This window comes from Streptomyces sp. NPDC025618, assembly GCF_055558795.1.
Map to the genome: position 1 here is coordinate 57,216 of NZ_JBVHLW010000018.1, position 55,291 is coordinate 112,506.

General features: G+C 71.4%; 54 protein-coding genes (2 of these 54 only partly in view). 27 read left to right on the forward strand and 27 right to left on the reverse strand.

Annotation, left to right across the window (positions count from 1 at the left end):
- Positions 1-486: the 5' portion of a cob(I)yrinic acid a,c-diamide adenosyltransferase gene (locus ACZ4A5_RS17380; RefSeq protein WP_398873345.1), read on the reverse strand. It extends 87 nt beyond the left edge of the window; the window shows 486 of its 573 coding nt (coding positions 1-486); its start codon is at positions 484-486; its stop codon lies beyond the left edge, outside the window.
- A gap of 283 nt (positions 487-769) precedes the next feature.
- Between ACZ4A5_RS17380 and ACZ4A5_RS17385 the strand changes: the two genes are divergently transcribed.
- From ACZ4A5_RS17385 to ACZ4A5_RS17395, 3 genes are all read left to right on the forward strand, one after another.
- Positions 770-1,618, forward strand: a complete 849-nt coding sequence (locus tag ACZ4A5_RS17385) for a 3-hydroxyacyl-CoA dehydrogenase family protein (RefSeq protein ID WP_467583966.1) — start codon at positions 770-772, stop codon at positions 1,616-1,618.
- A gap of 136 nt (positions 1,619-1,754) precedes the next feature.
- Complete coding sequence (locus tag ACZ4A5_RS17390; RefSeq protein ID WP_361527260.1) at positions 1,755-2,078, forward strand: STAS domain-containing protein; 324 nt, start codon at positions 1,755-1,757, stop codon at positions 2,076-2,078.
- Positions 2,079-2,440: 362 nt separating this feature from the next.
- Positions 2,441-5,107 carry an ATP-binding protein gene (locus ACZ4A5_RS17395; RefSeq protein WP_467583969.1) on the forward strand — a complete coding sequence of 889 codons (2,667 nt, stop codon included), beginning with the start codon at positions 2,441-2,443 and terminating at the stop codon, positions 5,105-5,107.
- 239 nt (positions 5,108-5,346) lie between these two features.
- Here the strand turns inward: ACZ4A5_RS17395 and nucS are convergent, their stop codons facing one another.
- Complete coding sequence (gene nucS / locus ACZ4A5_RS17400; RefSeq protein ID WP_116213924.1) at positions 5,347-6,009, reverse strand: endonuclease NucS; 663 nt, start codon at positions 6,007-6,009, stop codon at positions 5,347-5,349.
- Between the two features lie 230 nt (positions 6,010-6,239).
- On the opposite strand from nucS, the gene ACZ4A5_RS17405 reads away from it, so the two are divergent.
- Complete coding sequence (locus ACZ4A5_RS17405; RefSeq protein ID WP_467583973.1) at positions 6,240-6,632, forward strand: SCO5389 family protein; 393 nt, start codon at positions 6,240-6,242, stop codon at positions 6,630-6,632.
- Between the two features lie 851 nt (positions 6,633-7,483).
- Here ACZ4A5_RS17405 and ACZ4A5_RS17410 read toward each other — a convergent pair.
- A complete protein-coding gene (locus tag ACZ4A5_RS17410) occupies positions 7,484-8,509 on the reverse strand; it encodes an LLM class flavin-dependent oxidoreductase (protein WP_467583976.1) in 1,026 nt (341 codons plus the stop codon).
- Positions 8,510-8,715: 206 nt separating this feature from the next.
- On the opposite strand from ACZ4A5_RS17410, the gene ACZ4A5_RS17415 reads away from it, so the two are divergent.
- Complete coding sequence (locus ACZ4A5_RS17415) at positions 8,716-9,048, forward strand: ATP/GTP-binding protein (RefSeq protein WP_467583980.1); 333 nt, start codon at positions 8,716-8,718, stop codon at positions 9,046-9,048.
- A gap of 15 nt (positions 9,049-9,063) precedes the next feature.
- Here the strand turns inward: ACZ4A5_RS17415 and ACZ4A5_RS17420 are convergent, their stop codons facing one another.
- Both ACZ4A5_RS17420 and ACZ4A5_RS17425 read right to left on the reverse strand, forming a co-directional pair.
- Positions 9,064-9,948, reverse strand: a complete 885-nt coding sequence (locus ACZ4A5_RS17420) for an ABC transporter permease (protein WP_467583983.1) — start codon at positions 9,946-9,948, stop codon at positions 9,064-9,066.
- The gene (locus tag ACZ4A5_RS17425) at positions 9,945-11,165 is read right to left on the reverse strand and encodes an ABC transporter ATP-binding protein (RefSeq protein WP_467583986.1); all 1,221 of its coding nucleotides are present in this window, start codon (positions 11,163-11,165) and stop codon (positions 9,945-9,947) included. The genes ACZ4A5_RS17420 and ACZ4A5_RS17425 overlap by 4 nt, the downstream gene beginning before the upstream one ends.
- 665 nt (positions 11,166-11,830) lie before the next feature.
- On the opposite strand from ACZ4A5_RS17425, the gene ACZ4A5_RS17430 reads away from it, so the two are divergent.
- A complete protein-coding gene (locus ACZ4A5_RS17430) occupies positions 11,831-12,118 on the forward strand; it encodes a hypothetical protein (protein ID WP_467583988.1) in 288 nt (95 codons plus the stop codon).
- A gap of 125 nt (positions 12,119-12,243) precedes the next feature.
- Here the strand turns inward: ACZ4A5_RS17430 and ACZ4A5_RS17435 are convergent, their stop codons facing one another.
- From ACZ4A5_RS17435 to mce, 5 genes are all read right to left on the reverse strand, one after another.
- The gene (locus tag ACZ4A5_RS17435) at positions 12,244-13,017 is read right to left on the reverse strand and encodes an ABC transporter permease (RefSeq protein ID WP_467583991.1); all 774 of its coding nucleotides are present in this window, start codon (positions 13,015-13,017) and stop codon (positions 12,244-12,246) included.
- Positions 13,018-13,021: 4 nt separating this feature from the next.
- Complete coding sequence (locus tag ACZ4A5_RS17440) at positions 13,022-14,011, reverse strand: ABC transporter ATP-binding protein (RefSeq protein WP_467583994.1); 990 nt, start codon at positions 14,009-14,011, stop codon at positions 13,022-13,024.
- A gap of 169 nt (positions 14,012-14,180) precedes the next feature.
- Positions 14,181-15,119 (reverse strand): coiled-coil domain-containing protein, encoded by a 939-nt coding sequence (locus ACZ4A5_RS17445; protein ID WP_087926230.1) that lies wholly within the window; start codon positions 15,117-15,119, stop codon positions 14,181-14,183.
- A 114-nt stretch (positions 15,120-15,233) separates the two neighbouring features.
- Positions 15,234-19,955, reverse strand: coding sequence for a polarized growth protein Scy (scy, locus tag ACZ4A5_RS17450; RefSeq protein ID WP_467583998.1), 4,722 nt, complete (start codon positions 19,953-19,955; stop codon positions 15,234-15,236).
- 179 nt (positions 19,956-20,134) lie between these two features.
- Positions 20,135-20,575 (reverse strand): methylmalonyl-CoA epimerase, encoded by a 441-nt coding sequence (gene mce / locus ACZ4A5_RS17455; protein WP_398873322.1) that lies wholly within the window; start codon positions 20,573-20,575, stop codon positions 20,135-20,137.
- Between the two features lie 174 nt (positions 20,576-20,749).
- Between mce and ACZ4A5_RS17460 the strand changes: the two genes are divergently transcribed.
- The 3 genes from ACZ4A5_RS17460 (at position 20,750) to ACZ4A5_RS17470 (ending at position 23,568) form a co-directional block, all read left to right on the forward strand.
- Positions 20,750-21,925 carry an acetyl-CoA C-acetyltransferase gene (locus ACZ4A5_RS17460; protein ID WP_467584124.1) on the forward strand — a complete coding sequence of 392 codons (1,176 nt, stop codon included), beginning with the start codon at positions 20,750-20,752 and terminating at the stop codon, positions 21,923-21,925.
- A gap of 112 nt (positions 21,926-22,037) precedes the next feature.
- Positions 22,038-22,994 (forward strand): methylmalonyl Co-A mutase-associated GTPase MeaB, encoded by a 957-nt coding sequence (gene meaB / locus ACZ4A5_RS17465; RefSeq protein WP_467584001.1) that lies wholly within the window; start codon positions 22,038-22,040, stop codon positions 22,992-22,994.
- Positions 22,995-23,073: 79 nt separating this feature from the next.
- On the forward strand, positions 23,074-23,568 hold the full coding sequence (locus tag ACZ4A5_RS17470) for a peptidylprolyl isomerase (RefSeq protein ID WP_467584004.1): 495 nt from the start codon (positions 23,074-23,076) through the stop codon (positions 23,566-23,568).
- Positions 23,569-23,651: 83 nt separating this feature from the next.
- Here ACZ4A5_RS17470 and ACZ4A5_RS17475 read toward each other — a convergent pair whose 3' ends face one another.
- Positions 23,652-25,130, reverse strand: a complete 1,479-nt coding sequence (locus ACZ4A5_RS17475; protein ID WP_467584007.1) for an amino acid permease — start codon at positions 25,128-25,130, stop codon at positions 23,652-23,654.
- Between the two features lie 529 nt (positions 25,131-25,659).
- On the opposite strand from ACZ4A5_RS17475, the gene ACZ4A5_RS17480 reads away from it, so the two are divergent.
- Together ACZ4A5_RS17480 and ACZ4A5_RS17485 are read left to right on the forward strand one after the other, a co-directional pair.
- Positions 25,660-26,193 (forward strand): GNAT family N-acetyltransferase, encoded by a 534-nt coding sequence (locus ACZ4A5_RS17480; RefSeq protein WP_467584010.1) that lies wholly within the window; start codon positions 25,660-25,662, stop codon positions 26,191-26,193.
- Between the two features lie 133 nt (positions 26,194-26,326).
- Positions 26,327-28,210, forward strand: a complete 1,884-nt coding sequence (locus ACZ4A5_RS17485) for a transglycosylase domain-containing protein (protein ID WP_467584013.1) — start codon at positions 26,327-26,329, stop codon at positions 28,208-28,210.
- On the opposite strand, the gene ACZ4A5_RS17490 is transcribed toward ACZ4A5_RS17485, so the two are convergent.
- Positions 28,180-29,004, reverse strand: coding sequence for an alpha/beta fold hydrolase (locus ACZ4A5_RS17490; protein WP_467584016.1), 825 nt, complete (start codon positions 29,002-29,004; stop codon positions 28,180-28,182). The genes ACZ4A5_RS17485 and ACZ4A5_RS17490 overlap by 31 nt on opposite strands.
- 90 nt (positions 29,005-29,094) lie before the next feature.
- Here ACZ4A5_RS17490 and ACZ4A5_RS17495 point away from each other — a divergent pair, with 90 nt between their 5' ends.
- The 3 genes from ACZ4A5_RS17495 (at position 29,095) to ACZ4A5_RS17505 (ending at position 30,817) form a co-directional block, all read left to right on the forward strand.
- A complete protein-coding gene (locus ACZ4A5_RS17495) occupies positions 29,095-30,006 on the forward strand; it encodes a helix-turn-helix domain-containing protein (RefSeq protein ID WP_467584018.1) in 912 nt (303 codons plus the stop codon).
- 60 nt (positions 30,007-30,066) lie between these two features.
- A complete protein-coding gene (locus tag ACZ4A5_RS17500) occupies positions 30,067-30,363 on the forward strand; it encodes a hypothetical protein (protein ID WP_467584020.1) in 297 nt (98 codons plus the stop codon).
- A gap of 67 nt (positions 30,364-30,430) precedes the next feature.
- Entirely contained in the window at positions 30,431-30,817 is a 387-nt protein-coding gene (locus ACZ4A5_RS17505) for a hypothetical protein (RefSeq protein WP_467584023.1), read from the forward strand.
- Here the strand turns inward: ACZ4A5_RS17505 and ACZ4A5_RS17510 are convergent.
- The 6 genes from ACZ4A5_RS17510 to ACZ4A5_RS17535 form a co-directional block, all read right to left on the reverse strand.
- Positions 30,812-30,991, reverse strand: a complete 180-nt coding sequence (locus ACZ4A5_RS17510) for a DUF397 domain-containing protein (protein WP_467584026.1) — start codon at positions 30,989-30,991, stop codon at positions 30,812-30,814. The genes ACZ4A5_RS17505 and ACZ4A5_RS17510 overlap by 6 nt on opposite strands.
- Entirely contained in the window at positions 30,988-31,800 is an 813-nt protein-coding gene (locus ACZ4A5_RS17515) for a helix-turn-helix domain-containing protein (RefSeq protein ID WP_467584029.1), read from the reverse strand. Before ACZ4A5_RS17515 ends, ACZ4A5_RS17510 begins: the two co-directional genes overlap by 4 nt.
- A 148-nt stretch (positions 31,801-31,948) precedes the next feature.
- On the reverse strand, positions 31,949-32,425 hold the full coding sequence (locus tag ACZ4A5_RS17520; protein ID WP_467584127.1) for a MarR family winged helix-turn-helix transcriptional regulator: 477 nt from the start codon (positions 32,423-32,425) through the stop codon (positions 31,949-31,951).
- Between the two features lie 99 nt (positions 32,426-32,524).
- A complete protein-coding gene (locus ACZ4A5_RS17525; RefSeq protein WP_467584033.1) occupies positions 32,525-33,289 on the reverse strand; it encodes an AIM24 family protein in 765 nt (254 codons plus the stop codon).
- Positions 33,286-33,936 (reverse strand): AIM24 family protein, encoded by a 651-nt coding sequence (locus tag ACZ4A5_RS17530; protein WP_467584036.1) that lies wholly within the window; start codon positions 33,934-33,936, stop codon positions 33,286-33,288. Before ACZ4A5_RS17530 ends, ACZ4A5_RS17525 begins: the two co-directional genes overlap by 4 nt.
- Positions 33,936-34,574 (reverse strand): AIM24 family protein, encoded by a 639-nt coding sequence (locus ACZ4A5_RS17535; protein WP_398873289.1) that lies wholly within the window; start codon positions 34,572-34,574, stop codon positions 33,936-33,938. Before ACZ4A5_RS17535 ends, ACZ4A5_RS17530 begins: the two co-directional genes overlap by 1 nt.
- A gap of 165 nt (positions 34,575-34,739) precedes the next feature.
- Between ACZ4A5_RS17535 and ACZ4A5_RS17540 the strand changes: the two genes are divergently transcribed.
- Positions 34,740-35,084: a DUF3817 domain-containing protein gene (locus ACZ4A5_RS17540; protein WP_467584039.1), complete on the forward strand. Its 345-nt coding sequence runs from the start codon at positions 34,740-34,742 to the stop codon at positions 35,082-35,084.
- Positions 35,081-35,377: an MTH1187 family thiamine-binding protein gene (locus tag ACZ4A5_RS17545; protein ID WP_467584042.1), complete on the forward strand. Its 297-nt coding sequence runs from the start codon at positions 35,081-35,083 to the stop codon at positions 35,375-35,377. Before ACZ4A5_RS17540 ends, ACZ4A5_RS17545 begins: the two co-directional genes overlap by 4 nt.
- 75 nt (positions 35,378-35,452) lie before the next feature.
- Here the strand turns inward: ACZ4A5_RS17545 and ACZ4A5_RS17550 are convergent, their stop codons facing one another.
- From ACZ4A5_RS17550 to ACZ4A5_RS17560, 3 genes are read right to left on the reverse strand one after another with little or no spacing between them, the layout of a single operon-like run.
- Complete coding sequence (locus tag ACZ4A5_RS17550) at positions 35,453-36,037, reverse strand: HD domain-containing protein (protein WP_467584044.1); 585 nt, start codon at positions 36,035-36,037, stop codon at positions 35,453-35,455.
- 16 nt (positions 36,038-36,053) lie between these two features.
- A complete protein-coding gene (locus ACZ4A5_RS17555; RefSeq protein WP_467584047.1) occupies positions 36,054-36,788 on the reverse strand; it encodes a hypothetical protein in 735 nt (244 codons plus the stop codon).
- Between the two features lie 33 nt (positions 36,789-36,821).
- A complete protein-coding gene (locus ACZ4A5_RS17560) occupies positions 36,822-38,426 on the reverse strand; it encodes an ABC-F family ATP-binding cassette domain-containing protein (protein ID WP_467584050.1) in 1,605 nt (534 codons plus the stop codon).
- 315 nt (positions 38,427-38,741) lie between these two features.
- Between ACZ4A5_RS17560 and ACZ4A5_RS17565 the strand changes: the two genes are divergently transcribed.
- A complete protein-coding gene (locus ACZ4A5_RS17565; protein WP_467584053.1) occupies positions 38,742-39,344 on the forward strand; it encodes an RNA polymerase sigma factor in 603 nt (200 codons plus the stop codon).
- A 104-nt stretch (positions 39,345-39,448) separates the two neighbouring features.
- On the forward strand, positions 39,449-40,030 hold the full coding sequence (locus ACZ4A5_RS17570; protein WP_467584056.1) for a hypothetical protein: 582 nt from the start codon (positions 39,449-39,451) through the stop codon (positions 40,028-40,030).
- A 225-nt stretch (positions 40,031-40,255) separates the two neighbouring features.
- Here ACZ4A5_RS17570 and ACZ4A5_RS17575 read toward each other — a convergent pair whose 3' ends face one another.
- From ACZ4A5_RS17575 to ACZ4A5_RS17585, 3 genes are all read right to left on the reverse strand, one after another.
- Positions 40,256-40,528 (reverse strand): hypothetical protein, encoded by a 273-nt coding sequence (locus ACZ4A5_RS17575; RefSeq protein ID WP_467584059.1) that lies wholly within the window; start codon positions 40,526-40,528, stop codon positions 40,256-40,258.
- Between the two features lie 573 nt (positions 40,529-41,101).
- Positions 41,102-42,025: an ALF repeat-containing protein gene (locus ACZ4A5_RS17580; RefSeq protein ID WP_467584062.1), complete on the reverse strand. Its 924-nt coding sequence runs from the start codon at positions 42,023-42,025 to the stop codon at positions 41,102-41,104.
- Positions 42,026-42,164: 139 nt separating this feature from the next.
- Positions 42,165-43,598, reverse strand: a complete 1,434-nt coding sequence (locus ACZ4A5_RS17585; RefSeq protein WP_467584064.1) for an amino acid permease — start codon at positions 43,596-43,598, stop codon at positions 42,165-42,167.
- 113 nt (positions 43,599-43,711) lie between these two features.
- Here ACZ4A5_RS17585 and ACZ4A5_RS17590 point away from each other — a divergent pair, with 113 nt between their 5' ends.
- The 5 genes from ACZ4A5_RS17590 to ACZ4A5_RS17610 all read left to right on the forward strand — a co-directional run bounded on the left by ACZ4A5_RS17590 (position 43,712) and on the right by ACZ4A5_RS17610 (position 48,167).
- Positions 43,712-44,974 (forward strand): MFS transporter, encoded by a 1,263-nt coding sequence (locus tag ACZ4A5_RS17590; protein ID WP_467584130.1) that lies wholly within the window; start codon positions 43,712-43,714, stop codon positions 44,972-44,974.
- 23 nt (positions 44,975-44,997) lie between these two features.
- Positions 44,998-45,345: a hypothetical protein gene (locus ACZ4A5_RS17595; RefSeq protein WP_467584067.1), complete on the forward strand. Its 348-nt coding sequence runs from the start codon at positions 44,998-45,000 to the stop codon at positions 45,343-45,345.
- A 42-nt stretch (positions 45,346-45,387) separates the two neighbouring features.
- The gene (locus ACZ4A5_RS17600) at positions 45,388-45,945 is read left to right on the forward strand and encodes a MarR family winged helix-turn-helix transcriptional regulator (RefSeq protein WP_467584069.1); all 558 of its coding nucleotides are present in this window, start codon (positions 45,388-45,390) and stop codon (positions 45,943-45,945) included.
- Positions 45,946-46,009: 64 nt separating this feature from the next.
- The gene (locus ACZ4A5_RS17605; RefSeq protein ID WP_398873257.1) at positions 46,010-46,336 is read left to right on the forward strand and encodes a DUF3817 domain-containing protein; all 327 of its coding nucleotides are present in this window, start codon (positions 46,010-46,012) and stop codon (positions 46,334-46,336) included.
- A gap of 130 nt (positions 46,337-46,466) precedes the next feature.
- The gene (locus tag ACZ4A5_RS17610) at positions 46,467-48,167 is read left to right on the forward strand and encodes an acyl-CoA mutase large subunit family protein (protein ID WP_467584072.1); all 1,701 of its coding nucleotides are present in this window, start codon (positions 46,467-46,469) and stop codon (positions 48,165-48,167) included.
- Positions 48,168-48,379: 212 nt separating this feature from the next.
- Here ACZ4A5_RS17610 and ACZ4A5_RS17615 read toward each other — a convergent pair whose 3' ends face one another.
- The gene (locus ACZ4A5_RS17615) at positions 48,380-49,012 is read right to left on the reverse strand and encodes a TetR/AcrR family transcriptional regulator (RefSeq protein WP_467584074.1); all 633 of its coding nucleotides are present in this window, start codon (positions 49,010-49,012) and stop codon (positions 48,380-48,382) included.
- A 224-nt stretch (positions 49,013-49,236) separates the two neighbouring features.
- On the opposite strand from ACZ4A5_RS17615, the gene ACZ4A5_RS17620 reads away from it, so the two are divergent.
- The 4 genes from ACZ4A5_RS17620 (at position 49,237) to ACZ4A5_RS17635 (ending at position 53,331) form a co-directional block, all read left to right on the forward strand.
- Positions 49,237-50,208, forward strand: a complete 972-nt coding sequence (locus ACZ4A5_RS17620) for a tetratricopeptide repeat protein (protein ID WP_467584077.1) — start codon at positions 49,237-49,239, stop codon at positions 50,206-50,208.
- Between the two features lie 573 nt (positions 50,209-50,781).
- Entirely contained in the window at positions 50,782-51,420 is a 639-nt protein-coding gene (locus ACZ4A5_RS17625) for a DUF6230 family protein (protein ID WP_467584080.1), read from the forward strand.
- Between the two features lie 116 nt (positions 51,421-51,536).
- Positions 51,537-52,043, forward strand: a complete 507-nt coding sequence (locus ACZ4A5_RS17630; RefSeq protein WP_467584083.1) for a DUF6114 domain-containing protein — start codon at positions 51,537-51,539, stop codon at positions 52,041-52,043.
- A gap of 22 nt (positions 52,044-52,065) precedes the next feature.
- Entirely contained in the window at positions 52,066-53,331 is a 1,266-nt protein-coding gene (locus ACZ4A5_RS17635; RefSeq protein ID WP_467584086.1) for a hypothetical protein, read from the forward strand.
- A gap of 95 nt (positions 53,332-53,426) precedes the next feature.
- Here ACZ4A5_RS17635 and pyk read toward each other — a convergent pair whose 3' ends face one another.
- Positions 53,427-54,854, reverse strand: coding sequence for a pyruvate kinase (pyk, locus tag ACZ4A5_RS17640; protein WP_398873243.1), 1,428 nt, complete (start codon positions 54,852-54,854; stop codon positions 53,427-53,429).
- 72 nt (positions 54,855-54,926) lie between these two features.
- Positions 54,927-55,291: the 3' end of an acetate kinase gene (locus ACZ4A5_RS17645; RefSeq protein WP_467584089.1), read on the reverse strand. It continues 847 nt past the right edge of the window; the window shows 365 of its 1,212 coding nt (coding positions 848-1,212); its start codon lies off the right edge, out of view — the gene reads right to left on this strand; the stop codon is at positions 54,927-54,929.

The following is a 55,291-nucleotide window of genomic DNA, read 5'->3' on the forward strand; positions in this document are numbered from 1 at the left end:
GTTGAGGTAGGTCGCCGCCAGCGGGTTCATGATGTCGGCGTGCAGCTCCATCGCCGCCCAGGTGGAGCGTTCGGCGCGGCGCGCCACCGTGCACGCCTGGTGCAGCAGGGCCGCGCCCGGGGTGCCGCCGGGGAGGATGAAGCTGCGGAGCTTCTCCAGGCCCTCCAGGAAGTGGTCGCAGTCCGCCTCCAGCTTGTCGATGTACGACTGCTCGACGCGCAGCGGCGGGTACTTGGGGTTCTCCGCGACCGGGGTCGCGAGGTCCGCGCCCACGTCGAAGAGGTCGTTCTGGATGCGAACGAGCACCTTGACGACCTCCTCCGGCAGCTGCCCGAGCGCGATCGCGACGCCGATGGCGGCGTTGGCCTCGTTGGCATCGGCGTAGGCGGCGATGCGGGTGTCGGTCTTCACGGTGCGGCTCATGTCACCGAGGGCGGTGGTGCCGCTGTCGCCGGTGCGGGTGTAGATGCGCGTCAGATTGACCATGGGACGAGCGTAGGCCGTGCGGCGGTCGCGCCGCGGGTTCCCGGCCGCCGGACCCACCGGTTCCGCGGATCGCCCCCCGACCTGCACACTGTGAATGCTGATGCTGGAGATACTCAACTGGTGCGTGGGGCGCGGCTGGTAGCCGTCTCGGTGTGATGTCCGTCATGTGGGACGTGACGCGCATCTCTAACCTCCCAAAGCCGCCCCCATGGGCGCTAATGTCCGGCCGAGAGAGTGCGTACGGAACAGAACAGCGTTGTGCACAGGGAGTAAGGGGACAGCCGTGGCCAAGAAGCTCGCCGTCATCGGTGCCGGACTGATGGGGTCGGGGATCGCGCAGGTCTCCGCCCAGGCCGGCTGGGACGTCGTGCTGCGGGACGTCACCGACGCGGCGCTGCGGCGGGGCACGGACGGCATCAAGTCCTCGTACGAGAAGTTCGTCTCCAAGGGCAAGCTGGAGGCGGACGCCGCCGAGCGGGCGCTGGCCCGGATCACCACCACCACCGACCTCGACGGTGCCGCGGACGCCGACATCGTCGTCGAGGCGGTCTTCGAGGACGTCGACACCAAGCGGGACATCTTCCGCGCCCTGGACGGGCTGGTGAAGGACGAGACGGTGCTGGCCTCCAACACCTCCGCCATCCCGATCACCAAGATCGCGGCCGCCACCCGGCGGCCCGAGCGGGTCGTCGGCACGCACTTCTTCTCGCCGGTGCCGATGATGCGGCTCTGCGAGCTGGTCCGCGGCCACAAGACCAGCGATGAAGCCCTCGCCACCGCACGGGAGTTCGCGGAGGGCGTCGGCAAGACGTGCATCGTCGTCAACCGCGACGTCGCGGGCTTCGTCACCACCCGCCTCATCTCGGCGCTCGTGGTCGAGGCGGCGAAGCTCTACGAATCGGGCGTGGCCACCGCCGAGGACATCGACATCGCCTGCAAGCTGGGCTTCGGCCACGCGATGGGCCCGCTGGCCACCGCCGACCTCACGGGCGTGGACATCCTCACGCACGCCACCGGGAACATCTACGCCGAGTGTCAGGACGAGAAGTTCGCGCCGCCGGAGATCATGCGCCGCATGGTCGACGCGGGCGACCTCGGCCGCAAGAGCGGCCAGGGCTTTTACCAGCACTGACGCCCCCGCCGCTATCTGCCTCACCCGCCAGGGTGAATTAGGTATCGGTTGGCCAACAAGCGGCAACCTTGTCGTGTGAGAGGCAGTCAGTTCTTTAGGACCTCATTCACATCACGCACCACTCCCGGGAGCGCATATGCACATCAGGGGCGACCACGCCGAACTGGTCGTCGGGGGGCGCCTCGACGTCCGTAGCGCGGCGGACGCCCGTACGGTCCTGCACTCCGCGCTCGACGCGGGCCGCGGTGACCTCGTGCTCGACCTCACCGAGCTGGACTCCTGGGACGCGACGGGGCTGGGCGTCATCATGGGCGCCCACCGCCGCGCCGGCCGCACCGGCCGGCGGCTGGTCCTGCGCGGGGTGCCCGACCGGATGCAGCGGCTGCTGGTCGCCACCCGCCTGCACCGCATCCTCGCCATCGAGGGCGGCATCGAGGCGGAGTCCCTGCCCGGAGTGTGACCGGCGCGTGCGGCGCCGGAAGCGCGCCGGGAAGCACCTTGCGGGGAATCGCGGGTAATGACGGGGAAGGGCCCGGCCCGGGGCTGTTGGGGCGTCCGTGCCCCGCTCCGGCTTTCGCCCGCTTCGTCCCTTCACCCTCATGGGACCGTGACGTCCCCCGGGCGGCGAGGCGCCCCTCGATTCATGGATACTGTCCGGAGGTCTGAGGTTCGGTTTTTCCCGCCGCATAAGGCCGTACAACCATGCCCACACGGCGGGCACCGGACGCTGAGCGCCGGCCGGACGGCGTCCGGCCGGGGGCGAGGGAGTGCGGACAGGCCGGGAGGGCACGACGGCACGCCACGCTTTTGGGGGCTTTCACCATGGACCCGACGAACCGATCCGAGGAATTCGGCGACGGCGCCCACGAGCCCGCCACCGACGGCGGCCCGGCGCGGGAGGCGCAGGGCCAGGAGAGCGGCGGGCAGGGGCCCGCGCCCGTCCGCGTCGTCCGGCTCGTCGCCGGCGACTACGTCCTCACCGTCAATCCGCTCGACGGCAGCGAGATCGAGCCCTGCCTGCCCGGACAGCGGCCCGCCCACCCCGGCAAGCACGGCCCCGCCGAGCGCGCCGAGCGGCTCCGCGCCACCCAGCCGCCGCCGCCCGCCCGCCCCGCCGGCCCCGAACTCCCCCTGCTGGAACGGCAGGAGGAGCGCGAGAGACTCGTCCGCCTGCTGTCGCGCGGCCGCTCCGTACGCCTCACCGGCCCCTCCGGCTCCGGCCGCAGCGCCCTGCTCGACGCCGTGGCCGCCGACTGCGCGGACCTCGCGCCCGACGGCGTCGTGCGCCTGAGCGGCCGCCACCGCACCACCACCGACCTGCTGCACGAGCTCTTCGCCGCCGTCCACGACGCGCCGCTGTACCGCCCGGACCGGGCCGAACTCCTGGCGCTGGTCCACGAGATCGGCGCGGTCGTCGTCCTGGACGACCTCGAATTCGGCGGCAGCGCGCTCGACGAGCTCCTCGACGCCACCCCCGAGTGCGCGTTCCTGCTCGCCGCCACGCCCGACATCGCCGCGCCCTCCGCCGACTCGCACCTCGAAGAGGTCTTCCTCGGCGGGCTCGACCGCACCGGCTGCCTGGAGCTGCTGGAGCACGCCGTCGGCCGTCCGCTCACCGACGAGGAGGCCGACTGGGCGGCGGACCTGTGGTTCGCCTCCGAGGGGCTGCCGCTGCGCTTCGTCCAGGCAGGGGCGCTGCTGCGGCAGCGCGACAACCCGCCGGGCGCGGAGGCCGCCGTGGCCGACGAGTTCGGCGTCGTCGCCGAGCGGCCGTACGTCACCGCCGAGACCGCCGAACCGGAGCCCGCCGCCGCGGGAAGTGACGTGCCGCTGCCCGCCCTCGCCTCGGCCACGGCCCCCGCGCCCCGGCTCGCCTCCCGGCTCGGCGAGGCCGCCCGCGACACCCTGCGCATCGCCGTCGCCCTCGGCGGCGAGGTCCCGCACCAGGCGCACCTGCCGGCCCTCGTGGGCGACACCCACGCGGACGCCGCCCTCGGCGAACTCCTCGCCGCCGGGCTGATCACCGCCGCCGGCGCGCACTACCGGCTGGCCGCGGGCGTCGCCGACCAGCTGCTCGCCGAGGGGTACGGACGGGACGCGGGCGACCTCGCGCACGCCGCGGCCCAGCACTACGCCTGGTGGACCGGGCACCCTTCCGTCGCCCCCGAGCGCGCCGCCCTGGAGGCCGACGCCATCCTCGCCGCGCTCGCGGCCACGGCCGGCGACGGCGAGGACGGGCGCGCGCAGGCCGCGGTGCGGCTGGCCCGTACGGCGGCGCCCGCGTTCGCGGCCGCCCTGCACTGGAGCGCCTGGGAGCGCTGCCTGCGGCACGGCCAGGCCGCGGCCCGGCGCAGCGGTGAGGTCGGCGAAGAGGCGTACTTCCACCACGAGTTGGGCGTGCTCGCCCTGTGCACCGGCAACATCGACCGGGCCCGCGCCGAGCTGGAGGCGTCGGTCGGGATGCGCGGGGTGCTCGCGGACAAACGCGGTGCCATAGCGGGCCGTCGCGCCCTCGCCCTCGTCGCCGACCTCTCCGGCCGGACGGCGAACGGGCCCGCGGCGCCACGGACCGGACCCGGCGTGGCCCCGACGGCACCGCCGTCGTCGGCGCCTTCGGCCGTGCCTTCCTCCATGCCTTCTTCCATGCCTCCGTCCACGCCGGCCTCCGCCTTCCCGCCGCCGCCCGCCGCGTCGGCGGCCGCGAGGACGACCGCCGGTGAGGAGATCCCGGACGCGCGCCGTGAGGAGTCGGCGACACCGCCCGTCGCGATGCCGTCGCCCTTCGCCACGCCCGTCGACCAGGACCGCGTCGCGACCGAGTCCTTCCGCCGGCTCGGCCCCGCCGCGGCGGCGAGGAAGCAGCCGCCGTCACAGCCGTGGGCGAGGAAGCTGATGGTGAGCGGCACCCGGCGCAACCTCGCCGCCGCGGGTGCCGGAGCGCTGCTCGCCGCGGTGCTCGGCACCGTCGTGACGCTCGGCGCGACGTCCGGCAGCCACGACGGGGACGCCTCCGACGGCAAGGTGACCCCCGGCCGCTCCGCGTCGCAGCAGGACGGGGACAACGGCCTCACCGCGGACCACCCGGGTCCGGGCGAGGCGGGGCACGCTCAGGTGCCGGGCAAGCCGGGGGAGCCCGGCCGGTCGGCTTCCCCGGGGGCGTCGGGCGCGGCGTCCCCCGGCGCCTCGGGCAGCGCGTCGCCGAGCGCGGGGGCGAGCGATGGCGGCAAGCCGTCCGGGGGGCCTTCGCAGCCCTCCACCGCGCCGGAGTCGCCTTCGAAGTCGCCGTCGAAGGAACCGACCTCCCCGCCCGCGACGCCGTCCAAGGACCCGACGAAGGATCCGACGAAGCAGCCCCCCACTTCGCCGGCGACGCCGTCGCAGCCGCCGGCGGGCGGGGGCGGTTCGAGCTCGGTGGCCGGTGGCCCGGCGACGACGGGCTCAACGGGCAGCCGGCCGGCGGACGGCGGCGCGGGCAACCCGACGGCTTGACCGGGGCCGGGCGCCGGGCCCCGGCCTGTCGGCCTGTGCCGTTGGGCGGGGCGGGGTGGCGCCCGCCGGGTTGTCTCTTGCGCGGGGTGTGGCGGGGGCGGGCCGGTGGGGGTTTGCCGCGCGGTTCCCCGCGCCCCTGACGGGGCGCGGCCCCGTTGCCGGGATCAGCGGTCGTGGGCCGGAGCCGAATCCGCTTGCGCAGCCCCCGGGAACACCCCGCCCGCCTTCTCCACCACGGGTCAGAACAGGCGAAGCTTGTCGTCCTCGATGCCGCGCATCGCGTCGTAGTCGAGGACGAGGCAGCCGATGCCGCGGTCCGTCGCGAGGACGCGGGCCTGCGGCTTGATCTCCTGGGCCGCGAAGACGCCGCGGACAGGAGCGAGGTGCGGGTCGCGGTTGAGCAGTTCCAGATAGCGCGTGAGCTGCTCGACGCCGTCGATGTCACCGCGCCGCTTCAGCTCCACGGCCACCGTCGCGCCGTCCGCGTCGCGGCAGAGGATGTCCACGGGGCCGATCGCCGTGGGGTACTCCCGGCGGATCAGGGTGTAGCCCTCGCCGAGCGTCTCGATCCGGTCGGCGAGCAGCTCCTGGAGGTGCGCTTCCACGCCGTCCTTGATCAGACCCGGGTCGACGCCGAGTTCGTGGGAGGAGTCGTGCAGCACTTCCTCCATAGTGATGATCAGCTTCTCGCCCGCCTTGTTGACCACCGTCCACACCGAGCCGTCGCCCTCCTTGAGGGTGCACGGCGGGGACATCCAGTTGAGGGGTTTGTAGGCCCTGTCGTCCGCGTGGATGGAGACACTGCCGTCCGCCTTGACGAGGATCAGTCGCGGGGCGGAGGGGAGGTGGGCGGTGAGCCGGCCCGCGTAGTCCACGGAGCAACGGGCGATGACGAGACGCATGGTCAGTCACGCTACTCGACTCCCGCCCCTCGGCGCGATTCGCCCTTGATGGACCCCTTCGGTGGACCGCCGAACGCCCTGGGCCGTGGCCGGTTGTTACTGCGTTCTCCTGGTGCCCCCGCAGTGGCCGAATTACCGTTGAAGCGGGCGGTCGTCGTACGGGCACAGGGCGTCGTCGTCCGCTCGCCCATCCCTGAGACCCCGTTCGCGGGGTCGCGAGAGGAGAACTCATGTCGCTCGACGTCTCACCGGCCCTCCTTGAACAGGCCGAGCGAGGCGAGGTCGACGAAGCGGAATTCGTCGACTGCGTCCGGACCTCCCTGCCGTACGCGTGGGAGATGATCAGCTCCCTGGTGGCCCGGCTCAAGATCGACGGTGGCGAGTTCGCCGACAACCAGACGCCTCCGCCGGATGAGCAGGCTCGTGGCCAGCTGCTGCGAGCCTTGGCGAGTGACGCGATCCGTGGTGCGCTGGAGCGGCACTTCGGTGTCCGCCTGGCGTTCCAGAACTGCCACCGGGTGGCGGTCTTCCCGCTCGACCCGGCGGCCGACGACCGTCTCGCACGCTTCACCTCGATCCGTGGCCAGTTACTCAATCAGTCCCCGCTCCTGCGGGACTGCTGAGGCACGGTGCTGCCGCCTCGCGATGTGCGGGCGGCAGCGCTGGGGGGATGGGGGGTCCGTTTTTCTGCCTGTGGCTCGCCGTTGCCTGGTGCGGGTTTCGTTGCCGCCTGCGGCGGGGGCGCCCTGCGGGCCTGCTTGGGTTTGGTGGGGTTCGCCGTTGCCTCGTGCGGGCCTGTTGCCGCCTGCGGCGGGGGCGCCCTGCGGGCGCGTCCTCAGTCGCCGGACGGGCTTGGGTTTGGCGGGCTCGGCGTCGCCTTGTGCGGGTTGTCTGCGCCTGCGGCGGGCGGCCTCAATCGCCGGCCGGGCTGGGTTGTGGGGTTCGCCGTTGTCCGGTGCGGGGGGACGCCCTGCGGGCGTGGCCTCAAGCGCTGGCCGGGCTTGGGTGTGTGGTGGGTGCCGGGGGTGGGACTTCCGGGCTGAGGACCTGGAACGCGGTGCGGGCACCGTGCTTCGTATGGGGTGCCGTACCGACGCACCGCGTTCCAGAACCCCACCCTCCAGCCCCGCCCCCTCCCACCGGAGAGCACGTGCGGGACGTATCCGCTTCAGGGTTCCCAATCAGCCCGTCCGGCGATTGAGGACAACGCGCGAAGCGCGTTGCTGGGGGTCCGGGGTCTCCCCGGTTTCGGGAAGGGGCGGGGCTGGGGAACAGCCCGCCGCAGGCGCCACGGACCCGCAGCCGGGCGCGGAGCGGAGCCCCCACGCGGCGGAGCCGCCCATCCCCGTCCGGCGACCGACGCCGCCGCCCGCAGGGCGCCCCGCCGCAGGCGGCAACGACGGAGCACCCAGCCACGACCGGCACGCAAAGCGCAGCGAACCCGCAGGCGGCAAGCCCCCGGCCACAAACTGCCTCACCCCAGAAGCGGCAGCACCTCGGATCCGAGCCGGCGGAGGTTGTCCTCCGTCGCGGCGAGGTCGCCGGAGCCCTCGGTGAGGAGGGCGAAGCGGGTGATGCCCGTGCGTTCGGACGTCGCTGCGAGACGGTCCGCGCACAGCCGCGGCGGTCCCACCGGATGGAGTTCGCAGAGCTGCTGGGTGTAGGCGAGCGGGTCGCGCATCCGCCGCGGCCGGCCGTCGACCGTCTCATAGGCGGCGAGCCCGTGGTGGAACCACCCCGGCATGGCCTTGAGGAGGGTCTCCGCGGCCTCCCGCCGCCGGTCCCCGACCTGTGCGACACCGGCGGACACATGACCGGCCGCCACGACCTCCTCGGGTGAACGGCCCGCCTCCAGCGCGCACTTGCGCCAGAGGGCGACCATCTCCGCTTTCTCCTCATCGGAGTTGTGCATCCCGAGCAGCATCGGCAGACCGCGCGCGGCGGCCAGCCGTACGCTCGCGGGCGAGGTGCAGGCGAGCAGCACCGGCGGGCCGGAACGATCCTCCAGGTCGTCCGGGCGCGGCACGACGGGCACTTCGCGGAAGTGGAAGCGGGGCCCGGCCGCGCTCACGCGGGGCGTGCGCAGCCAGCGCAGCAGCAGGTCGAGGGACTCGGGGAAGCCCTCCTCGTACGCCTCCAGGCCCGTGCCGAAGACCTCCAGGTCCACCCAGGGGCCGCCGCGGCCGACTCCCAGGGTGAAGCGGCCCTCGGAGGCGAGGTGCAGCAGCGCCGCCTGCTCGCCCAGTGCCACGGGGTGCACCGTGGGCAGCACGCTCACCGCCGTGCCCACCTCGATCCGCCGGGTGCGCCCGAGCACCAGCCCGGCCAGCGTCGTCGCCGACGGGCAGACGCCGTACGGAATGAAGTGGTGTTCCGCGAGCCAGACCGCGTCGAGTCCGGCCTCCTCGGCGACCACCGCCGACCGGACGGCCCGGTGCAGTGCCTCCCCATGCCCCTGGCCGGGGAACTGCGCGGCCAGGACGAATGCTCCAACGCGCATCGCTCTCAATCTCCTTGCTGGCGACCGACGCGGCATCCCCCACCGGAATCAACGGCTGACACGTGCCATGGGCACGGCCTCGCGTTAAGTTTTAACGATGATCGGAGAATGCTCGGGTGGTCCTTGGGGGGATGCCCGCCCGGGACGGTCACCCTGACGCGTAACCTGGTTACGGCCCGTAGCCCCCCAGACCTCCGAGGTGCCCCGTGTCCCCGCGCCGAAACCGCCCGCGAGGCGGCGCAGAACATCAAGCCGACGCCCCGCGCGAGTTCGTCGGCGACCGCTACGGCCTGGAGCGCAGCGAGAGCTGGCAGGGCGAGGACTGGGCCGTCCGCACGGTCGGCGGTGGCGCGGCCGCCAAGCACTACCGCTGCCCCGGCTGCGACCAGGAGATCCCGCCCGGCGTCCCGCACCTCGTCGCGTGGCCGCTGTACGGCGGCGGCGTGGAGGACCGGCGGCACTGGCACAAGGCGTGCTGGAACGCGAAGGACCGCCGGAGCGCGCGGCTCCAGCGGTCCCGTAACGCGCCTCGGTACTGAGGCGTCGCGTCCGCGCTACGCGTCGCGTTTCATGAGCGCCGCGTACGCGCCGCCCAGGGCGACCGTCACCACGCCCGCCATGATCCAGACCGGGTCCCAGCCCATGGGGCCCGAGTCGGGCCCGGAGCCCGAGGCGAAGAGCACGAAGAGCTGGTAGGGGATCGAGTACTGCAGGAGGATCTTCCGCAGCTCGGACAGCGCGCTCGCGTACATGAACGTCGTCATGACCAGCGGCAGCAGCATCAGGCCGAGCATCGTCGTGATCGCGCCCGCGGAGTGCCGCACGAGCGTCCCGACGGCCAGCGCCAGCAGCCCGATCAGCGCGACGAAGAGGCTGACGCCGACCGTGGCGCGCAGCCACATCTCGCCCGTCGTGCGGCTGGTCCACTGCCCCTGGAGCAGCGATTCCGCCACCATGCCGACCAGCGTCGTGGACACCAGGGTGATCGTGAAGACCAGCAGGAAGAAGACGATCGCCTTCGCCGTCAGCACGCGGGCGCGGTCGGGGCAGGCGGTCAGGGTGGTGCGGATCATGCCCGTGCCGTACTCGGAGCTGATCGTCAGCACGCCGAGCGTGATCACGCAGATGATGCCGAGCAGCACGCCGAAGACGCCGAAGCTCAGGGCCGACATGTTCTTCTCGCCGCTGTCGGAGTCGACGCCGCTGGCGGCCACCGCGATCGCGCAGCCGATGCCGAAGACGAGCACGACCATGACGCCCAGCGTCCACATCGTGGAGCGCAGGGAGCGGATCTTGGTCCACTCGGAGGCGATCGCGTCGGCGAGGTTCGCCTTGCGCACCGGGATCGGGGAGACGTACCCGCCGGCCCACTGAGGGGCCTCCGGCGCGAAGGCCGGTGCCTGCGGCGCGGGCGGCTGCGGGTGCTGGGGGGCGGTCATCGGGCGTCCTCGCTGTCACGCTTGGTCAGGTCGGCGGGGGCGGTGGCGGGCGCGTCGGCCGGGGCGGCCGGCGCGGGGGGCTCGGCGGGCGGGGCGGGCGCGGCGGCGGGCGCGGCCGGTGCCTGCGGGGCGGCGTACGGATTCGGCTGCTCGCCCGTCAGCACGGGATAGGGGTTGGCCGGCGCGGGCTGACCCCAGCCGCCCTGCGCGGGCCGGCCCCAGCCCGGCTGACCCTGCGGTACGCCGTAGCCGTACTGCTGGGCGTACGGGTCGGCCTGCGCCAGACCGGCGCGCTGGTCGGCGGTCGAGCGGTAGTCGACGGCGCCCTGGGTCATCCGCATGTACGCCTCCTCCAGGGACGCCTGGTGCGGGGAGAGCTCCCACAGGCGGACGTCGGCGTCGTGCGCGAGGTCGCTGATCCGGGGGAGAGGCACACCCGTGACGCGCAGCGCGCCGTCCGGCTCGGCCAGCACCTGGCCGCCCGCCTCGACCAGCGCGGCCGTCAGCTTCTCGCGGCCCTCCGGTTCGGTGTCCGGGGTCCGCACGCGGGCGAAGCCGGCGGAGTTCGCGGCGATGAAGTCCCGCACGCTCATGTCGGCGAGCAGCTGGCCGCGGCCGATGACGATGAGGTGCTCGGCGGTGAGGGCCATCTCGCTCATCAGGTGCGAGGAGACGAAGACGGTCCGGCCCTCCGCCGCGAGCTGCTTCATCAGATTGCGGACCCAGAGGATGCCCTCGGGGTCGAGGCCGTTGACCGGCTCGTCGAAGAGCAGCACCTGCGGATCGCCCAGCAGCGCGGCCGCGATGCCCAGGCGCTGGCCCATGCCGAGCGAGAAGCCCTTGGAGCGGCGGCGGGCCACGTCCTGGAGGCCGACGACGGCGAGCACTTCGTCCACCCGGCGCGCGGGCAGGCCCGCGAGCTGGGCGAGGGAGAGCAGGTGCAGCCGGGCGCTGCGCCCGCCGTGCACCGCCTTCGCGTCGAGGAGGGCGCCGACCTGGCGGGGTGCGTTGGGGAGCTTGGCGAAGGGGTAGCCGCCGATGGTCACGCTGCCGGACGTGGGCACGTCCAGACCGAGGATCATGCGCATCGTGGTCGACTTGCCGGATCCGTTGGGGCCCAGGAAGCCGGTGACCGTCCCGGGCCGCACTTGGAACGACAGATTGTGCACGGCCGTCTTGGCGCCGTAGCGCTTCGTGAGGCCGACTGCCTCGATCATGCTCCGCCCCTCGCGAGCTCTTCGGGGCATAAGCCCCCGTAAGGGTTAGGAGCATAACGAGGAGCTGACGGTTCCTGATGGTGTGAGATTCAAGCGACTGGTGGGTAGGGCGTGCCGTGGCGGGGTGCGGAGAGATCGTCGTAGGTGCGGGGTGTGACGGGTGTCTCATCCTCCGCCCCCTCCGGGGCGGGGAACGTCCCGTCCGGGGCGGGAAGCCGCTGTCCGTCAGCACCCAGCCGTGCTCCCGGAAGATCCGCCTGCCCTCGTGGCGTACGGCCTCGTCCGCCCGTGCCCGGTCCACCCAGCTCTCCGGGCCGGGCCCGAGCAGCTCCCGCAGGGCGGGGGAGGAGGTGAGCAGCCGGGTGAGGAGGACGCGCTGGTCGCCGCCGCCGGGCAGGGGGCGGCCGTCGGCCGTGTCGGTGAGGACGCCGTGCAGGCTGACGTAGAGATAAGCCCCGCCCAGGGCCTCGCCCGAGGGCATGAGCATGGGGAAGCGGCTGCCGGGCAGCAGGACGCGGCGGTAGTTGAACTCCGTGCGGTCCACTTCCCGCAGCTGCGCGGTGTCCAGCCAGCTGATCACCAGCGTGAGTTCGGCGCCCGGCTCGACGTACGGGGCGGCCGCCACATAGCCGTGCCGGCCGATGTGCCCGGAGCAGCCGACGCCGATGCCGCGCACTCGCACCGGGACCATGGGGACGGTCGTGGGCAGGCCCCGGCGGGCGAGCTTGTGGTGGAGCTGGGCGGGGGAGGCGTTGGAGCCGACCGCGACGACCGGGTGGCGCCGCCCCGTGGTCGCCGAGCCCAGCCCGGTGAGCACGGCGTCGAGCACCGGCTGCCCGGCCGCGCCGGTGGCGACCCGCCACGCGCCGAGCGGCTCGCGGGGCACGGGGGTCAGCGGGGTGAGCGTGCGGCCGCTGAGCAGGGCGGGTGCGGTGACGGGGCGGCCGGGGTAGGTCAGGGGCTGCTCGGCGGGGGCGTGGCCGAGACTGTCGCTTTCCACGGTCCCCTTCCCTCCCCCGGCCGGGGCCGTCCTGAAACGAACCGGAAGGCGCGGCTCGCACCGGTCGGGCGCCGAGGGCTAAGCGTCCCGCTCCCGCAGCACCACGTACGCCCCCACCAGCGCCGCCACCACCCACAGCACCATGATCGCGAAGCCGCCCCACGGCCCGTACGGGGCGTCGTCGTCGATCGTGATCACCCGCATGACCTTGCGGCCCGCCTGGTCCGGGAAATACTGCGCGACCTTCTTCGTGGCCGGGACCGCGCCCAGGATGTTGGAGATGAGGAAGAAGAACGGCATGAGGATGCCCAGCGAGAGCATCGGGCTGCGCAGCATCGTGGCGATGCCCATGGAGAAGACGGTGATCAGGGTCATGTAGAGCCCGCCGCCGATGACGGCGCGCAGGACTCCCGTATCGCCGATCGACGTCCTGTGCTCGCCCAGCATGGCCTGGCCGAGAAAGAACGCCAGGAAACTCGTGACCATGCCGACGGCCAGCGCCAGCACCGTCGCGATGGTGATCTTGCTGAAGAGAAATGTGCCGCGCTGCGGTACGGCCGCCAGCGAAGTGCGGATCATTCCGGTGCTGTATTCGTTGGTGACGACCAGCACCCCGAAAACGATCATCGCAAGCTGGCCGAGTCCCATGCCGGCGAAACTCGTGAAGGTCGGATCGAAAGTGATCTTCTCCTTCACCGACAGTTTGTCGAAGTTGCTTTTGGAAAGAGCGCTGATCAAAATCCCCAGCGCGACCGTCACGACCAAGGCGAGACCGAGTGTCCACACCGTGGAACGAACGGATTTGATCTTTGTCCATTCGGACCGGAGGACCTGGTTCGCCACCGCCGCCATCGCTTCAGGATCCCTTCTTCTGCCAGTCCGCGCCCCAGCCGGCCCCCGGGAGCTGCTGCCCCGGAGCGGCCCCGGGTCCCAGGACCGGCGCGCTGTGCGCGTGGTATTCCACCGATTCGGCGGTGAGCCGCATGAACGCCTCCTCCAGCGAGGCCCGCTGAGGACTCAGCTCGTGCAGCACGATCTGGTGCCGGGCCGCGAGCTCACCCAGCCGTGCGCCGTCCGCCCCGTCCACCTCCAGCGAGCCGTCGCCGGCCGCCACGGCGGTGATCCCCGCGCCCGCCAGCACGTCGAGCAGCCGCTCCCGGTCGGGCGAGCGCAGCCGCACATAGGAGCGGGAGTTCTGCGCGATGAAGTCCGCCATCGAGGTGTCCGCGAGCAGCCGTCCCTGGCCGATGACGATGAGGTGCTCGGCGGTCAGGGCCATCTCGCTCATCAGGTGCGAGGAGACGAAGACCGTACGCCCCTGTGCGGCGAGGTTCTTCATCAGATTGCGGATCCAGTGGATGCCCTCGGGGTCGAGGCCGTTGACCGGCTCGTCGAAGAGCAGCACCTGCGGATCGCCCAGCAGCGCGCCCGCGATCCCGAGCCGCTGGCCCATGCCCAGGGAGAAGCCCTTGGAGCGCTTCTTCGCCACCGACGTCAGGCCGACCGTGTCCAGCACCTCCGCCACCCGGGCCCGCGGGATGCCGTTGCTCTGCGCCAGGCACAGCAGGTGGTTGTAGGCGCTGCGGCCGCCGTGCATCGCCTTGGCGTCCAGCAGCGCGCCGACGACCTTCAGCGGATCCCGCAGCTGGCGGTAGTGCTTGCCGTCGAGATGGACCGAACCGGCGGTGGGCCGGTCCAGATCGAGCATCATGCGCATCGTGGTGGACTTGCCCGCGCCGTTGGGCCCCAGGAAGCCGGTGACGACCCCGGGCCGTACGGTGCAGGTGAGGCCGTCCACGGCGAGCTTGTCGCCGTAGCGCTTGGTCAGACCCTGGAGCTCGATCATTCCGCCACGTTAAGGGCATGCCCCCCACGGCGCCACCGGTGGCCGCCCGTCCGGATGACCCGGCGGCGGACGGCGGGGCACCGAAGACACCGACGCCCCGTGTGCCGCCTCCCGGCGGCACACGGGGCGTCGGCGTACGGGGGTCGCTGCGGGGCCGTGCGCCGAGCGCTCAGCGGCTCTGCTGGGCCGGGACGCCGCGCGAGATCGGCTCGTCGTCACCGGGCACGCCGGCCGCGGCCACGGCCGCGCCGGTCAGCGTGGCCAGCATCTCGCGGACGTTGGTCAGCTGGGCGTTGATGCTGTCGCGGCGGTTGGTCAGCGCCGCCAGCTCGCGCTCGGACTCGCTGCGGATGCGGTCCGCCTTGGCGTTGGCGTCGGCCACGATGTCCTCGGCCTGGCGCTGCGCGGTCTCCACCGTCTGACGGGCCCGGCGCTCGGCGTCCGTGCGCAGCTTCTCCGCCTCCAGGCGCAGCTGCTCGGCGCGGTGCTCGATCTCCGCCAGCCGCTTCTCGGCCTTGGCCTGACGGGACGCCAGGTCGCGCTCGGACTGCTCACGGCGCTTGGCCAGGTTGGTCTCGAAGTCCGCGGCGGCCTGGGCGGCCTTGGCGCGGGTCTCCTCGAAGAGGGCGTCGGCCTCCTCGCGCTTGGACTGCGCGTCCTTCTGCGCCTCGGCGCGCAGCGTCGCGGCGTCGCCCTTGGCCTTCTCGACGATGCGGGCGCCCTCGTCCTCCGCCTTCGCCTTGCGGTCGGCGGCGAACGACTCGGCGTCGTTGCGCACCTGCTGAGCGGCGGACTCGGCCAGCTCACGGTGCTGCTCGGCCGCGCGCCGTGCCTCCTCACGCAGATCCTTGGCCTCTTCCTCGGCCAGCCGAAGGATCTTCTCGACCCGCGCACCCAGGCCCGCGTAGGACGGTTCCGCGTCGTTGACCTGGGCCTGAGCATTCTGCGTTTCGAGGTGGAGCTCCTCGATGCGCTTTTCCAGAGAGGTGATTCGCGCCAGTGCGCTGTCACGGTCGGCGACGAGCTTGGTAATGCGGTCGTCCACCTGGCCGCGGTCGTATCCACGCCGCACGAGCTCGAAGCCGAAGGGGGAGGAAGTGTCACTCATGGGGTTCCTGTCATAAGAGACCGGTGAGGTGATAGAGGGAATCCTAGGGGTGCGAGCGGCGTGGCATCGAGTGGACGGTCGGCAGATCTGGAGAATGGCCCCCCGTTTGAGTGGCTACTTCTGGGACTGCTTGCCACCCGATCGAGTTGCACCCGCAACTGCTGCTGCCTTCACCCCGCCCTCTTTGGCGCTTCCCGCCCCCGGGGCTTCAAAAGATTCCAACGCTTCCAACACGTCCTGGACACGGGAAATCTCGGCATTGATGTCCTCGCGCCGGCGGACCAGCGCCTCCAACTCCCGCTTTCCGTCGTCGACCAGGCGCTTGGCCTCCTGCGCGGCCTCGGTGCGCAGGCGCTCCGCCTCGCGTACGGCCGCGGCCTTCTTCTCCTCGGCCTCCTTCAGCAGTGCCTGGGACTCCCGCTGGACGGCGGCCTTCTTCTGCTCCGTCTCCTTGAGCAGCCCCTCGGCCTTCTTCACCGCGGCGATACGGACCTTGCTGGCCTCGCTGCTGGCGTCGGAGACCAGCTTCTTGGCCTTCTCCTCGGCCTCCGCGAGCTGTTCGGTCGCCGCGGCCACGAGCTTGTCGCAGCGCTCGCCCGCCGACTGCATCGCCTCGGCCGCCTCCCGGCGCGCCCGGTCGTGCAGTTCCTCGACCTCGCTCTCCACGCGGGTGCGCAGCTCGTCCGCGCGCTCCCTTATGGCGGTCGCGTCCCCGCGAGCCTCGGCCAGCAGCGTGTTGGCGTCCGTACGGGCCTGCTCCACCAGGGTGTTGCCCTCGCCGGTGGCCTCCGTGACGATGCGCTCCGCCTCGCGGCGGGCCACACCGACCATGGTGTCGGCCTGCTCCTCGGCGGCGGCCGCCGTCCGTACGGCCTCCTCCTGCGCCTTGGCGATCAGGGCGTCCGCCTTCTCGGCGGCCTCCGTCAGCTTCTGCGCGCCGGCGTCCCGCGCCGCGTCGATCGTCCGCTCGCCCTCGGCGCGCGCCTCGGCGAGCACCCGCTCGGCCTCCATGACGGCGTCGGCCTTGAGCTTCGCGGAGTCCGCGCGCGTGCTGTTGGCGTTCTCCTGCGCGGAGCTCAGCGCCTTCGCGGCCTCGGCGGCCATCCGCTCCGCCTCGGCCGTGGCCTGCGCGAGCAGTTCGTCGGCCTGTTCGGCGGCTTCGGTGCGGTGGGCGTTGGCGGCCTCGCGTGCCTCGTCCGTCGTGCGGGCGGCCTCGCGCTGTGCGGTCTCCAGGGCCTCGGCGCCCTCGGCGCGCAGCCGCTCGGCCTCCGCCTCGGCGTCCGCCTTGAGCCGGTCGGCCTGCTCCGCGGCCTCCGCCCGGTGGGCCTCGGCGGCCTCGCGGGCCTCCTCCATGGTGCGGGCGGCCTCGGCGGCGAGCTTCTCCGCCTCGGCCGTGGCCTCGGCGAGCAGCTCGTCGGCCTGCTCCGCGGCCTCCGTGCGGCGGGCGTTGGCGACCTCGCGCGCCTCGTCCACGATCTTGGCGGCGTCGTCCTGCGCCGAAGAGGTCAGCTCGGCCGCCGCGTTGACGATCCGCTCCGCCTCCGCGTGGCCCTCGGTGCGCATCCGGTTGGCGTCCTCGCGGGCCTCGGCCCGCGCCCGCGCCGCGTCCTGCTCGGCGGAGGCCAGCGCGTCGGACGCGTCCGTACGCATCTGCTGCGCCTTCGCCGACGCGTCGGAGACCATGCGGTCGGCCTCGGCCGTGGCCTTCGCGACCAGCTCCTCCGCGGTCGCCCGCGCCTCCTCCACGGTGCGCGTCGCCTCGGCGACCAGCCGCTCCGCCTCCGCGGTGGCCTCCGCGCGGTGGCCGTCGGCCTCCTCGCGCGCCTCCTCCACCGTGCGCTTCGCCTCGGCGACCAGCTTCTCCGCCTCGGCCGTCGCCTCGGCGAGCAGTTCGTCGGCCTGTTCGGCGGCTTCGGTGCGGTGGGCGTTGGCGGCCTCGCGTGCCTCGTCCGTCGTGCGGGCGGCCTCGCGCTGGGCGGTCTCCAGGGCCTCGGCGCCCTCGGCGCGCAGCCGCTCGGCCTCCGCCTCGGCGTCCGCCTTGAGGAGATCGGCCTGCTCCGCCGCCTCCGCCCGGTGACCGTCGGCCTCCTGCCGCGCCGTCACCACCGCGGCCTCGGCCTCGGTGATCAGCTTCTCCGCCTCGGACATGGCCTCGGCGAGCAGTTCGTCGGCCTGCTCCGCGGCCTCCGAACGACGGGTGTTGGCGGCCTCGCGCGCCTCGTCCAGCACCCGGGCGGCCTCCGCCTCCAGGCGCTGCCCCTCGGCGATCGCCTCGGAGACCGTGCGCTCCGCGAGCGACTTCGCGGCCTCGGACGCGGCCTGCGCGTCCGCGCGGGTACGGGCGGCGTCCTCGCCGGCCCGCTCCCGCTCGGCGTAGGCGTCGGCGCGGACCCGGTCCGCCTCCTCCTGCGCCTCGGTGACCGTCCGCTCGGCGTTGTGCTCGGCGGCCGAACGCAGCCCGGCGATCTCCTCCTCGGCCTGCTCGTGCAGCCCCGCGACGGAGTCCCGCACCTGCTGGGCGGTCTGCTCCGCGGCCGTCACCAGCTCCGAGGCGCGCTGCTCGGCCTCCTCGACCAGGCGCCGGGCCTCCTCCTGCGCCTCACCGACCCGCTTGCGCGCCGAAGCCAGCAGCTCCTCGCTCTGCTCGCGCGCCGCCGCACGCTCCGCCTGCGCCTCGGTACGGGCGTCGCCCAGCAGCTCCTCCGCCTCACGGCGGCGGCGGGCGGCCTCCTCCTGCGCGGCCGCGAGGGCCTCGGCGGCCTCGGCGGCCGTGCGCTCCGCGGCTGCGTTCGCCTCGGCCCGCATCCGGTCCGCGGCCTCCTGCGCCTCGGACTTCAGCCGCTCCGCCTCCGCGGCGGCCTCGCTCCGCAGCCGCGCGGCGGCGCTCTCGCCCTCGGCACGGGCGGCCGACGCCTCCTCGGCGGCCTCGGCACGCAGCCGCTCCGCCTCCGTCTCGGCCTGCGCCTGGAGCGCGCGCCGCGCCTCCGCGGCCTCCGTACGGCTCCGCTCCGTCTCCTCCGCGGCCTCGCGGCGCAGCCGCTCCGCCTCCGCGCGCGCCTCGCGCAGCGTCTCCTCGGCGGACGCCACGCGCGCCTCCGCCTCGGTGTGCAGCCGCGCCAGCTCCTCGGCGGCCTCCGCGCGCCGCGTCTCCGCGGCCCGCTCGGCCTCCTCGCGCAGCTGCTTGGCGGCCTCGGCGGCCTCCGTGCGGGTGCGCTCCGCGTGGTCCTCGGCCTCCTCGGCCATCTCCTCGGCCTCGGCGCGGGCCCGCTCCAGCGCCTCCTCGGCCTGCTTGCGCAGGCCCGCCGCGCGCTCGGCGGCCTCGGTGCGCACGCGCTCGCTCTCGGCGCTCGCCCCGGCGCGGGTCTCCTCCGCGTCGGCCTTCGCCTTCGCGAGCAGCTCCTCGGCGGTGCTGGCCGCCTCCTCGATCTGCTGGAGCGCCTGCCGCCGGGCCTCGCTCCGCAGCCGCTCGCCCTCGGCGACCGCCTCGGAGCGCAGCTGCTCGGCCTCGCCGCGCAGCCGCCGCGCCTCCTCCTGGAGCTCGACGGTCTTGGCGCGGTACTCCTTGGTGTCGTCCTTCGCCGCGCCCTTGAGCTGCTCCGCGGTGTCCGCGGCCTGCTCACGCAGCCGCTCGGCCTCGGCCTCCGCCTCGCGGCGGATCCGCTCGGCCTCCTCCGCCGCGGCCTTGGTGGTGGCCTGAGCGTCCTCGGACGCCTTGGTCAGCACCTCCTCGGCCGTCCGCGCGGCCTTCGCGAGCTGCGCCGCGGAGTCCTCCGCGGCGGCGCTGCGGGCGTTCTCCGCGGCCTCGGCCAGCAGGCGCTCGGCCTTGGCCCTGGCGTCGTCGCGCAATTGCTCGGCCTCGGCCCGCAGGGCCTCGGCCTCCTTCGTGGCCTCGCCGACGAGGCGGGCGATCTCGGCCTTCGCCGTACGGGAGCGCTGCTCGTGCTCGGACTCCGCCGACGTCAGCTTCCGGGCGGCCGAGTCGTGCGCCTCGGTGAGGACCTTCTCCGCCTCGGCCCGGGCCTCGCGCAGCGCCGCGTCGGCCTCCGCGAGACGGGCCTCCGCCGTGCGCGTCAGCTCGGCCGCGGCCGCGCGCGCCTGGTCGGACTCCGTGCTGGTCGCCGTGCGCAGCTGCTCGGCGTGGTCGGTGGCCTCCTGCGCCTGCGCGGACGCGGCGGCCAGCAGCCGCTCGGCGTCGGCGCGGGCACGGCGCAGCAGCGCCTCGGCCTCGGCACGGGCCTCGTCCGCGGCGGCGCTGAGCCGGCCACGGGCCTGCTCGGTGAGCCGCTGGGCCTCCGCGCGGGCCGTCGCGAGCGACTGCTCGGCCTCCGCCCGGGATTCCTCCATCAGGCGCCGGGCCTGGGACTCCGTGCGGGCGCGCAGCTGCTCGGCCCACGCGACGTTCTCGTTGACGTGTGATTCGACGGTCTGGCGGCGCTCGTTGAGCTCCTCGTCCAGGCGCTGGCGGCGGGCGACGGCCTCCGCGTGCAGCTCGGCCTCCATCCGGGCCTGCCGCTCGGCCTGCTCCTGGAGCAGGCGCTGCGTCTGGGCACGCGCCTCGCGGAGCTCGCGCTCCGCGTCGGTACGCATCTGTTCCGCCTGAATCTGGGCATTACGGAGCAACTGCTCCGCCTGGTAACCCATATCGGCGGTGTCGTATGCCGGACGGTGGGCGAGATTGCGGCGCGCCTCGTGCAGCTTGGCGCGCAGCACCTCGACCTGATAGCCGAGGTCGTCGGCGTGCTGGACCGCCTTCTCCCGCTCCTTCTTCAGCCGCTCCATCTCGGCTTCGAATTGCGAGAGGTGGTCGTCAGCCTCGTAGCGGTCGTTGCCCCGCACTGCGCGGTCCCATCCGTCCCCTGGTCGCGTTGGCGGCCGGCCCCGTCCCGCATAAACCGGAGGAACCCGGAGCCTGCCCTTCCGAAGAAATGGTGTCAGATCATCGGTACAGCCCGGCCCGGGGCCCCACCCCGTACCCCCGGCCGAACCTGCACTCTACCGGCCGGGGGAGGTGCGGGTCAGTGCTCCTGGTCCGCGGGGGGTGCCGAGGTGACCAGTTCGGTCAGTACGCCATGGCAGTCCTTGGGGTGCAGAAAGGTGATGCGGGAGCCCATGGAACCCGTCCGCGGCTGCTCATAGAGGACGCGTACGCCCTTGCCGCCGATCTCGGCAGCGTCGGTGTCGACATCCGGCGTACCGAACGCGATGTGGTGAACGCCCTCGCCGTTCTTGGCAAGCCACTTGCCGACCGCCGAATCCGGCCGGGTGGGCTCCAGCAGCTGGATGTAGGAGGCCCCGCCGTCGTCCGTCCCGTTGATCCGGAGCATGGCCTCGCGCACCCCCTGCTCCTCGTTGACCTCGGTGTGGAACACCTCGAAGCCGTACGTGGCACGGTAGAACTCGACGGTCGTGTCGAGGTCCGCACAAGCGATCCCGATGTGGTCGATACGCGTCAGCATGGAACCAGTGCACCGCTCGCCGCCGCGGTTACGCAACGTGCGCGCGATCACACCTGCGGCCCGGTGACCCGGCGCCTACCGCTCAGTACATTGACGGGAACCATCGTTAACCTCTCCGCCTCGAAGGGGCCGCGCCTCATGACTGGTACGAACGGTTCGACCGGCACCACATCCGTGATCGTCGCGGGCGCCCGTACGCCCATGGGCAGGCTGCTCGGCTCCCTGCGCTCCTTCTCCGCGGCCGACCTCGGCGGGCTCGCCATCAAGGCCGCCCTCGACCGGGCCGGCATCGGCGGCGACCAGGTGCAGTACGTGATCATGGGGCAGGTGCTCCAGGCCGGCGCGGGCCAGATCCCGGCCCGCCAGGCGGCCGTCAAGGGCGGCATCCCCATGAGCGTGCCCGCCCTCACGGTCAACAAGGTCTGCCTCTCCGGTCTCGACGCCATCGCGCTGGCCGACCAGCTCATCCGCGCCGGTGAGTTCGACATCGTCGTGGCCGGCGGCCAGGAGTCGATGACCAACGCCCCGCACCTGCTGCCCAAGTCGCGCGAGGGCTATAAGTACGGCTCCATCGAGATGCTCGACTCGATGCACCACGACGGCCTCTCGGACGCCTACGAGGGCATCGCCATGGGCGAGTCCACCGAGAAGCACAACACCCGCCTCGGCATCGGCCGCGCCGAGCAGGACGAGATCGGCGCCCGCTCCCACCAGCGCGCCGCCGCCGCCCAGAAGAACGGCCTCTTCGAGGCGGAGATCACCCCCGTGGAGATCCCGCAGCGCAAGGGCGACCCCGTCCTCTTCAGCAAGGACGAGGGCGTGCGCGCCGACACCACCGTCGAGGTCCTCGGCAAGCTCCGCCCCTCCTTCGCCAAGGACGGCACGATCACCCCCGGCACCTCCTCGCAGATCTCCGACGGCGCCGCCGCCGTGGTCGTGATGAGCAAGGCCAAGGCCGAGGAGCTGGGCCTGCACTGGATCGCCGAGATCGGCGCCCACGGCAATGTGGCCGGCCCCGACAACTCCCTCCACTCGCAGCCCTCCAACGCCATCCGGCACGCGCTGCGCAAGGAGGGCCTGACCGTCGACGATCTCGACCTGATCGAGATCAACGAGGCATTCGCCGCCGTTCTGGTGCAGTCGATCAAGGATCTGGGCGTTTCCCCCGAAAAGGTGAACGTCAACGGTGGGGCCATCGCGCTGGGCCACCCGATCGGCATGTCCGGCGCCCGCACGGTCCTCCACCTCGCCCTGGAGCTCAAGCGGCGCGGCGGCGGGGTCGGCGCGGCCGCGCTGTGCGGCGGCGGCGGTCAGGGCGACGCCCTGATCATCCGCGTCCCCGGCAACTGACGCCCACCGGCGGAGCGGCGGGCCCCGGGCGCCTCCGGAACGCCGGACTTCCTCACGACGCCGGGCACCTTCGGACACATCGGGAACTTCGAAACGTCGGAACGGAGCAGACATGGTGGACGTCCCCGCGCTGGTCGAACAGGCCAGGGAAGGCCGGCCGCGCGCCGTCGCCCGGCTGATCTCCCTGGTGGAGGGGGCGTCCCCGCAGCTGCGCGAGGTGATGGCGGCCCTGGCCCCCCTGACCGGCGGGGCCTACGTCGTCGGCCTCACCGGCTCGCCCGGCGTCGGCAAGTCGACCTCCACCTCGGCCCTGGTCAGCGCCTACCGCAAGGCCGGGAAGCGGGTCGGCGTGCTCGCCGTCGACCCCTCCTCGCCCTTCTCCGGCGGCGCCCTGCTCGGCGACCGCGTGCGGATGTCCGACCACGCCTCCGACCCCGGCGTCTACATCCGCTCCATGGCCACCCGCGGCCACCTCGGCGGCCTCGCCTGGGCCGCCCCGCAGGCCATCCGCGTCCTCGACGCGGCCGGGTGCGAGGTGATCCTCGTGGAGACCGTCGGCGTCGGGCAGTCCGAGGTCGAGATCGCCTCCCAGGCCGACACCAGCGTGGTGCTGCTCGCCCCCGGCATGGGCGACGGCATCCAGGCGGCCAAGGCCGGGATCCTGGAGATCGGCGACGTCTACGTCGTCAACAAGGCCGACCGCGACGGCGCCGACGCCACGGCCCGCGAGCTCAACCACATGCTCGGCCTCGGCGCGGCCCGCGGCCCCGGCGACTGGCGGCCGCCCATCGTCAAGACCGTCGCCGCCCGCGGCCAGGGCACCGACGAACTCGTCGAGGCCCTGGAGAAGCACCGCGCCTGGATGGAGGAGCGGGGCGTCCTCGCCGAGCGCCGCGCCGCCCGCGCCGCCCGCGAGGTCGAGACCATCGCCGTGACCGCCCTGCGCGAGCGCATCGGCGACCTCCACGGCGACCGCCGCCTGGACGCCCTGGCGGACCGCATCGTGCACGGCGACCTGGACCCCTACGCGGCCGCGGACGAGCTGGTCGCGGGCCTCACCGAGGGCTGAGCGGCGGCCGCCGCCGACACCGCCGACACGACCCGGCGCCGGGCCCCGGCCTGTGCGACGCCTGTGACAGGATGCTGCTATGTCTTCCAACGTCTTCTTCGATATCACCATCGACGGCGAGGCCGCCGGCCGCATCGTCTTCAAGCTGTACGACGACGTCGTCCCCAAGACGGCGACGAACTTCCGTGAGCTGGCCACCGGCCAGCACGGCTTCGGTTACAAGGGTTCGAGCTTCCACCGGGTCATCCCGGAGTTCATGCTCCAGGGCGGCGACTTCACCGCCGGCAACGGCACCGGCGGCAAGAGCATCTACGGCGAGAAGTTCGCGGACGAGAACTTCCAGCTGAAGCACAGCAAGCCGGGCCTGCTCTCCATGGCGAACGCCGGCAAGAACACCAACGGCTCGCAGTTCTTCATCACCACCGTCGTCACCCCCTGGCTGGACGGCAAGCACGTCGTCTTCGGCGAGGTCGTCGAGGGCATGGACCTGGTCAAGAAGATCGAGTCCCTGGGCACCCAGTCGGGCGCGACCAAGAAGAAGATCACCATCGCGGAGTCCGGGGTCGTGGCGTAACGACGCCCCGCCTCGCACAAAGCCGAAGGCCGGCCGGTACGGAACTCCGTACGGGCCGGCCTTCGGCTTTCGCACTCCGGCGCTTACCCCTGCGCCTGCTGGAGCTCCTTCTCGCGCTGGACGCGGGCGACCCGGCCGCGGACCAGGAACCAGCCGCCGACCAGCGCCGCCGCGATCACCGGCAGGCACAGGACCGTCGTACGGCTCGGGCCCGGGTCGGAGGCCATGATGCCGAGGACACCGGCGAGGAAGAGCAGCGTGATGATCTGCGTGTACGGCGCCCACGGCAGGCGGTAGCCGGGGCGGGTGACGCGGCCGTCCTTGGAGCGGTGCCAGAACAGCAGCGAGCAGAGCATGATCATGCCCCAGGTGCCGATGATGCCGATCGCCGCGAAGTTCAGGACGATCTCGAACGCGTCCTTCGGGACGACGAAGTTGAGCGCGACGCCCAGCACACAGAAGAAGGCGGTCAGCAGGATGCCGCCGTAGGGCACCTGGCCCTTGTTCATGCGGCTGGTGAACTTCGGCGCGGAGCCGGACATCGCCATCGAGCGCAGGATGCGGCCGGTGGAGTAGAGGCCCGAGTTGAGGCTGGAGAGCGCCGCGGTGAGCACGACGAGGTTCATCACGCCGGCCGCGTACGGCACGCCGATCTTGGACAGGACGGTGACGAAGGGGCTCTCGTCACCGGTGAACGCCTTGTACGGCAGCAGCAGCGCGAGCAGGATCACCGAGCCGACGTAGAAGATGCCGACGCGCCACATGATCGAGTTGATCGCCTTCGGCATGATCTTCTCGGGGTTCTTGGTCTCGCCCGCCGCGACACCGCACAGCTCGACCGAGGCGTAGGCGAAGACGACGCCCTGGATGACCATCAGCATCGGCATCACGCCGGTCGGGAAGACGCCGCCGTGGTCGAGGATGTTGCCCAGGCCCGGGGTGTGGCCGCCCACGTCGTGCTGGGAGGCGAGCAGGAAGACGCCGATGACCAGGAAGGTGATCAGTGCGGCGACCTTGATGATCGCGAACCAGAACTCCATCTCGCCGAAGTACTTCACCGAGATCAGGTTCACGGTGAGCACCACCGCGAGGGCTATCAGGGCGATCACCCACTGCGGCAGGCTGCTGAACATCCCCCAGTAGTGGGTGTACGTGGCGACCGCGGTGATGTCGGCGATGCCGGTGGTGGCCCAGTTGAGGAAGTAGAGCCAGCCGGCCGTGTACGCGCCCTTCTCGCCCATGAACTCGCGGGCGTAGCTGACGAACGCGCCGGAGGACGGGCGGTAGAGGACGAGCTCACCGAGGGCCCGGACGACGAAGAAGGCGAAGACGCCGCACACCGCGTAGGCGATGAAGAGCGAGGGGCCGGCGCTGTTGAGGCGGCCGCCCGCGCCGAGGAAGAGGCCGGTGCCGATCGCTCCGCCGATGGCGATCATGTTGACGTGCCGGGACTTGAGGTCCTTGCTGTAGCCCGCGTCACCGGCGTCGACGTGCGGGGACGCCGGTGCCGTGACGGCCGTGTCGGGCCGGGAGTCGCCCGCGGTGAGCGTGCGGTCACTCATAGAGGTATCGCCATTCTTGGGGGGAGCGGGGCCGGCCCTTGTCTCTGTTTCCCGTGGCTGCTGCCGCTGTGGGGGAGCGGGATTCCGGCATGGCCGGGGCATCGGTCGAGCAGGGCCTTGGCTGATGGTGTGAGGTGGGCGCTCCGGACGTCAAGAGTTTGTGAAGATTTGTTTTTTGGCCGTACCCGAGGTAAGGGCGTGAGCGGGTCAGGGGTGGTCGGCCAGTGGGCCGCTTACACGCTTTATGGGCTCGCGGGGTAATTCCAGGGGTGTCGGGTGAGCGGATTCCCTTGCGGTGTAAGGGAGTTCGCGGCCTTGTGGGGGTGTGGCTCGCCGCCGGGATTCGCCGTAGGGGCGGATCATCGGCGGGAATGTGGAGAAGAACACGCGCTCGTGTCGGGAATGTGTCCCATATCGCTCGGGGGTGGAAATGGAAAAGGGCTTCCATCTTTCTTTAGGTGTATGGGGCGATACATCGGATTCTTGCGGCGGGGCGGGGGAACACCCCCTGACCGGCGAAGATGGACGCATGACAGAGATCCGCACCCCCCGCCTCCTCCTCCGCCGCTGGCACGACGGCGACCTCGCCCCCATGGCCGACATCAACGCCGACCCCCGCGTCATGCGATGGGTCGACGACGGCGCCGTACGCGGCCTGGACGAGACGGCCGAGGACATCGAGCGCTGGGAGGAGGAGTGGGACGACGAGGGCTTCGGGCTCTTCGCCGTGGAGCTCCTCGGCTCCGGCGAGCTGATCGGGTTCACCGGCCTTTCCGTGCCGGAGTTCCTGCCGGAGGCGGCGCACGAGGTGGCGATCAGCTGGCGGATCGGCTCGCAGTTCTGGGGGCAGGGATATGGCGCCGAGGCCGCGCAGGCGACGCTGGAGTTCGCGCTCCAGGACCGCAATCTGGACCGCGTCATCAGCATCAGCCGACTGGGCGACGAAGCCTCCGCGAATGTCATCCGCAAGCTCGGTATGGCGCCGGAGCGCGAGACGACGCACCCGGAGTACGGGCACGCGCTGAGCGTCCACGCCATCGACCTCACGGAATACCAGGGGTAACCGGCCCGTTCGCGCCGCATTCCCCGCCCGGGACGCCGGGCTGTCACACAACGCTCATATGCCATCGGCCAACCGCGCGCCCCGGCGCGGTCGTCTCAGACGGTGACACCGATATGCAGGAGCGTTTCGAACCTTGCGCAAGAGACAGCGGCACGCACGCGGAAAGCGGTTCATCGACTATCCCCGGCGCGGCAGGAGCGGCGTGCGCCGATGGCTGCCGTCCTGGCGGCAGTTGCTGGGGGCGTTCGTGCTGGGCGTCGGCGCGCTGGCCGGGCTGTTCGCCTGGGTGTACGCGAGCGTGGACATCCCCGACGAGAACGCGGCCGCCGTCCAGGAGGCCAACACCTATTACTGGGCGGACGGCACCCAGATGGTCAGCATCGGCAAGGTCAACCGCAATATCGTGCGGCTCGCCGATGTGCCCGATTCCGTGCAGCACGCGGTGATAGCGGCGGAGAACGAGAGTTTCTACCGCGACCGCGGCGTATCGCCCAAGGGCATCTTCCGGGCCCTCTTCAGCGCGGTGCAGGGGCAGGAGACGCAGGGTGGTTCCACGATCACCCAGCAGTACGTGAAGAACACGTATCTCTCCCAGGAGCAGACCATGACCCGGAAGGCCAAGGAGTTCATCATCTCGCTCAAGGTCGACCGGACCAAGAGCAAGCAGGAAGTGCTCCAGGGCTATCTGAACACCAGCTGGTTCGGCCGGGGCGCGTACGGCATCGACGCCGCCGCCCAGGCGTACTACGGCATTCCCGCGAAGAAGCTCGACCCCTCCCAAGGCGCCTTGCTCGCCTCGCTGTTGAAGGGGGCCGAGCTGTACGACCCCTCGGTCAGCGCCGGAAATCACCAGCGCGCCGAGGAGCGCTGGAAGTGGATTCTCGACCGGCAGGTCAAGGTGGGTCTGATGTCGGAGGAGGAGCGGGAGAAATACCGCACCTTCCCCGAGCCCCACAAGCAGTCCATGGCCACGAACCTCGGTGGCCAGAACGGGTATCTCGTCGATGTCGCCAACAAATACATCAAGGCGCACTCGATGCTGACCGATCAGGATCTCGCCCACGGCGGCTACAAGATCCACACGACGTTCGACAAGAAGCGTGTCCAGCGGCTGACCGCCTCGGTGCAGGGCGTGGTGGAGAAGAACATCGACCCCAAGAAACGGTCCGCCGACGAGGACGTGCAGGTGGGCGCCGCCTCCGTGCGCCCCTCCGACGGCGCCGTCCTCGCGCTCTACGGCGGCCCGGACGCGACCAAGCACTTCACCAACAACGCCGATACGTCGGGCGTGCCCGTCGGCTCGGCCTTCAAGCCGTTCGTCCTCGCCGCCGCGCTCCAGAACGGCACGCAGACGAAGAAGGACGACCGGCAGGACGTACAGCCCGACAGTTTCTACGGCGACGACGGCCAATTGCAGAATCCGTCGGAGAAGGCACAGCCCGACGACTCCCACCCCAGCCTCCGCCAGGCCCTCGCGAAGGGCGGCAACGCCACTTACGCGCGGCTCGGCAAGGAGGTGGGAATCGACCAGGTGCGGGACACCGCGATCCGCTCCGGGCTGCTCAAGGACAGCATGGCGCCGCTGGACGATTCGTTCCCCCTCGGCACGTCCACGCCCAGCACGATCCGCATGGCCGGCGCGTACGGCACGCTCGCCAATTCGGGTCTGCAGAACGACCCTTATTCGGTGACCAGACTCCTCAAGGACGGCCAGCCGGTCGGCGGATTCGAGAGCCGGGCCAAAGCGCGGCGCGCGCTGCCGAAGGCGGTGGCGAACGACGTCTCCGACGCCCTGGGCGGCGCGGGCCGCACCGGCGACCAGGACCGGCTGAGGTCGGCCTGGTACGTGGGATACACGAAGGAGATATCCACGGCGGTGACGATGTTCCGCATGAAGCCCGAGGACGGGAAGCTGCTGCCGATGTCGGACGTCGGCGGTGACACGTCGCAGCGCGGCAACGGCTTCCCGGAGCGGATCTGGGCCGACTACACCGCCGCGACGGCGTCCGCGCCCTGACGGCCGCTGCCCGCGCGGTGGCCCTCGCCCGCCGCCGCGCGGCGCAGCACCTCGGCCAGTTCGTCCGGGCAGGAGAGCATCGGCCAGTGCCCGGTGGCGAGTTCGAAGAAGCCCCACCGCTCCTCGCCGAGCTCCCGGAAGCGCGGGTCACCCGACGCCACCAGATCCTCGACCATGGCGATGCCCGGCCCGGCCGCCGTGCAGAAGACGCCCGTCATGGCCATCCCCGCCGTGCCGCCCGAGAGCCGCAGCGGCTGGGTGAAGGTGCCCAGCGGCTGCGGCGCGGCAAGGCGGTTGAGCCGCAGGAGCGCCTCCTCGGACACCCCCGTGAGATTCGCCGCGTTCCGCGCCTCGTCCAGCGCCGGCGGCATCATCCGCCAGCCGTCCGCGGCCTCCGCCGCCCGGCGCAGCATCGCCTCGCGGGTCACCTCGTCCGGCATCTGCTCCCGCACCTGGCCGAGCATCGAGAAACCGTCCTGCGGAAGGGGCGCGTCCACATAGATGACCCGCGAGACGCGGTCCGGGCGCCGGTCGGCGGCCGCCAGCGCCGGATAACTGCCGTAGCAGTGGGCGACCAGCACCACCTCTGGCGCGTCCACGTGGTCGATCAGCTGCGTCAGGTCCTCGGTGTGCGTCTCCAGATCCGTCCGCGGACCGGCGAGATGGCGGCGGTCGCCCATGCCCGTGAGCGTCGCCTCGTACGCCTCGGATCCCGCCCGCCGCAGCCGGCCGGCCACCTCCCGCCACAGCCAGCCGCCCATGTGCGTGCCCGGTACCAGCACGAACGCCGTCATGAATGCCTCCTCGTGATCAGCACGGCCACCCCCGTGGGCCGTGCGCGCCGACCAGTACGGTAGGAACTCCCCCTGAGGGAGGTTCAAGCCTTGTCGACCGACGAGATGTGGAGCATCGGCGAGCTCGCCGAGCACGCGGGTGTCACGGTCAAGACCGTGCGCTTCTACTCCGACCGCGGCCTGCTGCCCGAGGCCGGGCGCAGCGGCGGCGGTCACCGGCGGTACGGGCCCGAGGCGCTCGACCGGCTCCGCCTGATCCGCTCGCTGCGCACGCTCGACCTGCCGGTCACCGAGGTGGGCCGCGTCCTCGACCAGGAGGGCGCGCTGGAGGACGTGGTCGCCGGGCGACTGCGTGAACTCGGCTCGCAGCTGGCCGCCTTGCGCTGGCGGGAGGCAGCCCTCCAACTCCTCCAGGACTGCGCCCCCGAGGAACGCGCCGACCGCCTGCGCCTCATAGGCGCCGTCGGCACCCCGCCCAGCACGGCCGCGCTCGCCCGCTTCTGGCGGGCCTGGCTGCCGCCACGGCTCCCGGCGCGGCTGGTGACCGTGGTCGTGGATCACGCCGTCCCGCAACCGCCCGCGGCGCCGACACCCCAGCAGGTGCTGGCCTTCGCCCGCCTGCACGCTTTCGCCTCCGGCCCCTGCCCCGACACCGGCCGCCCCGTGGCGCGCCGCCCCGAGCCGGACTACCGCCCGGATGTCCTCTTCGACGGCCTGATCGAGGCGTACGCGCTGGCCGCCCCGGACGTACGGGCCGCGCGCCCGCCGCGCGAGGGCGAGGCCCTCGACTGCTTCGTCTCCGCCCATGCGAGGGCGCGCGGCGCGCGGGACACGCCTGCCTTCCGGCGTGCGCTGAGCGCCCAACTCGCGGCGGAGCTCCGGATCGACGACTACTGGCGGCTCACGGCGGTGGTGAGGGCATCACCGGACCCGACGCCGGGGGCGGCGGACGCATGGCTGTGCGCGGCGCTGGGCTCCGGGCCCGGGTGGATCAACCCTTGACCGGTAAGAACTTCCCCAAGTTATGATCAAGGAGTTGAACCGGGGGAAGGTACTGACGCCATGACAGGTCACGACGACGCGACGGCCGTGCCCGGCCCCAAGTCCGTCGAGGCGAACCTCTGGGGCTCGGCGGTGGTGTTCTCGTTCCTGTGCCCGCTGTCCCGCCGGGCCTCGCAATACTTCGACGGCCTCCACGGCCTCACCGTGATTCTCTACGTGCTCGGCTGGGTGGGCCCGGCGCTCGCGCTCGCGCTGTGCGTTTGGCGCCGCCGCAAGCCGTGGAACGGCGCGCTGGTGCCGGTCGCCGTGCATGCCGCTGTGGGCCTGCTGTACGGGGTCGGCATCGGCTGGGAGTGAGCCGGCGGCCCCTTTCGATGCGGCCGCGTGCGCGGAGTGATCCAGGATGCCCATGCAGGGAGGCCCGATGGACCAGCTGATCGAAGAGGCGTTCCAGGCGCTGCTGCGTGATCTCAGCGCGGCCGGGCTCTCCGCCCGGCTCAAGGAGGACAGCAGTGGCCTCAAGGACGGCATGCTACGAGCCGACCTGTCCGTCGGAGGACGGCGGATCGGTCACCTGGCCGTCGATCCCGCGCAGGAGCCGTCGGTACGGACGTGGTGGCTGGCCCACCAGGTGCAGGACCTGATCCTGGAGGAAGTGCGGGATGCGGAAGGTCACAACGTGCCGTGGCCGCGTTGCACGGAGGGGCATCCGCACCCTATGCGGCCCGCGCCGGAGCCGGATCAGGCGATCTGGGTGTGCCCGAGCCGCGATGGGGTGACGGTTCCCATGGGCGAACATCCCGGGCTATGAGCAGTAGGTGATGAAGTCCGCCCAGGCGGCGCGGGGTATGGAGAGTCTGGGGCCGTGGGCTCGTTTTGAGTCGCGGACGTGGATGGTTTGGGGGGTGGGTGCGGCGATTTCGACGCATTCGCTGCCGTCGCCGTGACTGTGGCTGGACTTGAGCCACGTGAGTTCATTGCTCATAGTTCCTCCGCCGCCTTGCGGATGAACCGCGCCGATTCCTCCGGGCTGAGGGCTTGAGCGCGGATCAACGCATGGCGATTCGTGACAGTGCTGATCTTCTCCGGGTCCGAGTACAGAGTGCCGGTGTTCTGCCCTTCTTCGAAGGCATAGGTCTCGAAGTCGGCGGTCTCCAACAGGACGAAGGGGCCGCCGATCCCGGGGTTCACACCCAGAGCGGCAGGCAGAATCTGAACGGTCACGTTGCGCTGTGCGCCGACGGCCAGCAGGTGATGGAGCTGTCTCCGCATGCACTGCGGCCCGCCGACCATGGTGTGCAATGCGGCTTCGTAGATCACGAAGCTGAACAGAACCGCAGGCTTCTTAAGTAGCTCTTGCCGCGCCAAGCGGCCCGCTACACGCTCTTCGACTGCTTCGTCGCTCACCGGAGGGCAATTGCCGCTCATCAGCGTTCGCGCGTACTCCTCGGTCTGGAGCAGGCCAGGGATGATGAGGGTCTGGTAGGAGTGCAGCGCGATTGCCTCGGCTTCAGCCGCCATGAACTCGCGGGCGCGAGGGGCGTATCGCTCGGGCTGCAAATACGCGTACGCCGCCTTCAACTTCCCCTGTGCGCCGCACATTTCGTCCGCGACTTCCAGGACGTGCTGCGTCGGACGCCGTCGCCCCTGCTCCATCGATTTGATCGTCTCGGCGCCGTACCCCGCCTCCGCCGCCAGCTCCTCGCGGCTGACGCCCGCCTCCACCCGCCACAGCTTCATCTGGTTGCCGCAGTACCGCCATGCCATCGGCGGCTGGGAGGTGTCACTCGTCATCGGAACTCCGCCTTTCCCTACTCCTGTCGGTAGCAAGGGAGGCTAGGACGGGCAAGACCCGAACGCGGCGGGTTCGAATCGATTTCTCCCGCACGAGTGAAGCAACGGGGTGTGCCGCCGAAGGCAACGCACCCCGTTCGCCCGTCTGTCAGGCGCGGCCGCGTGCCGCGCGCAAGTGCTGGGCCACCGGCGCCAGCGAGCCGTACAGCGCCTTCAGGTCCGACTCGCCGAGCAGGTCGATGAAGTGCTCGCGGACGGACGCGACATGGTGCGGCGCGACCTTCCGCATCGTCTCCCAGCCCTGTTCGGTGAGGACGGCATACAGGCCGCGCCGGTCCGACTCGCAGTTCTCGCGGCGGACCAGGCCCGCGTTCTCCATGCGGGTGATCTGGTGGGAGAGCCTGCTCTTCGACTGGAGCGTGGCCGTCGCGAGGTCGCTCATCCGCATCCGGTGGTCGTCGGACTCCGAGAGGTTCACCAGGATCTCGTAGTCGTTGTTGGTGAGGCCGAAAGGCTGGAGATCCCTTTCTAGCTGATGCATCAGCAGCCGGCTGACGTCCAGATGGGCGCGCCAGGCGCGCTGTTCCTCTTCGCTGAGCCAGCGAGTGCCGTTCTCGGTGTCCATAGACATAGAGGAATTCTACCTAAGAAAGTTGAATACTGAACCAGTATGGAGTGCGGGCGCGAGGTCAAGCGTTCGACGTCACACTCCGCAGAGTACCGCTCACAGCCCGAAGCGGCGCTGGAGGTCCCCCAGCTGACCTGGCATGCGCGGCATAGATGGCTGATTCTGCGGGCTTGCGGGCGGGACCCCGTCCTGCTCAGGGTTCCCACCCGTGGGAATTTCAGCCATCAACTGTTCCGTGGACTGGAGCAGCACCGTACCGGCGCCGACGAACTCGAATTGGTGCTCTTCTCCCGATGTGCCGCCGAGCCCGGTCCAGGCGCGTACGCCGCCGAGCACGCCCTTCAGGTACTGGTGGTCGTAGTGGTGGCAGGGCGAGGGGCAGTCGGCCCAGCCGACGAGGGCCTGGGGATCGACGCGGATCGGGGGTTCGGCGAAGACGACCGGACCGTTGGAGGCGGCCACGAATTTGCCGGTGCCGATCAGCGTGAGGAAGCCGGGGATGATCGACTGCTTGAGGGAGAGGGAGGGCTGGAAGGCGAGCAGATTGCCCGAGCGGACGGTGAGGTTGCCGTCCTCGAGGTCGTAGGAATTGACGTCGAAGGAGCGGTCCGCGAGCAGCATCCTGCCCCGGCCCTCGGCGACCACCCAGTCGGCGGCGTGCAGCGGGCTGTGGAAGCTGGAGCGGATGAGCGCGTCCAGATAGCCGTGGCCGATGCCGTGGAATTCGATGCGCCCGTAATAGGCGATCATCTTCCCCTTCTGGAGGAACCACTGGCCGTCGAGGTCCACGCTGAAGGCGTACGGATTGACGTTGTCGTCGACCGGGAGCGTATGCGCGTCGTAGATGACCGGGCCGTTCACAGCTTCTCCTCGGATGCCTGTACATAGACCGTGCCCTGGCCCGAGAGTTCGAGCTGAAAGGCTTCTCCGGACCCGCGTCCGACCATTTCGCGCCAGCCGATAGCGGCGGACAGCTTGTTGCGTACGTCGCCGCGGTGGGCGACGTACGCCTGCGGGTCGACGTGGACCGGGCGCTGTGGGGTGATCGGCAGCTCGATGAAGCCGCCGTGGGCCATGACCGCGACGTCGCCCTTGCCCTTGAGCGTCGTGGTGAACAGGCCCTGCCCCGTGACCTGGCCGCGGACCATGCCCATGACGCCGCCCTGCGAGCCCATGAACATCGTGCCCTGCTGGAGGGAACCGTCGAAGGCGAGGAGACGGTCGGCCTCCACATAGAGCGTCTCGCCGTTGAGCTCGATGATGTGCACGTGGTGGCCGCCGTGGCCGAACATCACCGTGCCGTCGCCCTCGACGGTCATCAGGGGCGTGGCCTCGTTGGCGACGCGGCGGCCGATCATGCTCATGATGCCGCCCTGGCCGCCGGTGATGCTGGGCGTGAAGGAGACGTCGCCCTTGTACGCGAGCATCGCGCCGCGCTGGCTGAACATCCGCTGCCCGGGGACGACGCGGGCCTCGACCATGCGGGAGTTGAGGAGGCGGAAGGGCATCAGAGGTCACCGCCGATGGTGTTGCGCTCGCTGGGCTGGACGTACACCAGGCCGTCGCCCTCGAAGCGGATCTGGAACGCCTCGCCCGACCCCTCGCCGATGAAGGTCCGGAAGTTCACGCCCGACTGGAAGTGCTGCTTGAGCCGGCCGGTGTGCGCGATGTACGCGCCGGGGTCGACCTGGAGCGGCATGTCCGGCGCCACGCGCAGCACGATCGCCGAGCCGTCGGACATGATCGCCGCCTGGCCCGTGCCCTCCACCGTCGTGGTGAAGAGGCCGTTGCCCTGCGAGGCGCCGCGCAGGCCGGTGAAGGTGGTGCCGGTGCGGAGGCCGCCGTCCGTGCAGAGCAGATTGCTCGACTCCACATAGAGCGTCTCGCCGCGCAGCGTCACGAGGTTGATCTCGCTCGCGCGGTCGGCGAAATAGCAGGTGCCGCGGCCCTTCACCTCCATGACCGCCATCTGTTCGCCGGTGAGCCTGCGGGTGACCATGCCACGCAGACCGTCACCGCCACCGGTCATCTTCTTGAACGACATCTCGCCCTCGTACGCGACCATCGCGCCGTTCTTGGCCTTGACCGAATCCCCGGAGAGATCGACAGCGAGAACTTTGCTCCCTTGGAGCCGAAACTGAGCCACGCCCCGACGCTAGCGTCAGCCCCGCCGCTCCGACAGGGCCCGGAGCCCTGAACGGACCCGGATCCGATGATCGACAACGCTGCTGCAAGAATGGCCGCTACAGCTTGTGAATACCCTCACAAGCTGTAGTCGTACCGATACGTCCCGAACCCGAAGGTTGCCCCCGTGGACATCAAGACCGCCACCGCCCTGCGCCGGCTCCGCCTGGTCTCCGCCCCGGAGGCCATTTCCTTCATCGTGCTGCTCGCCTGCTCCGTGCTGAAGCGGACCACGAGCTTCAACGCCGTGCCGGTGATGGGTGTCGTGCACGCGATCCTCTTCCTCCTCTACGTCGTCTTCTGGCTCGACGCCTGGAACAAGACCAAGTGGAGCGTCAAGACCGCCGCCCTCTACTTCGTCCTCTCCGTCCTGCCCACCGGCGGCTTCTTCGCCGAGCGGATGCTGCGCCGGGAGGCCGAGGCGAGCGTCATCGCCGCCCGCGCCCGCAAGGAAGGTACGGTCAGCGCATGATCGTCGCCTTTTCCGTCTCCCCGGTCGGCGCGGGTGAGGACGTCGGTGAGTATGTGGCGGACGCGGTCCGCGTGGTCCGCGAGTCCGGCCTGCCCAACCGCACGGACGCGATGTTCACGTCCATCGAGGGCGAGTGGGACGAGGTCATGGACGTGGTCAAGCGGGCGGTCGCGGCGGTGGAAGCGCGCTGCGGCCGGGTGTCGCTGGTGCTGAAGGCGGACATCCGCGCCGGGGTCACGGGCGGCTTGACGTCGAAGGTCGAGACGGTGGAGCGGTATCTCTCCGAGGGGTGACCTGATCTTCCGGATACGGCCCGGTGCGAAGCGTGTGCTTCGGGCCGGGCCGTATCGCTGTTGTCATGGGCTCATTCAAGCCCCTTGACCCGCCTCGACCGCCGTGAGGTCGGGCTCGCCGAAGCGGGCGCGCAGTTCCTGGAACACGGTGACCTTGTCCCCTCCGAACTTCCGCACGTGCGAGGCGTAGGCGTCGGCGGAGAGGAATCTCGGCGGCGTGGACTTGGTGTGGAACTTGTCCGCGTACATCACCAGCTGTTCCTCGGCGCTCTCGGCCAGATAGTCGGCCACGGGCAGGGGCAGCCCCTGCTCCTGGATGTCGTGCCGGGTGAGGCCGACGCCCGTATGGCACGAACAGAACCGGCACAGGCGCTCCGGAAAGCCTTCCCCGCGAAGGATCTCGTGGCCGAGCACCCCGTGGCGGATGTAGTCGCCGGTGAGCCGGCCGGTGTCGTCGAAGAGCCGGTAGACGCCGATGTCGTGCAGCAGGGCACCCGCGCGCACAAGCTCGGCGTCGAGCCCCTGGCCGTCGCGGGCCAGGAGCTGCTCCGCGACGCGGCAGACGATCTCGCAGTGCGCGTACACGACATCCAGGGCTTCCTGGCTGGGAGCGTACTTCTCGTGCAGGGCGCGTATTTCTTGCGGCGTCGGAAGGGTCACCGCGGCAGCGTAACCCTCAGCGGCCGGGCCCCCGCCCGCCCCGCGTGGTCGCCGCCGTCGTGACGTCCGTCGCCGATTCGACCATGTCCGGGCCGTAGACGTCCGAGTGGATCACCTTCAGCAGGAGACAGAACGTGCCGTCCAGGCCGTGGCGGCGGGCCAGTTCCGTGTGGTGGCGGGTCAGGTAGCGTATGGCGGCCTGGTTGGTGATCGCGCGCTGGCCCGACGCGAGGAAGACCGGGCGGCCGCCCTCGGGGCCGGCCAGGCGGGCGAGGAGGACGTACTCCGCGGTGCCCTTCTCGAGGCGGTACGTCTCGCCGCCGATGGTGAACGCCCCGCCGTCGCGCGCGTTCCCGTGGTCCATGTTCACCTCGACCCCGGGCAGCATCGAGCGCAGGTGCGCCTGTGTGCGCTGGTTCGAGGCCGGGCCTCCCACGCAGAACTCGGTCCGCACGCCGAAGCCCTGGCGAGCGCTGTCGTGCACGACGATGTCGGCCCGCGCGCCGCACTCCTTGATCAGCGCGGACAGTTCGAGCAGCGCGAACGTGTCGTAGCGCGAGACGCCGTGCCCGCTCGCCGTCGGATCCTGATTGACGACGAGCAGGCACTCCGTACCCCCGGGCAGCCCGAAGAACGCCTGCTTGCGCCGCAGCCGCCGCCGCCACACGAAGGACCGGACGAACCATCCGGCGGCCGCGCTGATCCCGCTCGCGAGCAGGCCGAGGACGATGTTGCGTACGTCGTCGTTCATGAGGGCGGAGCTTACGGGTGAGGGCCCCGGCCCTCAGGCCAGGGTCAGCAACTCGCGGTAGTCCTCGTTCCACAAGTCCTCGTCCGCGTCCGGCAGAAGCAGGACGCGGTCCGGCCGGAGGGCGTCGATCGCGCCCTCGTCGTGGGTGACCATGATGATCGCGCCGGGGTAGGCGGCGACCGCGGTCAGGATCTCGGCGCGGGAGGCGGGGTCGAGGTTGTTGGTCGGTTCGTCCAGGAGCAGGACGTTCGCCCCGGAGTGGACCAGGCCGGCCAGGGCCAGCCGGGTCTTCTCGCCGCCGGACAGCACCGCGGCCGGCTTGTCGGCGTCGTCGCCGGTGAAGAGGAACGCGCCCAGCACGCCCCGCACTTCACCGTCCGTGAGATGCGGCGCCGCCGCGGCCAGGTTCTCGCGGACCGTACGGCGGGCGTCGAGCGTCTCGTGCTCCTGGGCGAAGTAGCCCAGCCGCAGCCCGTGCCCGTGGACCACCCGCCCCGAATCCGGCGTCTCCACACCGGCCAGGAGGCGCAACAGGGTCGTCTTGCCCGCGCCGTTGAGGCCGAGGATCACCAGCCGGCCGCCCCGGTCCACGGCCAGGTCCACGCCGCTCAGCACCTGGTGATCGCCGTAGGACTTCGTCAGGGCGACGGCCCCCAGCGGCATCCGCCCGCACGGGGCGGGCTCCGGCAGCCGGATGCGGGCGACCTTCTCCACGCGCCGCGCCGGCTCCAGGTCCGCGAGCATCCGGTCGGCGCGCCGCGCCATGCTCCTGGCCGTCACGGCGGTGGAGGAACGGGCCTTCATCTTGTCCGCCTGCGCGTGCAGCGCGGCCGCCTTGCGTTCCGCCCCGGCCCGCTCGCGGACGCGCCGCCGCTCCTCGGTCTCCCGCTGCGCGAGATACGTCGTCCAGCCGGTGTTGTGGATGTCGATCGTCGCGCGCGTGGCGTCCAGGTGGAAGACCCGGTTGACCACGTCGGAGAGGAGCGACGCGTCGTGGCTGATCACCACGAGACCGCCCCGGTGAGCCGTGAGGAACGTACGCAGCCAGGCGACCGAGTCGGCGTCGAGGTGGTTCGTCGGCTCGTCCAGCAGCAACGTGCCGTCGTGCCCGGCGAAGAGGATGCGGGCGAGCTCCACCCGGCGCCGCTGCCCGCCGGACAGCGCGCCGACCGGCTCGCCCATGACCCGCTCGGGCAGCCCGAGCCCGGCCGCCACCCGCGCGGCCTCGGCCTCGGCCGCGTACCCGCCGCCGGACTGGAAGGCGGCCTCGGCCCTGCCGTACGCGCTCATCGCCCGGGCCAGCGCGGCCGGTCCGGCGGCCTCGGCCATCGCGGCCTCGGCGGCGCGCAGTCCGCGCAGCGCGCGGTCCATGCCGCGGGCGGAGAGGATGCGGTCGGTGACGGTGACTGAGGGGTCCGCCGTACGGGAGTCCTGCGCGAGGAATCCCACCGGCCCGGTGGCGGTGACCGTCCCGGCGGCGGGCCGGGTCCGGCCCGCCAGCGCGGTCATCAGGGTGGTCTTGCCCGCGCCGTTGCGGCCGACGAGGCCGATGCGGTCGCCAGGGGAGACGGTGAAGGAGAGGTCGGTGAGCAGCAGGCGGGCACCCGCGCGCAGCTCGGCACCGCGAACGGTAATCATGAGGTAACGCTCCGAAAAGACTGAAGGACACACTTCTGGCGTGGAAGCGGGTTCCTCAGCTAGGAAATTCGGGGCGTAGACATAGGGCCACGGTAATCGGAAGCCCCGTTGTCGGCCCAACGGTTTTTCGCCCCCGGGGTCGCTGTCACCGGTCGTCGTCGGCTCGTCACTCACCCGTCACCGGTCCGTAGGAATCCCCGAACTCCCGATCGAGGCGCATGCGGGCTGACACTCGCGCGCCCGCCGACGATTCCCCCCTCGCAAGGCCGGAGGGCGCCAAAACCCTCTGATCCGGCATAGCTCAGGAGGCCAGGCATGGCAGCACCATCGGTACCCGAGCCGGAGGGCAAGCAGCCCCGCCACACTCGCCCCGTCATCCCGGCCCAGGTGCCGCGCGTGTTCGACCAGGAGGCGTCTCTCTCCGACGATGTGCTCAAGGAGCTCTACTCACGGGCCTTCCGCTATCTCCGTTCCCGGGGCGTGAACGAGGCGGACGCCGGTGAGATCGCCCAGGAAAGCGTCCTGGCGGCCTGGAAGAAGCGGCCGCCCCTCGGACGGAAGCAGGCCACGGCCCTCGCCGTGACGGTGGCCCACAACAAGTGGGTCGATCTGATCAGGGCGAAAACGCGCCGCCCGGAGTCGTTGACGGATTTCAACGACTGGGACCGGCCGTCCGGCGAGGACGTCGAACTCCTCGCCGAGAACTCGGAACAGGCCCGTGAGGCCGTGAAGATCCTCAAGGAGGTCGTGCCGAGCAAGCGTGAACGGGACGCCTTCGTGATGTGTGAACTCTGGTGTCTGACCAGCAAGGAGGCCGCCTTCCTGCTGGGCGCCCCCTCCGCCGGAGCGGTCCGGACCGCGCTCTCCCAGGCACGGGAGAAGCTCAAGGTCCACCGCGGCGCGCAGAGCGCGGGATAGCCGGGCGGGACAGCCGGGTCGGACGCGTCTCGCGATCACGGTCCACGTGATCGCGGGGCGGGCCTTGCCGGGCTCACGGGGGAATGATCCAGGGGAGAAGCACAATGAACGAACAGAACCGGGACGGTTACAACGACTTCATGGCGGTGCTGAAATCAGTCGATTCCGAGACGGTCGCCGCCGATACCGGAAGCGGGGCGGAGTGGGCCGGGCTCAAGGCCGCCATCCTTTCCCGCGAGGGGCGGGTGCTCTCCTGCGAGGAGGGGACTCTTTCCCGCGAGGAGGGGACCCCTTCCCGCGAGGAGCGGGGCTCTTCCCGCGAGGAGCGGGAGGAGCAGGGGGAGACGGCGGACGAGGAAGCGGTGTCCGACGAACCGGCCGTAGTCCCTTCTCCCCCTCCCGCCCTTTCCGCGGGCCAGCTGACCGCACACCTGGCGCCCCTTGTCGTGCTCGCGGTGGGTGTCATGGCCTGGACGACATTCCAGTGGATGTGGGTCCGGATCGTCGGCGTCGGCCTGATCCTCCTGGCCTTTCTCGGCAACGACCTGCTGCGCCTGCTCAAGGACTACCGCGCGGAACGGCGGCCGGACCGGGGGACACGGCGGCGTACGGGCATGGCGGCCTCGGCGCTCACGGCGGCGGCGGTCACGGCCGTGGCGTCGGTCGTGCCTGACATCGGGCACTGAGGAAGCGGCGCTCGCTGCTGCCGGCGCTATCGGTGCGGAACATCGGACGGCTGCGATGGGGGTTCGGCCGTCCGATGGTCACGCTGGTCGACATGGCGGCAGGCGCCAAATCCTCTCTGACTCGCATGAGCTGACGTGGCATCAGTCACCAAGTCGCGCCCGGGGCGCATGACCTGATGCGACATCAGGTATGGGAAGCGCCCGGGCCGCATGGGCTGACGGGCATCAGGCGCGGCGGCGCAGCAGCGCCTGGCGGCGCGCCCTGCGCTGCTTCGCCTTCTTGGCGCACCAGCTCGCCGCGCTCATCAGCACCCCGGCGAGCGCGACCCCGGCGGTCGTCATGGGCCCGTCATGCAGCCACGCGTAGTCGTACATCGCGACCCCGGTCGCCACGAGCCCGCCCGCGCCGGACACCGCGCTCGCGAGCACATAGCCGGCGTCGATCCGGCGCTCCAGGACTTCGAGCCGGTCGGTGAGGGCGGTGTCATCCTGTGCCATCGGGGACTCTCCGGTGCGTCGGCGACAAGTCGTGGTCGTGGGGGAATCGCCGGGGGGTGGGGGAGTGTCACTCGCCGCGCGGCTCGGCGGGCGGGTGGGCGCCTGCGGCGGGCTTTTTTCCCTACCCCGCCCCTTCCCGGCTGCGTCTGATGTGCGGCTCCGCGGCGTGGGGCTCCGCTCTGCGCCTGGCTGCGGATCCGTTGCCGCCTGCGGCCGCGTCCTCAAACGCCGGATGGGCTGGAAAGAAAAAGACTGGCGCGCCCGGAAGAGCCACGTGCACCCCAGGCGGGCTGAAAGGACGGGCGTACCCCACAACCGTGAACATGCCCTCCGGTGGGAGGGGGTGGGGTTGGAGGGTGGGGTTCTGGAACGCGGTGCGAGTTCGGGGCACTCCATACGCGAAACGGTGCCCGCACCGCGTTCCAGGTCCTCAGCCCGGAAGACCCGCCCCCGGCACCCACCACCACCCAAGCCCGGCCGGCGATTGAGGCCGCGCCCGAAGGGCGCTCCCGCCGCAGGCGGCAACGGACCCGCGCCCGGGGGCCGGGGTGGGAAACAGAGTGCCGCAGCGCGTCAGCGCTGTGACGTGCGGCGGCGCGTCGCCAGGACCAGGGCCGCGCCCGTCGTGAGAGCGGCCGCCGTGCCGCCGATCGCCCAGGGCGTGGCCGAACCCGCGCCGGTGGAGGCGAGTTCGGTGCTGCCGCCCGCCGGCTGAGCGGCGTTGTCGGAGACGGCGGCGGGCTTCACGACCGCGGGCTTCGGCTTGTCGCCGGTGGCCGACTCGGCGTCCTTGGCCGCGGCCTTGTCCTGGTCGCTCTTGCCCTTCTCGGCCTCCTTGGCCTTCTCCTTCTCCGCCTTCTCCTTGGCCTCCCGGTCGGCCTTGTCCTTGGCGTCCTTGGCGTCCTTCGCCTCCTTGGCCTCCTTGGCTTCCTTCTCGGCCTTCTCCTTGGCCGCGGCCGCGTCCGCCTCGTCCTTGGCGCGGGCCTCGTACTGGCCGACGTCCAGGAAGTGGCGGAGCGCCTCGGGGCTGTCGTCCTTCAGCGCCGCATAGGCCGCCGCTCGCACATGGGAGCCGTGGGCCGCACCGCTGGAGACCTGGGTGACACGCAGGCGCAAGTCCGTCAGGCGGGCGAAGTGCTGCCCGTCCTCCAGGAAGCGGACCCGGTCCTCCGGGCTGCCGTTGAGCGCCGCCTCCGCCGCTTCGCGGAGGGTCGGGCCGGCGCCCTCGAGCATCCTGAAGATGGCGAAGCGGTTGTTCTCGTCGGCCTTCTTCGCGGAGTCCTTCGCGGGCTCCTTCTCCGGCTCCTTGACGGGCTCCTTCGCCCCCTCGTCCTTCGCCTTCGCGTCCGCCTTCGCGTCCTGCTTCGTCTCCGCCGCCGTGTCCGGCGTGGAAACGGTCGTCGGAGCGGTGTCGGCGGCGAACGCCGGAGAGGAGAACAGAACCGCCGGGGCGATCGCGGCAGCCGCGACCACGGCCGAGACTCGGGCCAACTTCATGCGCTGTACCAACTTTTCCTCAGGGAATTGCAAAAGTCCCGATCATCCTATGCCGGACTTGACGTTCTCTTTACTCGGGGGTGGTCCAGCGGCCGGGCCGGGAATTCGGAACCATGATCAAACCCTCGGGCCGGCACGTCTACGAGATCGCGCGCCGCGCACTCCGATTCCGCAGCACCATCCAGCCGATCGCCAGCAGTACCACCCACACGCCCATCACATACAGCGCCACCCGGCTGTCGGAACTCCAGGCGATGAGCACGGTCACCAGGGCGAAGAAGGCGAGCGCGAGCCAATTCGTATAAGGAGCACCCGGCATGCGGTAGGGCGACGGCTCCGCCCCGCCCGCGGCGACGGCGCGGCGATAGCGCATGTGCGTCACCAGAATGATGCTCCAGACGAGGATCGCGCCGCCGGTGGAAACCGACGTGATGTAGGTGAACGCGTGGTCGGGGTCGAGCGCGTTGATGAGCACGCCGACTCCCATGGTCACCGCCGAGACCGCCAGCGCCGGTGCCGGGACGCCCCGCCCCGTCAGCTTGGCCAGCGCCTTCGGCGCGTGGCCGTTGACCGAGGCCGTACGCAGCATGCGTGCCGTGGAGTAGAGGCCGCCCGCGTTGCAGGAGGAGAGGGCCGCGGTGAGCACGATGAAATTGACGATGCCCGCGGCCGCCGGAATTCCGATCTTGGCGAAGGCGGCGACGAACGGGCTGACGCCCGGGTGGAATTCGGTCCAGCTGACCACGGAGAGGATCACGAGCAGCGTGCCGATGTAGAACAGGCCGAAGCGCAGCGGAAGGCTGTTGATCGCCCGCGGGATGTTCTTCCGCGGGTTCTCCGCCTCACCCGCGGTGACACCGACGAGTTCCACGCCGAGATAGGCGAAGAGGACGATCTGGAGCGTCATCAGGGAGCTGTGCGCGCCGTGGGGAGCGATGCCGCCGTCCTGCCACAGATGGGTCACCGAGGCGGTTTTCCCGACGTCGCCGAAACCGATGAGGAGCACCCCGAGCCCGACCAGGATCATGCCGACGATCGCGACGACCTTGACGAGGGCGAACCAGAATTCCAGCTCGCCGAACGCCTTCACCGAGATGAGGTTGACGGCGAGCAGGACGACGAGAGAGACCAGGGCCGTCTGCCATTGCTCGATCCCGGGGAACCAGTACTTCACGTACTGCCCGGCGGCGGTGATCTCGGCCATGCCGGTCGTGACCCACATGATCCAGTAGGTCCACGCGGTGGCGTATCCCCAGAAGGGCCCGAGGAACTCCCGCGCGTATTCGGCGAAACTGCCCGCCACGGGCTTGTGGGTGAGCAGCTCGCCGAGTGCGCGCATGACGAAGAGGAGCACGACGCCGGCGACGGCGTACCAGATGATGAGGCTGGGCCCGGCCTGGGATATCGCGGTTCCCGCGCCGAGGAAGAGGCCGGTCCCGATCGTGCCGCCGATGGCGATCATCTGGATCTGCCGGGACCCCAGGCCGCGCTGGTAGCCCTCGGCGGATTCGCCCTCCGCCGCCCGGCTGTCCGCGCCTTTCGCTGTGGTTTCGCCCGTTGTCGGTGGCTGCATCCACGGAACCCTTCTCGTATGGATCTTGGGCTCGCGACCCTAGGTACCGATACGGGTGGCGACAAGTCGCTTTCGGTCCGGCGGAGCCCGCTCCTTCGTCTCCGGCCGAAACTCTGGGCCTTCGGCGGCGCCCTCGCCACGCTCGCGTCATGGCCACCACTTCGCGGAGTGTCAGTGCCGCCTCGCGCGGCTATCGCGCCGTGTTCGGCGTGCGGGAGTTCCGGGTTGTCTTCGCGGCGCATCTGCTGTCGCTGCTCGGGATCGTCGTCGGGGAGATCGCGCTGTCCGTGCTCGTCTACCGCCTGACGGGGTCGCCGCTCATGACCTCGCTGACCTTCGCGCTCGGCTTCCTGCCGTATCTCGTGGGCGGGACACTGCTGTCGGGGATCGCCGACCGCTACCCCGCGCGGCGCGTCCTCGTCGTCTGCGACCTCCTCTGCGCGACCGGCGCCGCCGCCATGGCCCTGCCCGCCACGCCCGTCGCGGGGCTGCTCGTGCTGCGGTGTCTGAACGCCGCGGTCGGGCCCGTGTTCTCCGGGACGCGGGCGGCGACGCTGGGGGAGGTGCTCGGCACGGGCGATCTGTTCGTCCTGGGGCGGTCGTTGATCCGGCTGGTCTCGCAAGGGGCGCAGGTCGCGGGCTTCGGCGTGGGCGGGCTGCTGCTCACCGCCGTGTCGCCGCGCGCCGCCCTGCTCGCCACCGCCGCCGGATTCCTCGCCTCCGCCCTGCTGCTGCGCCTGGGGACCCGGCGGCGGCCGGGGCGGACTGCGCGGGACGGCGCGCTGCTGACGGCCTCGCTGTCCGGGCTGCGGGAGGTCTTCGGGCGGCGCCGCGTACGGGCGCTGCTCCTGTTGTCCTGGACACCGCCGTTCTTCCTGGTCGCTCCCGAGGCGCTCGCCGCTCCGTACGCGGACCGCGCGGGGGCCGGACCGGTCGGCCTGGGGCTGCTGTTGTGCGGGATGCCGGTGGGGTCGATCGTCGGCGAGGTGCTCGCGGGCTCGCTGCTCGGCCCGCGCGGCCGGGAGCGCGTCGTGCTGCCGGTGGCGGCCGTGCTGCTGCTCCCCTTTCTCCTCTACGCGGTGCGGCCCCCGCTCGGCCTCGCCCTGCCGGCCGTCGCCCTCGCGGGCATGGGGATGGCGTACACCCTGGGCCTGGACCAGTGGTTCGTCGCCGCCGTGCCGGACGAACTGCGCGGCCGCGCGATGACCGTGCAGACGGCGGGCACGATGACCCTCCAGGGCCTGGGCATGGCACTCGCGGGCGCGGCCGCCGAGGCCGTGCCGGTGCACGACGTGGTGGCGGGGACCGGCGTGCTGGGTACGGTCGTGGTGGGAGCGGTGATCCGCGGTGTCGTACGCTCGCTTCCCAGCAAATGATCTTCAGGGGGAGGGAGTCGCCGGTGTTCGGTGGAGGCAAGCGGAGCCCGCAGGTGCTCGTGCTGCGCGATTCACAGGCGATCGCCGAGGCCGTGCGCGAGGCGCTGGCCGGCGCGAGCGACGAGCAGCGGCCGGGCCTCGAGCTGGCCGCCGGGCTGATCGCCCGGTACGCCGAGCGGCCCGACCGCGAGCTGCGGGCGGAATGGGCGCGCGGCGTCCTCGCCGAGGCGGGCGTCGACCCCCGCACCCACGAGGTGCACGCGGTCAAGGCGGTGCGCCAGGCCCGGCCCGGCCTCGGCCTCGTGGAGGCCCTGCAATTCGTGCGCGAGGCCAAGGAGGAAGGGCCCGGCGGAGCCACGTCCGGAGCGTGAGATGACGGTGACCACGATGTGACCGGAGGGTAGGCTCGACGCGTGCCGAAGCCGCTCAGCCTCTCCTTCGATCCCATCGCCCGCGCCGACGAGCTCTGGAAGCAGCGCTGGGGGTCCGTGCCGTCCATGGCCGCGATCACCTCGATCATGCGCGCGCACCAGATCCTGCTCGGCCAGGTCGACGCGGTCGTCAAGCCGTACGGGCTGACCTTCGCGCGCTACGAGGCGCTGGTGCTGCTCACCTTCAGCCGGGCCGGCGAACTGCCGATGTCCAAGATCGGCGAGCGCCTGATGGTGCACCCGACCTCGGTGACCAACACCGTCGACCGCCTGGTGGTCTCCGGCCTCGTCGCCAAGCGGCCCAACCCCAACGACGGGCGCGGCACGCTCGCCTCGATCACCGAGAAGGGCCGGCAGGTCGTCGAGGACGCCACCCGCGACCTGATGGCGATGGACTTCGGGCTCGGGGCGTACGACGCGGAGCAGTGCGGCGCGATCTTCGACATGCTGCGCCCGCTGCGGGTGGCGGCGGCGGACTTCGCGGACGACGCGTCGAAGGACGCGACCGGGGACCGGGAGGACGATCTCACGGACGGGTGACACCTTCCGGCGCGCGCCGGGGGTGGCGAAGATCGCCCCGGATCGGGCGGTTACGCTCGTGGGCATGAAACAAAGCGTGCTGACCCGCTACCGCGTCTTGGCGTACATCACGGGTGTGCTGCTGATCCTCCTGACGATCGGCATGATCGCGAAGTACGGGCTGGACATGGACGTCTCGGGTCCGGTCCGCGTCATCGCCATCGCGCACGGCTGGCTCTACGTCCTCTATCTGGTCTTCGCCTTCGACATGGCCTCCAAGGCCAAGTGGCCGTTCGGCAGGCTGGTGTGGGTGCTCATCGCCGGCACCATCCCGACGGCCGCGTTCTTCGTCGAGCGCAAGGCCACCCGCGACCTGGAGCCGCTCGTCGCGGAGGCCGCCGCCACCGCCTGACGCGAGACGCGTGGACCCGCGCGCCACGCGCACAGCCCCGGACACCCTTGTGTTCGGGGCTTTCTTGCGCGACCATTTACTAGGACGTCCTAGTAAATTCGCCGGGGCGCGGAGAGGTGGTTCGGAGTACATGGACGCAGAGTCGATCGAGGCAGGGCGCGGCCGCTGGCAGGCGCGGTACGACAAGGCCCGCAAGCGGGACGCGGACTTCACCACGCTCTCCGGCGACCCGGTCGAGCCCGTCTACGGCCCGCGCCCCGGCGACGCGTACGAGGGCTTCGAGCGGATCGGCTGGCCGGGGGAGTATCCCTTCACGCGCGGCCTGCACCCCACGGGCTACCGCGGCCGCACCTGGACCATCCGCCAGTTCGCCGGCTTCGGCAACGCCGAGCAGACCAACGAGCGGTACAAGATGATCCTCGCCGCCGGCGGCGGGGGGCTCTCCGTCGCCTTCGACATGCCGACGCTCATGGGCCGCGACTCCGACGACCCCCGCTCCCTCGGCGAGGTCGGGCACTGCGGCGTCGCCATCGACTCCGCGGCCGACATGGAGGTCCTCTTCAAGGACATCCCGCTCGGCGACGTCACCACCTCGATGACGATCAGCGGGCCCGCCGTCCCCGTCTTCTGCATGTATCTCGTGGCCGCCGAGCGGCAGGGCATCGACCCGGCCGTCCTCAACGGCACGCTCCAGACGGACATCTTCAAGGAGTACATCGCGCAGAAGGAGTGGCTCTTCCCGCCGGAGCCCCACCTGCGGCTCATAGGGGATCTCATGGAGCACTGCACCAGCTCCATCCCCGCCTACAAACCGCTCTCCGTCTCCGGTTACCACATCCGCGAGGCGGGCGCGACGGCCGCGCAGGAGCTGGCGTACACCCTCGCCGACGGCTTCGGCTATGTCGAGCTCGGCCTGAGCCGGGGCCTGGACGTCGACACCTTCGCCCCCGGCCTCTCCTTCTTCTTCGACGCGCACCTCGACTTCTTCGAGGAGATCGCCAAGTTCCGCGCCGCCCGCCGCATCTGGGCGCGCTGGATGCGCGACACCTACGGCGCGAAGACCGACAAGGCGCAGTGGCTGCGCTTCCACACCCAGACGGCAGGCGTCTCGCTCACCGCCCAGCAGCCGTACAACAACGTCGTCCGCACCGCCGTGGAAGCCCTCTCCGCCGTGCTCGGCGGCACCAACTCGCTGCACACCAACGCCCTCGACGAGACCCTCGCCCTCCCCAGCGAACAGGCCGCGGAGATCGCGCTGCGCACGCAGCAGGTGCTGATGGAGGAGACCGGCATCGTCAACGTCGCGGACCCGCTGGGCGGTTCGTGGTACGTGGAGCAGCTCACCGACCGCATCGAGGCCGACGCCGAGAAGATCTTCGACCAGATCAAGGAGCGCGGCGCGCGGGCCGTGCCGAACGGCGCGCACCCCATAGGGCCCATGACCTCCGGCATCCTGCGGGGCATCGAGGACGGCTGGTTCACCGGCGAGATCGCCGAGAGCGCCTTCCGCTACCAGCAGGCCCTGGAGAAGGGCGACAAGCGGGTCGTGGGCGTCAACTGCCACCACGGCTCGGTGACCGGCGACCTGGAGATCCTGCGCGTCAGCCATGAGGTCGAGCGGGAGCAGGTCCGCGTGCTGGCCGGGCGGAAGGCCGCGCGGGACGACGCCAAGGTGACGGCGGCGCTCAAGGAGATGCTGGACGCCGCGCGGTCCGGGGCGAACATGATCGCGCCGATGCTCGACGCGGTGCGCGCCGAAGCGACGCTGGGCGAGATCTGCGACGTCCTCCGCGAGGAGTGGGGGACGTACACGGAGCCGGCGGGCTTCTAGGTTTTCGCCCCAGTCCCGCCCCTTGCCGAAACTGGGGCGCGTGCCCCAGACCCCCGAGTGCGAGCCGGTTCGCCGCCTGCGGCGGGAGCGCCCTGCGGGCGCGGCCTCAAACGCCGGACGGGCTGATTTTCAGCCCGTCCGGCGTTTGAGGACACCGCGCGAAGCGCGGTCAGGGGGCTGGGGCACAGCCCCCCACGCGGCGGAGCCGCGCATCAGACGCGGCCGGGAAGGGGCAGGACCGGGGACAAGCCGCCCACCAGCAGCGTGGTGAAGCCGCGTGCCCACTCCTCGTCCACCGGTTCCGCGCTGACAAGCGCACGATGCACCACCGCTCCGGCGATCACGTCGAAGATCAGGTCCGCGTTGCGGGCGGCCGCCGCCGCGTCCTCCTCCGCCGGGAGCTCGCCGCGCTCCTGCGCCCGCTCCCGTCCGAGCAGGACGAGCCGCTTCTGCCGGTCCACGATCGCGCAGCGGATCCGCGCGCGCAGCGCGTCGTCCCGCGTGGACTCGGCGACCACGGCCATCAGCGCCGTCTTCGTCTCCGGCCGCTCCAGCAGCGCGGCGAAGCGCAGCACCACGCCCTCGATGTCGGCCGCGAGGCTGCCGGAGTCGGGCAGCTCCAGGTGCTCGTCGAAGAGCGCCGCCACCGCGTCCACGACCAGCTCGCTCTTGCCCGCCCAGCGGCGGTAGAGCGTCGTCTTGGCGACGCCCGCGCGGGCCGCGACGTCGCCCATGGTCAGCTTCCCCCAGCCGAGTTCGACCAGGGCGGCGCGCGTCGCGTCGAGTATCGCCCGGTCGGCCTCGGTGCTGCGGGGGCGGCCCGTACGGGCGCGGGCGGAATTCATAGCCGCGACCTTACCGCCGAGTAGCCAAGCCGGTATGAGCCAGATCACGCAAAGACCTGGGGGTGCCCCATTGCGAGCGACCGGCTTCCAGTTACGCTACGACTCGTAGCGAAAGAGCGACAACCACAGGTGCCGGGTGGGGACCCGGTGCCGGAGCAGACGCTACGAGCGCCGTACGACGGCGCGCTTTTCCGATCGCCGTGCCGAGGGGGGAGGATAGGCCCATGCAGCCACGGAACATGTCCATGAGTGGAGTGGTCGACCTCGCCGCGGTGAAGGCCGCCGGGGAAGCCAAGCAGAAGGCGGAGCAGGCCCGTGCCGAGGCCGCCCGTCAGGGCGGCGCGCCCGCCGCCGGTGCCCAGCGCCTGGTCTTCGACGTCGACGAGGCCGGCTTCGAGGCGGAGGTGCTCCAGCGCTCCGCCGAGGTGCCCGTCGTCATCGACTTCTGGGCCGACTGGTGCGAGCCGTGCAAGCAGCTCGGCCCGCTGCTGGAGCGGCTGGCCGCGGAGTACGCCGGCCGGTTCGTGCTCGCCAAGATCGATGTCGAGGCCAACCAGCTCCTCTTCCAGCAGTTCGGCGTCCAGTCCATCCCCGCGGTCTTCGCCGTGGTGGCCGGGCAGGCCCTGCCGCTCTTCCAGGGTGCCGCGCCCGAGGCGCAGATCCGGCAGGTGCTGGACCAGCTCATCCAGGTCTCGGAGGAGCGCTTCGGGATCGTCGGCGCCCCGGCGGAGCCGGGTGCCGCCGAGGCGGCAGCGGCGGCGCCGGCGGCCCCCGCGGGCCCGCACGACAGCGCCCTGGGCCTGGCCCACGACGCGCTGGACGCGGGAGACCTGGGCGGCGCCGTGCGGGCGTACAGGAACGTGCTGTCCGACGACCCGGGCAACGCCGAGGCCAAGCTGGGTCTCGCGCAGGCCGAACTGCTCCAGCGCGTCCAGGAGATGGACCCCCAGCAGGTCCGCAAGGCCGCCGCCGAGGGCCCGGCCGATGTGCCGGCGCAGATCGCCGCGGCCGACCTCGACCTGGTCGGCGGGCATGTGGAGGACGCGTTCGGCCGGCTGCTCGACGTGATCAAGCGGACCGCCGGTGAGGACCGCGACGCCGCGCGCGTGCGGCTGCTGGAGCTCTTCGAGGTGATCGGGGCGGATGATCCGCGGGTGGGTGCCGCGCGTACGGCACTGTCGCGCGCGCTGTTCTGACGGAACCTCCTTCTCCTGTGCCACAGGCGGCACGGGCTGCCGCGCTTTGCCAAAACTTGGTAATTGCGGGGCTGGTTACTGCGAGTAAGAAAAACCCGGGCATTCGCCCGGGTTTTTTCGTATGCCTCCCGTTCCTTCCGCGCACGGTGCGACACCCTCCCGGCACGGGTCGATGCGGTGTGGACCTCCCTTGGTTATCCGCCCGTTACTCGCTAGTAATGAACCTCTTGTGCCCCGGCCGCGAATGGACCACGATCGGCCAAGCTCGGTCCATTCCCTTACCCGGCAGCCGGTCGGTGTGCGGAGGTGGGTCCCCACCGGGCGGGCCGTCCCGCGACCGGGGCGGCTCGGGGACAGGGGGGTCCCGGCCGTCAACGGCAGGGCCTGTCCCGGCGGTTGCGCGAACGCGTGGCCAGTGGTTGTCGCTCGGGGGTGATCGCCGGTGCCGTCGGAGGCGTTTCGCGCCGCCGGGTGCGGCGGCGCTCTCCTTTCCGAGGACGTAGCACTTCTCCCATCCCGGGCCCGGGCCATGAGGTCCCGGCCGGAGATGTACGTCCGAGAAGGAGGAAATCCATGCAGTCCCAGACTCGCGGTGGGACCAGGTGGCGCCGGTTCGCCGTCGTGATGGTGCCCAGTATGGCGGCTACGGCCGCGATCGGTGTGGCGGTGGCGCAGGGAGCGCTGGCGGCCTCGTTCAGCGTTTCCGGCCAGCAGTTCCAGGTGACGGCCGACAAGTTGCACGGCAAGGGCTTCATCCAGTACGGCGCCCTGGATCAGACCAATGCGGGCCAGAAGCCCGTCGCGGTGGTCGGCATCAACACTGCCGAGATCAACGGCCTTTGCCAGGCGGTCAGTGTTCCCACCCCCTTCGGTTTCGACGTGTCGATGACGCTGCAGGCCGGTGGAGGGGGCGAGCAGGTCAAGGCGTCGAAGCTGTACATCGACGCGGACGACATGACCGCCAACGCGACCTTCGGCAACGTCGACATCGGCGTGGACGTGGACCACACGACCCAGGGCCCGGGCCCGGCGGCCGGCAAGGGCGCCGCCGGGGCGCATGTGCCCGGCTCCTTCGCCCAGCAGGCCGAAGAGGTCTGGTTCGACACGGTGGACCAGAAGGCGTGGGCCACCTCGGCGGGCACCTTCACCCTGCCGGGTCTGCACCTGAGCGTCGCCAAGGGCAAGGCCAAGTGCGAGCTGAAGAAGCACTGACGCGCTGAACGGACGGGTGCGGGAAGGGAAGCACGGTCCCGTACCCGTAACCGCGCGCACCGCTCGCCGGACAGCGAGCGAGACGTACCACCGATCGCCCCGAGGAGCCGTACGACATGAGCGCCGACACGCGACCCCGGCCGGCCGGATCATTCGGCCGCGCCCGCCACTCGTTCCGGGAATGGCGCGGGCAGCGCCCCTTCTGGGGCGGGCTGTGGACCCTGCTGGCCGGCATCCCGATCATGTACATCCCGTACCAGACCATGACATTGGGCGACCTGCACATCCGCATGGCCACCACCGCGGGCGCCGGCTCGCTGATCATCGGCGTGCTGCTGATCGTCCTCGGGCTGACGCTCTGGTTCCAGAAACAGTCGCGGATCTTCGCCGGTGTCGCGGCGATCCTGCTCGCGCTGGTGTCGCTGGTGGTGTCCAACTTCGGGGCGTTCCTGGTCGGCTTCCTGCTCGCTCTCATCGGTGGCGCCCTCGGCGTCTCCTGGGTGCCGGGCAAGCCGGCGGCGGAGGCGGAGGAGCCGGAGGGCGGCCCCGCGCCGCGGGACGGTACGCCGCCGTCGGGGCTCAGCCTGCTCAAGGACAGCGACGGGGGGCACAGTGCCGCGTGAGGAGACACCCGAGGGTGAGGGTGTGAGAAGCGGGCCCCGGCACGCCGCGGCCCGCAAGCCGCTGCTCGCCCGGCTCCACATGCCCGCGGGCAAGGCCGTGGCCATCGCGGCGATGCCGACGGCCGTCCTGATGGGCATGGGGCTCACGCCCCAACTGGCCCTGGCGAAACCGCCGTTGCCCGAGCCGTTCGACGGGCAGTGCGCGACCGCGCCCGACGCGTCGCCCGAGCCGGACGCGAGCAAGAGCGCGAGCCCCGCGCCGAGCCGGAGCGCGCAGGAGTCCGCCACCCGGCCGACGGAGCAGCCCTCGAAGGCACCGGAGTCGCCGTCCGCGAAGCCGGAGGCCGAGCCCGGGACCAAGCCCGGGCCCAAGCCCGAGGCCCAGCCGGAGCCCGGAAAGAGCCCGGACGCGGGCAACGCCGCCAGGACCGGCCCGACGCCCGCGCAGTCGCCTTCCGCTTCCCCCTCGCCGTCCAAGTCCTTCAACCCGCTGGACCCGCTGGGGCTCGGCGACAAGCTGAGGGACATCCTGGACGGCGGCAGGTCCGGCGCCGGGAGGCAGCCGTCGGCGCCGCCGAGTTCCGCGCCCGCCCCGTCGGGCGGCCCGTCCTCCGCGCCGTCCGGTGCGCGGCACGCGCCGCCGCCCGCGGATGTCCGTACGCCCGACGGGCAGCCCAGCGGGAAGCCGTCGGCGGCGCCGTCCACCGAGCCGTCCGCCGAGCCGTCCAAGGCACCGTCGAGCGCACCCCCCAGCACCGCGCCCTCGCCGGGCGCGAGCTCGGGCGCTTCCCCGGGAGCGCTGCCGCCGTGCCCCAAGGGGAAGGCGGCGGACGGGAACGACGGGCACGCCTTCCCCAACCAGCCCTGGTATCTGGAGGCGAGCGTCCTCACCCTCAAGGGGCTGACCTACGACGGCATCAAGAAGATCACGATGGCGAACGGGCAGCAGAAGTCCGTGCTCAAGTTCACCGCGGACGCGCTGACGATCAAGGACCTGCACCAGATCGTCAACAACTACGGCAAGGAGTACCACGTCGCCGGGCCCGGGACGGATTCCACGGTCACGGGCGGCCAGGTGACGATGTACACCGAGGAGCTGAAGGGCAATCTGCTCGGGCTGATCCCGTCGACCGCGAGCCCCACGAGCCCGCCGCCGCTGATCCCCGGCCTGAAGCTGCCGATCCCGATCTTCTACACGAACGTGAAGATCCGGCAGGGCGGCCAGTTCGGCGGCACGCTGCACATCCCGAACCTGCACCAGTACCTGACGAACGGCACGTATCCGTAAGGGAACGCCTCTGAGGGAACGCCTCCCTGAGGGAATGCCGAAGGGGCCGGTTCCTGGCTGGACTTCAGCCAGGAACCGGCCCCTCCGCGCTCCTGCTAGCGGCCCTCGCCGCCCAGGTGGTGGACGCGGACCATGTTGGTCGTGCCCGGGATGCCGGGGGGCGAGCCGGCGGTGATGATCATCGTGTCGCCCGCGCTGTAGCGCTTGAGCTTCAGCAGCTCCGCGTCGACCAGGTCGACCATCGCGTCGGTGTTGTCGACGTGCGGCACGACGTAGGTCTCGACGCCCCAGCTCAGCGTGAGCTGGTTGCGGGTGGAGGCGTCCGTGGTGAAGGCCAGGATCGGCTGGGCCGCGCGGTAGCGGGACAGCCGGCGGGCCGTGTCACCGGACTTGGTGAAGGCGACCAGCGACTTCGCGCCGAGGAAGTCGGCGATCTCGCAGGCGGCACGGGCGACCGCGCCGCCCTGCGTGCGCGGCTTCTTGCCCGGGACGAGCGGCTGGAGGCCCTTGGAGAGGAGCTCCTCCTCGGCCGCCTCGACGATGCGGGACATCGTCTTGACCGTCTCGATCGGGTAAGCGCCGACGCTGGACTCGGCCGACAGCATGACCGCGTCCGCGCCGTCCAGGATCGCGTTGGCGACATCGGACGCCTCGGCGCGGGTCGGCCGCGAGTTGGTGATCATCGACTCCATCATCTGGGTCGCGACGATCACCGGCTTGGCGTTGCGGCGGCACATCTCGATGAGGCGCTTCTGCACCATCGGGACCTTCTCCAGCGGATACTCCACCGCGAGGTCACCACGGGCCACCATCACGCCGTCGAACGCCATGACGACGCCCTCCATGTTGGCGACGGCCTGCGGCTTCTCGACCTTGGCGATGACCGGCACCCGGCGGCCGACCTCGTCCATGACGCGGTGCACGTCGAGGACGTCCTTGGCGTCGCGGACGAAGGACAGCGCGACCATGTCGCAGCCCATCGCGAGCGCGAACTTCAGGTCCTCGATGTCCTTCTCGGACAGCGCCGGGACGTTGACCGCCGCGCCGGGCAGGTTGATGCCCTTGTGGTCGGAGATCACACCGCCCTCGATGACGATCGTCCGGACCCGCGGGCCCTCGACCTCGGTGACCCGGAGCTCGACGTTGCCGTCGTTGATCAGGATCTGGTCGCCCTTGGAGACATCGCCCGGCAGGCCCTTGTAGGTCGTGCCGCAGATCGTGCGGTCGCCCGGGACGTCCTCGGTGGTGATGGTGAACTCGTCGCCGCGCACCAGCTCCACGGGGCCGTCCGCGAAGGTCTCCAGGCGGATCTTCGGGCCCTGGAGGTCGGCCAGGACGCCGACCGCGCGGCCGGTCTCCTCGACGGCCTTACGGAGGCGGTGGTACCGCTCCTCGTGCTCCGAGTGGGTCCCGTGGCTCATGTTGAAACGGGCCACATTCATACCCGCCTCGATCAGCGTCTTCAGCTGGTCGAAGGAGTCGACGGCGGGGCCCAGGGTGCAGACGATTTTGGAACGGCGCATGGGGCAGATCCTATCGGTTTGTTTCGGAGCGGAATATTCGAGCTGTGGGAAAGACCGAGTGCCGGTCGGTGATCAAGCGCTGACCAGGGCGTACGTCTGGGTGGCGATCTCCAGCTCCTCATCGGTGGGCACGACGGCGACGGCGACCCGGGCGTAGTCCGGGGAGATCAGCCGCGGCTCGTCCGCCCGGACGGCGTTGAGGTCGGCGTCCACGGCCAGGCCGAGCTCCTCCAGGCCCGCCACGGCGGCCTCCCGGACGGGGGCGGCGTTCTCGCCCACACCGGCGGTGAAGGCCACCGCGTCGACCTTGCCGAGAACGGCGTAGTACGCGCCGATGTACTTCTTCAGCCGGTGCACGTAGATCTCGAAGGCGAGGGCCGCCTTCTCGTCGCCCGCGTCGATACGCCGGCGGATCTCGCGCATGTCGTTGTCGCCGC

Bases quoted from the DNA above. Each gene is read 5' to 3' on its own strand.
- ACZ4A5_RS17520 (WP_467584127.1), bottom strand. From the start codon at position 32,425: ATGGACACCGAGAACGGCACTCGCTGGCTCAGCGAAGAGGAACAGCGC.
- ACZ4A5_RS17545 (WP_467584042.1), top strand. From the start codon at position 35,081: ATGATCGTCGCCTTTTCCGTCTCCCCGGTCGGCGCGGGTGAGGACGTC.
- ACZ4A5_RS17410 (WP_467583976.1), bottom strand. From the start codon at position 8,509: ATGCGCGTTGGAGCATTCGTCCTGGCCGCGCAGTTCCCCGGCCAGGGG.
- ACZ4A5_RS17490 (WP_467584016.1), bottom strand. From the start codon at position 29,004: ATGACGGCGTTCGTGCTGGTACCGGGCACGCACATGGGCGGCTGGCTG.
- ACZ4A5_RS17620 (WP_467584077.1), top strand. From the start codon at position 49,237: ATGCAGCCACGGAACATGTCCATGAGTGGAGTGGTCGACCTCGCCGCG.
- ACZ4A5_RS17430 (WP_467583988.1), top strand. From the start codon at position 11,831: ATGCCGCGCACTCGCACCGGGACCATGGGGACGGTCGTGGGCAGGCCC.
- ACZ4A5_RS17425 (WP_467583986.1), bottom strand. From the start codon at position 11,165: ATGATCGAGGCAGTCGGCCTCACGAAGCGCTACGGCGCCAAGACGGCC.
- ACZ4A5_RS17565 (WP_467584053.1), top strand. From the start codon at position 38,742: ATGGCAGCACCATCGGTACCCGAGCCGGAGGGCAAGCAGCCCCGCCAC.
- ACZ4A5_RS17570 (WP_467584056.1), top strand. From the start codon at position 39,449: ATGAACGAACAGAACCGGGACGGTTACAACGACTTCATGGCGGTGCTG.
- mce (WP_398873322.1), bottom strand. From the start codon at position 20,575: ATGCTGACGCGTATCGACCACATCGGGATCGCTTGTGCGGACCTCGAC.
- ACZ4A5_RS17605 (WP_398873257.1), top strand. From the start codon at position 46,010: ATGAAACAAAGCGTGCTGACCCGCTACCGCGTCTTGGCGTACATCACG.
- ACZ4A5_RS17625 (WP_467584080.1), top strand. From the start codon at position 50,782: ATGCAGTCCCAGACTCGCGGTGGGACCAGGTGGCGCCGGTTCGCCGTC.
- ACZ4A5_RS17515 (WP_467584029.1), bottom strand. From the start codon at position 31,800: ATGACGAGTGACACCTCCCAGCCGCCGATGGCATGGCGGTACTGCGGC.
- meaB (WP_467584001.1), top strand. From the start codon at position 22,038: ATGGTGGACGTCCCCGCGCTGGTCGAACAGGCCAGGGAAGGCCGGCCG.
- ACZ4A5_RS17440 (WP_467583994.1), bottom strand. From the start codon at position 14,011: ATGATCGAGCTCCAGGGTCTGACCAAGCGCTACGGCGACAAGCTCGCC.
- ACZ4A5_RS17470 (WP_467584004.1), top strand. From the start codon at position 23,074: ATGTCTTCCAACGTCTTCTTCGATATCACCATCGACGGCGAGGCCGCC.
- ACZ4A5_RS17575 (WP_467584059.1), bottom strand. From the start codon at position 40,528: ATGGCACAGGATGACACCGCCCTCACCGACCGGCTCGAAGTCCTGGAG.
- ACZ4A5_RS17435 (WP_467583991.1), bottom strand. From the start codon at position 13,017: ATGGCGGCGGTGGCGAACCAGGTCCTCCGGTCCGAATGGACAAAGATC.
- ACZ4A5_RS17405 (WP_467583973.1), top strand. From the start codon at position 6,240: ATGTCGCTCGACGTCTCACCGGCCCTCCTTGAACAGGCCGAGCGAGGC.
- ACZ4A5_RS17610 (WP_467584072.1), top strand. From the start codon at position 46,467: ATGGACGCAGAGTCGATCGAGGCAGGGCGCGGCCGCTGGCAGGCGCGG.
- ACZ4A5_RS17475 (WP_467584007.1), bottom strand. From the start codon at position 25,130: ATGAGTGACCGCACGCTCACCGCGGGCGACTCCCGGCCCGACACGGCC.
- ACZ4A5_RS17500 (WP_467584020.1), top strand. From the start codon at position 30,067: ATGACAGGTCACGACGACGCGACGGCCGTGCCCGGCCCCAAGTCCGTC.
- ACZ4A5_RS17505 (WP_467584023.1), top strand. From the start codon at position 30,431: ATGGACCAGCTGATCGAAGAGGCGTTCCAGGCGCTGCTGCGTGATCTC.
- ACZ4A5_RS17615 (WP_467584074.1), bottom strand. From the start codon at position 49,012: ATGAATTCCGCCCGCGCCCGTACGGGCCGCCCCCGCAGCACCGAGGCC.
- ACZ4A5_RS17420 (WP_467583983.1), bottom strand. From the start codon at position 9,948: ATGACCGCCCCCCAGCACCCGCAGCCGCCCGCGCCGCAGGCACCGGCC.
- ACZ4A5_RS17580 (WP_467584062.1), bottom strand. From the start codon at position 42,025: ATGAAGTTGGCCCGAGTCTCGGCCGTGGTCGCGGCTGCCGCGATCGCC.
- ACZ4A5_RS17445 (WP_087926230.1), bottom strand. From the start codon at position 15,119: ATGAGTGACACTTCCTCCCCCTTCGGCTTCGAGCTCGTGCGGCGTGGA.
- ACZ4A5_RS17560 (WP_467584050.1), bottom strand. From the start codon at position 38,426: ATGATTACCGTTCGCGGTGCCGAGCTGCGCGCGGGTGCCCGCCTGCTG.
- ACZ4A5_RS17480 (WP_467584010.1), top strand. From the start codon at position 25,660: ATGACAGAGATCCGCACCCCCCGCCTCCTCCTCCGCCGCTGGCACGAC.
- ACZ4A5_RS17630 (WP_467584083.1), top strand. From the start codon at position 51,537: ATGAGCGCCGACACGCGACCCCGGCCGGCCGGATCATTCGGCCGCGCC.
- ACZ4A5_RS17585 (WP_467584064.1), bottom strand. From the start codon at position 43,598: ATGCAGCCACCGACAACGGGCGAAACCACAGCGAAAGGCGCGGACAGC.
- ACZ4A5_RS17530 (WP_467584036.1), bottom strand. From the start codon at position 33,936: ATGCCCTTCCGCCTCCTCAACTCCCGCATGGTCGAGGCCCGCGTCGTC.
- ACZ4A5_RS17510 (WP_467584026.1), bottom strand. From the start codon at position 30,991: ATGAGCAATGAACTCACGTGGCTCAAGTCCAGCCACAGTCACGGCGAC.
- nucS (WP_116213924.1), bottom strand. From the start codon at position 6,009: ATGCGTCTCGTCATCGCCCGTTGCTCCGTGGACTACGCGGGCCGGCTC.
- ACZ4A5_RS17395 (WP_467583969.1), top strand. From the start codon at position 2,441: ATGGACCCGACGAACCGATCCGAGGAATTCGGCGACGGCGCCCACGAG.
- ACZ4A5_RS17390 (WP_361527260.1), top strand. From the start codon at position 1,755: ATGCACATCAGGGGCGACCACGCCGAACTGGTCGTCGGGGGGCGCCTC.
- pyk (WP_398873243.1), bottom strand. From the start codon at position 54,854: ATGCGCCGTTCCAAAATCGTCTGCACCCTGGGCCCCGCCGTCGACTCC.
- ACZ4A5_RS17555 (WP_467584047.1), bottom strand. From the start codon at position 36,788: ATGAACGACGACGTACGCAACATCGTCCTCGGCCTGCTCGCGAGCGGG.